This window comes from Exiguobacterium alkaliphilum 12/1, from assembly GCF_000714435.1.
GTDB lineage: Bacteria > Bacillota > Bacilli > Exiguobacteriales > Exiguobacteriaceae > Exiguobacterium > Exiguobacterium alkaliphilum.
This window is the reverse complement of the sequence record NZ_JJMW01000013.1, coordinates 1-57,271: the sequence shown is the minus strand read 5'-3', so window position 1 is coordinate 57,271 and position 57,271 is coordinate 1. Positions and strand designations below refer to the sequence as shown.

General features: G+C 54.4%; 61 protein-coding genes (1 of these 61 cut by a window edge). 13 read left to right on the top strand and 48 right to left on the bottom strand.

Annotated features, from left to right (window positions below; all coding sequences use genetic code 11):
• The 12 genes from RT52_RS01145 to RT52_RS01090 form a co-directional block, all read right to left on the bottom strand.
• Positions 1-139: the 5' portion of a DUF1146 family protein gene (locus RT52_RS01145; RefSeq protein WP_034807340.1), read on the bottom strand. The gene continues 80 nt to the left of window position 1, outside the view; 139 of the gene's 219 nt are visible here — the first part of the coding sequence; the start codon lies at positions 137-139; its stop codon lies beyond the left edge, outside the window.
• Between the two features lie 203 nt (positions 140-342).
• On the bottom strand, positions 343-1,533 hold the full coding sequence (locus tag RT52_RS01140) for an EAL and HDOD domain-containing protein (RefSeq protein WP_034814526.1): 1,191 nt from the start codon (positions 1,531-1,533) through the stop codon (positions 343-345).
• A 155-nt stretch (positions 1,534-1,688) separates the two neighbouring features.
• Positions 1,689-2,099: a F0F1 ATP synthase subunit epsilon gene (locus RT52_RS01135; RefSeq protein WP_034807345.1), complete on the bottom strand. Its 411-nt coding sequence runs from the start codon at positions 2,097-2,099 to the stop codon at positions 1,689-1,691.
• Between the two features lie 28 nt (positions 2,100-2,127).
• On the bottom strand, positions 2,128-3,546 hold the full coding sequence (gene atpD, locus RT52_RS01130) for a F0F1 ATP synthase subunit beta (protein WP_034814524.1): 1,419 nt from the start codon (positions 3,544-3,546) through the stop codon (positions 2,128-2,130).
• 34 nt (positions 3,547-3,580) lie between these two features.
• Entirely contained in the window at positions 3,581-4,438 is an 858-nt protein-coding gene (atpG, locus tag RT52_RS01125; RefSeq protein WP_034807350.1) for an ATP synthase F1 subunit gamma, read from the bottom strand.
• Positions 4,439-4,474: 36 nt separating this feature from the next.
• Positions 4,475-5,983, bottom strand: a complete 1,509-nt coding sequence (atpA, locus tag RT52_RS01120) for a F0F1 ATP synthase subunit alpha (protein WP_034814522.1) — start codon at positions 5,981-5,983, stop codon at positions 4,475-4,477.
• A gap of 18 nt (positions 5,984-6,001) precedes the next feature.
• The gene (locus RT52_RS01115) at positions 6,002-6,535 is read right to left on the bottom strand and encodes a F0F1 ATP synthase subunit delta (protein ID WP_034807354.1); all 534 of its coding nucleotides are present in this window, start codon (positions 6,533-6,535) and stop codon (positions 6,002-6,004) included.
• Positions 6,535-7,062, bottom strand: a complete 528-nt coding sequence (gene atpF, locus RT52_RS01110; RefSeq protein ID WP_034807356.1) for a F0F1 ATP synthase subunit B — start codon at positions 7,060-7,062, stop codon at positions 6,535-6,537. The genes RT52_RS01115 and atpF overlap by 1 nt, the downstream gene beginning before the upstream one ends.
• A gap of 71 nt (positions 7,063-7,133) precedes the next feature.
• Positions 7,134-7,346: a F0F1 ATP synthase subunit C gene (gene atpE, locus RT52_RS01105; RefSeq protein WP_024370837.1), complete on the bottom strand. Its 213-nt coding sequence runs from the start codon at positions 7,344-7,346 to the stop codon at positions 7,134-7,136.
• Between the two features lie 74 nt (positions 7,347-7,420).
• Positions 7,421-8,158 carry a F0F1 ATP synthase subunit A gene (gene atpB, locus RT52_RS01100; protein WP_034814520.1) on the bottom strand — a complete coding sequence of 246 codons (738 nt, stop codon included), beginning with the start codon at positions 8,156-8,158 and terminating at the stop codon, positions 7,421-7,423.
• Positions 8,158-8,571: an ATP synthase subunit I gene (locus RT52_RS01095; protein ID WP_051690230.1), complete on the bottom strand. Its 414-nt coding sequence runs from the start codon at positions 8,569-8,571 to the stop codon at positions 8,158-8,160. Before RT52_RS01095 ends, atpB begins: the two co-directional genes overlap by 1 nt.
• Positions 8,568-8,795, bottom strand: coding sequence for a membrane protein (locus RT52_RS01090; protein WP_034807360.1), 228 nt, complete (start codon positions 8,793-8,795; stop codon positions 8,568-8,570). The genes RT52_RS01095 and RT52_RS01090 overlap by 4 nt, the downstream gene beginning before the upstream one ends.
• 636 nt (positions 8,796-9,431) lie before the next feature.
• On the opposite strand from RT52_RS01090, the gene RT52_RS01085 reads away from it, so the two are divergent.
• The 5 genes from RT52_RS01085 to RT52_RS01065 all read left to right on the top strand — a co-directional run bounded on the left by RT52_RS01085 (position 9,432) and on the right by RT52_RS01065 (position 17,902).
• Positions 9,432-10,841: an FAD-binding oxidoreductase gene (locus RT52_RS01085; protein ID WP_034814518.1), complete on the top strand. Its 1,410-nt coding sequence runs from the start codon at positions 9,432-9,434 to the stop codon at positions 10,839-10,841.
• Positions 10,838-12,163, top strand: a complete 1,326-nt coding sequence (locus RT52_RS01080; protein WP_051690229.1) for a (Fe-S)-binding protein — start codon at positions 10,838-10,840, stop codon at positions 12,161-12,163. The genes RT52_RS01085 and RT52_RS01080 overlap by 4 nt, the downstream gene beginning before the upstream one ends.
• Positions 12,164-12,355: 192 nt before the next feature.
• On the top strand, positions 12,356-15,019 hold the full coding sequence (locus RT52_RS01075) for a cation-transporting P-type ATPase (RefSeq protein WP_034814516.1): 2,664 nt from the start codon (positions 12,356-12,358) through the stop codon (positions 15,017-15,019).
• A 178-nt stretch (positions 15,020-15,197) separates the two neighbouring features.
• Positions 15,198-16,322 (top strand): ABC transporter ATP-binding protein, encoded by a 1,125-nt coding sequence (locus tag RT52_RS01070; protein WP_034814514.1) that lies wholly within the window; start codon positions 15,198-15,200, stop codon positions 16,320-16,322.
• A complete protein-coding gene (locus RT52_RS01065) occupies positions 16,319-17,902 on the top strand; it encodes an ABC transporter permease/substrate-binding protein (RefSeq protein WP_034814512.1) in 1,584 nt (527 codons plus the stop codon). Before RT52_RS01070 ends, RT52_RS01065 begins: the two co-directional genes overlap by 4 nt.
• 46 nt (positions 17,903-17,948) lie before the next feature.
• Here RT52_RS01065 and upp read toward each other — a convergent pair whose 3' ends face one another.
• The 10 genes from upp to glyA form a co-directional block, all read right to left on the bottom strand.
• Entirely contained in the window at positions 17,949-18,578 is a 630-nt protein-coding gene (gene upp, locus RT52_RS01060; protein WP_034807371.1) for a uracil phosphoribosyltransferase, read from the bottom strand.
• A 137-nt stretch (positions 18,579-18,715) separates the two neighbouring features.
• A complete protein-coding gene (locus RT52_RS15955) occupies positions 18,716-20,020 on the bottom strand; it encodes a glycoside hydrolase family 191 protein (RefSeq protein WP_051690228.1) in 1,305 nt (434 codons plus the stop codon).
• A 340-nt stretch (positions 20,021-20,360) separates the two neighbouring features.
• A complete protein-coding gene (locus RT52_RS01050) occupies positions 20,361-21,197 on the bottom strand; it encodes a hypothetical protein (protein WP_034814510.1) in 837 nt (278 codons plus the stop codon).
• 85 nt (positions 21,198-21,282) lie between these two features.
• Positions 21,283-21,600 carry a hypothetical protein gene (locus RT52_RS01045; RefSeq protein WP_034814508.1) on the bottom strand — a complete coding sequence of 106 codons (318 nt, stop codon included), beginning with the start codon at positions 21,598-21,600 and terminating at the stop codon, positions 21,283-21,285.
• Between the two features lie 160 nt (positions 21,601-21,760).
• Positions 21,761-22,453 (bottom strand): hypothetical protein, encoded by a 693-nt coding sequence (locus tag RT52_RS01040; RefSeq protein ID WP_034814506.1) that lies wholly within the window; start codon positions 22,451-22,453, stop codon positions 21,761-21,763.
• Positions 22,454-22,570: 117 nt separating this feature from the next.
• Complete coding sequence (locus tag RT52_RS01035) at positions 22,571-23,809, bottom strand: sensor histidine kinase (RefSeq protein WP_034814503.1); 1,239 nt, start codon at positions 23,807-23,809, stop codon at positions 22,571-22,573.
• Position 23,810: 1 nt separating this feature from the next.
• Positions 23,811-24,488 carry a response regulator transcription factor gene (locus tag RT52_RS01030; protein WP_034814501.1) on the bottom strand — a complete coding sequence of 226 codons (678 nt, stop codon included), beginning with the start codon at positions 24,486-24,488 and terminating at the stop codon, positions 23,811-23,813.
• 70 nt (positions 24,489-24,558) lie between these two features.
• The gene (locus RT52_RS01025; RefSeq protein ID WP_156028755.1) at positions 24,559-24,828 is read right to left on the bottom strand and encodes a hypothetical protein; all 270 of its coding nucleotides are present in this window, start codon (positions 24,826-24,828) and stop codon (positions 24,559-24,561) included.
• 108 nt (positions 24,829-24,936) lie between these two features.
• Positions 24,937-25,860, bottom strand: coding sequence for a bZIP transcription factor (locus RT52_RS01020; protein ID WP_034814498.1), 924 nt, complete (start codon positions 25,858-25,860; stop codon positions 24,937-24,939).
• A gap of 3 nt (positions 25,861-25,863) precedes the next feature.
• Positions 25,864-27,117, bottom strand: a complete 1,254-nt coding sequence (gene glyA / locus RT52_RS01015) for a serine hydroxymethyltransferase (protein WP_034814496.1) — start codon at positions 27,115-27,117, stop codon at positions 25,864-25,866.
• A gap of 129 nt (positions 27,118-27,246) precedes the next feature.
• On the opposite strand from glyA, the gene RT52_RS01010 reads away from it, so the two are divergent.
• Positions 27,247-28,032 (top strand): alpha/beta hydrolase, encoded by a 786-nt coding sequence (locus RT52_RS01010; RefSeq protein WP_034814494.1) that lies wholly within the window; start codon positions 27,247-27,249, stop codon positions 28,030-28,032.
• Between the two features lie 36 nt (positions 28,033-28,068).
• Here the strand turns inward: RT52_RS01010 and RT52_RS01005 are convergent, their stop codons facing one another.
• The 9 genes from RT52_RS01005 to rho form a co-directional block, all read right to left on the bottom strand.
• The gene (locus RT52_RS01005) at positions 28,069-28,602 is read right to left on the bottom strand and encodes a TIGR01440 family protein (RefSeq protein ID WP_034814616.1); all 534 of its coding nucleotides are present in this window, start codon (positions 28,600-28,602) and stop codon (positions 28,069-28,071) included.
• A gap of 5 nt (positions 28,603-28,607) precedes the next feature.
• Complete coding sequence (gene rpiB / locus RT52_RS01000) at positions 28,608-29,048, bottom strand: ribose 5-phosphate isomerase B (RefSeq protein ID WP_034807422.1); 441 nt, start codon at positions 29,046-29,048, stop codon at positions 28,608-28,610.
• 4 nt (positions 29,049-29,052) lie between these two features.
• Complete coding sequence (locus RT52_RS00995) at positions 29,053-29,547, bottom strand: low molecular weight protein arginine phosphatase (protein WP_245175440.1); 495 nt, start codon at positions 29,545-29,547, stop codon at positions 29,053-29,055.
• Positions 29,548-29,575: 28 nt separating this feature from the next.
• Positions 29,576-30,586, bottom strand: coding sequence for an L-threonylcarbamoyladenylate synthase (locus RT52_RS00990; RefSeq protein WP_034814490.1), 1,011 nt, complete (start codon positions 30,584-30,586; stop codon positions 29,576-29,578).
• Positions 30,558-31,424 carry a peptide chain release factor N(5)-glutamine methyltransferase gene (gene prmC, locus RT52_RS00985; RefSeq protein ID WP_034814614.1) on the bottom strand — a complete coding sequence of 289 codons (867 nt, stop codon included), beginning with the start codon at positions 31,422-31,424 and terminating at the stop codon, positions 30,558-30,560. The genes RT52_RS00990 and prmC overlap by 29 nt, the downstream gene beginning before the upstream one ends.
• Positions 31,424-32,494 carry a peptide chain release factor 1 gene (gene prfA / locus RT52_RS00980; RefSeq protein WP_034807429.1) on the bottom strand — a complete coding sequence of 357 codons (1,071 nt, stop codon included), beginning with the start codon at positions 32,492-32,494 and terminating at the stop codon, positions 31,424-31,426. Before prfA ends, prmC begins: the two co-directional genes overlap by 1 nt.
• 81 nt (positions 32,495-32,575) lie before the next feature.
• Positions 32,576-33,187: a thymidine kinase gene (locus RT52_RS00975; RefSeq protein WP_034807391.1), complete on the bottom strand. Its 612-nt coding sequence runs from the start codon at positions 33,185-33,187 to the stop codon at positions 32,576-32,578.
• 137 nt (positions 33,188-33,324) lie between these two features.
• Positions 33,325-33,567 (bottom strand): type B 50S ribosomal protein L31, encoded by a 243-nt coding sequence (locus RT52_RS00970; RefSeq protein WP_021066109.1) that lies wholly within the window; start codon positions 33,565-33,567, stop codon positions 33,325-33,327.
• Between the two features lie 82 nt (positions 33,568-33,649).
• Complete coding sequence (rho, locus tag RT52_RS00965) at positions 33,650-34,990, bottom strand: transcription termination factor Rho (RefSeq protein ID WP_034814488.1); 1,341 nt, start codon at positions 34,988-34,990, stop codon at positions 33,650-33,652.
• A 376-nt stretch (positions 34,991-35,366) separates the two neighbouring features.
• Here rho and RT52_RS00960 point away from each other — a divergent pair, with 376 nt between their 5' ends.
• Both RT52_RS00960 and RT52_RS00955 read left to right on the top strand, forming a co-directional pair.
• A complete protein-coding gene (locus RT52_RS00960) occupies positions 35,367-36,065 on the top strand; it encodes a C40 family peptidase (protein ID WP_034814486.1) in 699 nt (232 codons plus the stop codon).
• A 121-nt stretch (positions 36,066-36,186) separates the two neighbouring features.
• Positions 36,187-36,585, top strand: coding sequence for a hypothetical protein (locus RT52_RS00955; protein WP_034814484.1), 399 nt, complete (start codon positions 36,187-36,189; stop codon positions 36,583-36,585).
• Between the two features lie 9 nt (positions 36,586-36,594).
• Here RT52_RS00955 and RT52_RS00950 read toward each other — a convergent pair whose 3' ends face one another.
• The 9 genes from RT52_RS00950 to RT52_RS00910 form a co-directional block, all read right to left on the bottom strand.
• Positions 36,595-37,365 (bottom strand): ABC transporter permease, encoded by a 771-nt coding sequence (locus RT52_RS00950; protein WP_034807395.1) that lies wholly within the window; start codon positions 37,363-37,365, stop codon positions 36,595-36,597.
• Positions 37,355-38,281: a daunorubicin resistance protein DrrA family ABC transporter ATP-binding protein gene (locus RT52_RS00945; RefSeq protein WP_034814483.1), complete on the bottom strand. Its 927-nt coding sequence runs from the start codon at positions 38,279-38,281 to the stop codon at positions 37,355-37,357. Before RT52_RS00945 ends, RT52_RS00950 begins: the two co-directional genes overlap by 11 nt.
• Before the next feature lie 99 nt (positions 38,282-38,380).
• Entirely contained in the window at positions 38,381-39,349 is a 969-nt protein-coding gene (gene glpX, locus RT52_RS00940; RefSeq protein ID WP_034807569.1) for a class II fructose-bisphosphatase, read from the bottom strand.
• Positions 39,350-39,366: 17 nt separating this feature from the next.
• Positions 39,367-40,617, bottom strand: coding sequence for a UDP-N-acetylglucosamine 1-carboxyvinyltransferase (gene murA, locus RT52_RS00935; RefSeq protein WP_034814610.1), 1,251 nt, complete (start codon positions 40,615-40,617; stop codon positions 39,367-39,369).
• A 27-nt stretch (positions 40,618-40,644) separates the two neighbouring features.
• Complete coding sequence (gene fsa, locus RT52_RS00930; RefSeq protein WP_034807572.1) at positions 40,645-41,295, bottom strand: fructose-6-phosphate aldolase; 651 nt, start codon at positions 41,293-41,295, stop codon at positions 40,645-40,647.
• A 73-nt stretch (positions 41,296-41,368) separates the two neighbouring features.
• On the bottom strand, positions 41,369-42,199 hold the full coding sequence (locus RT52_RS00925; RefSeq protein WP_034814481.1) for a hypothetical protein: 831 nt from the start codon (positions 42,197-42,199) through the stop codon (positions 41,369-41,371).
• A 93-nt stretch (positions 42,200-42,292) separates the two neighbouring features.
• The gene (gene fba / locus RT52_RS00920) at positions 42,293-43,147 is read right to left on the bottom strand and encodes a class II fructose-1,6-bisphosphate aldolase (protein WP_024370875.1); all 855 of its coding nucleotides are present in this window, start codon (positions 43,145-43,147) and stop codon (positions 42,293-42,295) included.
• 160 nt (positions 43,148-43,307) lie between these two features.
• Positions 43,308-43,667: a response regulator gene (locus RT52_RS00915; RefSeq protein ID WP_034807578.1), complete on the bottom strand. Its 360-nt coding sequence runs from the start codon at positions 43,665-43,667 to the stop codon at positions 43,308-43,310.
• A gap of 103 nt (positions 43,668-43,770) precedes the next feature.
• Positions 43,771-44,118, bottom strand: a complete 348-nt coding sequence (locus tag RT52_RS00910; protein ID WP_034814479.1) for a DUF1093 domain-containing protein — start codon at positions 44,116-44,118, stop codon at positions 43,771-43,773.
• Between the two features lie 109 nt (positions 44,119-44,227).
• On the opposite strand from RT52_RS00910, the gene RT52_RS00905 reads away from it, so the two are divergent.
• A complete protein-coding gene (locus RT52_RS00905; RefSeq protein WP_034814477.1) occupies positions 44,228-44,689 on the top strand; it encodes a hypothetical protein in 462 nt (153 codons plus the stop codon).
• 69 nt (positions 44,690-44,758) lie between these two features.
• Here RT52_RS00905 and RT52_RS00900 read toward each other — a convergent pair whose 3' ends face one another.
• Entirely contained in the window at positions 44,759-46,417 is a 1,659-nt protein-coding gene (locus RT52_RS00900; RefSeq protein ID WP_034814476.1) for a glycerol-3-phosphate dehydrogenase/oxidase, read from the bottom strand.
• Positions 46,418-46,679: 262 nt separating this feature from the next.
• On the opposite strand from RT52_RS00900, the gene RT52_RS00895 reads away from it, so the two are divergent.
• From RT52_RS00895 to RT52_RS00885, 3 genes are all read left to right on the top strand, one after another.
• Complete coding sequence (locus RT52_RS00895; RefSeq protein ID WP_034814475.1) at positions 46,680-47,795, top strand: NADH-dependent flavin oxidoreductase; 1,116 nt, start codon at positions 46,680-46,682, stop codon at positions 47,793-47,795.
• A 262-nt stretch (positions 47,796-48,057) separates the two neighbouring features.
• Positions 48,058-48,270 carry a hypothetical protein gene (locus RT52_RS00890; RefSeq protein ID WP_034807587.1) on the top strand — a complete coding sequence of 71 codons (213 nt, stop codon included), beginning with the start codon at positions 48,058-48,060 and terminating at the stop codon, positions 48,268-48,270.
• 115 nt (positions 48,271-48,385) lie between these two features.
• Positions 48,386-49,054: a helix-turn-helix domain-containing protein gene (locus RT52_RS00885; protein ID WP_156028754.1), complete on the top strand. Its 669-nt coding sequence runs from the start codon at positions 48,386-48,388 to the stop codon at positions 49,052-49,054.
• Between the two features lie 13 nt (positions 49,055-49,067).
• On the opposite strand, the gene RT52_RS00880 is transcribed toward RT52_RS00885, so the two are convergent.
• The 6 genes from RT52_RS00880 to RT52_RS16680 form a co-directional block, all read right to left on the bottom strand.
• Positions 49,068-49,622, bottom strand: a complete 555-nt coding sequence (locus RT52_RS00880) for a GNAT family N-acetyltransferase (protein WP_034814607.1) — start codon at positions 49,620-49,622, stop codon at positions 49,068-49,070.
• A gap of 42 nt (positions 49,623-49,664) precedes the next feature.
• Positions 49,665-50,495 carry a TVP38/TMEM64 family protein gene (locus RT52_RS00875; protein WP_034814472.1) on the bottom strand — a complete coding sequence of 277 codons (831 nt, stop codon included), beginning with the start codon at positions 50,493-50,495 and terminating at the stop codon, positions 49,665-49,667.
• 133 nt (positions 50,496-50,628) lie between these two features.
• Positions 50,629-52,224 carry a CTP synthase gene (locus tag RT52_RS00870; protein ID WP_034814471.1) on the bottom strand — a complete coding sequence of 532 codons (1,596 nt, stop codon included), beginning with the start codon at positions 52,222-52,224 and terminating at the stop codon, positions 50,629-50,631.
• A 236-nt stretch (positions 52,225-52,460) separates the two neighbouring features.
• Positions 52,461-52,940, bottom strand: a complete 480-nt coding sequence (rpoE, locus tag RT52_RS00865; RefSeq protein WP_034814470.1) for a DNA-directed RNA polymerase subunit delta — start codon at positions 52,938-52,940, stop codon at positions 52,461-52,463.
• A 90-nt stretch (positions 52,941-53,030) separates the two neighbouring features.
• Positions 53,031-53,546, bottom strand: coding sequence for a hypothetical protein (locus tag RT52_RS16685; RefSeq protein WP_245175439.1), 516 nt, complete (start codon positions 53,544-53,546; stop codon positions 53,031-53,033).
• Between the two features lie 45 nt (positions 53,547-53,591).
• On the bottom strand, positions 53,592-54,323 hold the full coding sequence (locus RT52_RS16680) for a hypothetical protein (protein WP_245175438.1): 732 nt from the start codon (positions 54,321-54,323) through the stop codon (positions 53,592-53,594).
• Between the two features lie 150 nt (positions 54,324-54,473).
• Between RT52_RS16680 and RT52_RS00855 the strand changes: the two genes are divergently transcribed.
• A complete protein-coding gene (locus tag RT52_RS00855; RefSeq protein WP_034814468.1) occupies positions 54,474-55,769 on the top strand; it encodes a protoglobin domain-containing protein in 1,296 nt (431 codons plus the stop codon).
• 31 nt (positions 55,770-55,800) lie between these two features.
• On the opposite strand, the gene mgtE is transcribed toward RT52_RS00855, so the two are convergent.
• Positions 55,801-57,159 (bottom strand): magnesium transporter, encoded by a 1,359-nt coding sequence (mgtE, locus tag RT52_RS00850; protein WP_034814467.1) that lies wholly within the window; start codon positions 57,157-57,159, stop codon positions 55,801-55,803.
• Positions 57,160-57,271 lie beyond the last annotated feature (112 nt).

Sequence of the window (57,271 nt, the reverse complement as noted above, 5' to 3'; positions counted from 1 at the left end):
CCACGAGAACGCGCAAGACGGCTGCCTGCGGGCTCCTCACTTGATTGAGCACTTTGTCCCATTTGACTGGCATGAGTGCCCACCACGCGACGTAAATCGCTACGATATAAATGACGAGCGATAATACGGTGTTTAGCATCGACGATTCCCCTCTTTTCAAAAATTCGTACCATTTTTAATCATAGCATGTCGCGACAGAGAAAAAAAGACTTAGCCTCAACGGGACGATTCGGTTCGTTTCATTGAATCAGCTCGCTTTCTCATTTAAACCGCATACAAAAAGGGACGTCATCGGCGTGTAGCCTTACTACAGTAATTGACGTCCCTTCGATATTTCAAACATTATTCACTTTTTTCGTCGAACGTTTGGGCCCAGCGAATCGCCTGGATATAGTAAGGCGACCAGTCCGGCGCCGACTCATCGACCGGCACCGTCAAATGTTCATACGCCGTCACCGCCTCGAGCAACCCACGGAGCGCGTTCCGTTTCCCGAGGAGCGCCTCTTTGACGACCGGTTCGACCGGGAGTTCCGATACGAGAGACGTCATCGTCTCGTCCAAGATGACGTCGAGCGATGAGAAGATGCCCGTGATGAACGCATCGAACGGTTTCACCTCAGGCGTCGAATCGGCCGCGATCAACTCCATCATCTTCCCGCGGATGACGCTTTGTTTAATCAATTCTTTCGACTCAGACGTCTGCATCTCCCGTAAGAGCATCAAGTACGACCAGCGCCGCAACTCATCGAGACCGATGCGGGCGACGGCCTGTTCAATCGACTGAATCGTGTGCCGTCCTTTCTGGTATACCGTGTTGACCGAACGCAGCATCTTGTATGACAAATCGACGCTTCGCTCAATCAAACCGGCAATCCGACGGAAATTCGGCTCGGGACAGTCAAGTTCCTTCAACACTTCGACGAGCGTGTGCCGGAGCGGGTGCACCTCGGCGCCATGGACGACGGTCGGCTTGCTGAAGAAGTAGCCTTGAAACATCTTATAGCCGAGCTGCTTCGCCGTCTCGTACTCGAGCGGCGTCTCGATTTTCTCGGCTAAAAATTCGACGCGATGGCCGAGGGCGTCGATGAGCCGCTTCTGTTGCTCGACGGGCGTCGCCTGATAATCGATTTTGATGATGTCAGCGAGACCGATCAAGGGCCGGTACTTCTCCTCGAACACGAAGTCGTCGAGCGCGATCGTGTAGCCCTTTCGGCGGAGGGAGCGCAGTGCGGCGAGCACTTTCTCGGTCGGTTCGACGTGTTCGAGCACTTCGACGACGAGCGACTGGCGCGGCAATAAGGCCGGCACTTCGCCTTCAATCAAGTTTTGCGGGAAGTTGATGAACGCCCGCGTCCCCTCGGTCAACTCCCGAAAGTTGAAGACGAGGTAGGCGTTATGAATCACGTCGGCGGTCGCTAACGCGTCGTCGACGTGTTCGAATATATTCTTCTCGCTGCGGCGGTACAACAGTTCATAACCGCAGACGCGTAATTTCTGATCAAAGATCGGTTGTCGCGCAACGTAAACTTTCATCCCTTTGCTCTCCTTTTGTTTAGTCCCGTCTTTATTATCGGCATGAGCCGTCCGCTTGTTTACTGCTTTTCCCAAATCCCGTCGAGACTTTAGACCTATTATAATGAAGGAACACGACAAAAAAACCTCCCCACCGAAGTGAGAAGGTTAAGCAATCAGTCTTTCATATCGCGAATGCTCAAGCGGTTGATCGCCTTTTTGAGCGCGAGCTCCGCACGGCGGAATTCGATTTCCGAGATTTTCGTGTCTTGAAGACGACGCTCGGCCCGAACTTTTGCCGCAGAAGCACGGTCATAGTCGATTTTGTCCGCCATTTCGGCTGTTTCAGCTAAGATCGTCACCGTATCGGGACGAACTTCCATGAAACCGCCGCTGAGTGCGATCAGCGTGCGTCCACCATCTTCGTGGCGCAGTTTGAGGATCGAGATGTCGAGCGGAGTCACCATCGGGATGTGTTTCGGTAAGATACCGATTTCACCGGTCACCGATTTGGCGATCACCATCCGCGCCTCGCCCTCGTAAGCTGCGCCATCCGGGGTGACGACGTTGACGTGAAGAGTATTCATCGTCTAGTTTCCCCCTTCCGCGTAGGTCTTAGACCAACGTCTTCGCTTTTTCGATGACGTCTTCGATTGGACCGACGAGACGGAATGCATCTTCCGGGAGATCATCGTGTTTTCCATCGAGGATCTCTTTGAAGCCGCGCACAGTCTCTTTGACCGGTACGTACGAACCTTTTTGGCCTGTGAACTGCTCAGCCACGTGGAAGTTTTGTGACAAGAAGAACTGAATCCGACGGGCACGGTGAACCGTGAGCTTATCGTCTTCTGACAACTCGTCCATCCCGAGGATGGCGATGATGTCTTGGAGTTCTTTGTAACGTTGGAGCGTCTGCTGCACGTCACGCGCGATTTCGTAGTGCTCTTGCCCGACGATGTCAGGTGAAAGGGCACGTGAAGTCGAAGCGAGCGGGTCAACGGCCGGGTAAATCCCCATCTCCGAGAGACGGCGCTCAAGGTTTGTCGTCGCATCAAGGTGAGCGAACGTTGTCGCTGGAGCCGGGTCTGTATAGTCATCGGCTGGTACGTAGACCGCTTGAATCGACGTGACCGATCCTTTCGCTGTCGACGTGATTCGCTCTTGAAGCATACCCATTTCCGTCGCGAGTGTCGGCTGGTAACCTACGGCAGATGGCATCCGGCCGAGAAGGGCCGATACTTCCGAACCTGCCTGTGTGAAGCGGAAGATGTTATCGACGAAGAGAAGAACGTCTTGTCCTTGCTCGTCACGGAAGTATTCTGCCATCGTAAGACCCGTCAAGGCAACACGGAGACGTGCGCCAGGTGGTTCGTTCATCTGACCGAATACCATCGCTGTTTGTTTGATAACGCCTGAGTCCGTCATCTCGTGGAACAAGTCATTTCCTTCACGCGTACGCTCACCGACTCCTGCGAATACAGAAATCCCGCTGTGCTCTTGCGCGATGTTGTTGATGAGTTCCTGGATGAGGACGGTTTTCCCTACACCGGCACCACCGAAGAGACCGATCTTACCACCTTTGATGTAAGGGGCGAGCAAATCGACGACTTTGATACCTGTCTCGAGAATTTCAACCTTCGTCGACAACTCGTCGAACGTCGGTGCTTGACGGTGAATCGGTGAACGACGCACTGTCGGGGATACTTCTTTATCGTCAATCGGGTTACCGAGAACGTTGAAGACACGACCGAGCGTCTCTTCCCCTACCGGTACCGAAATCGGTGAACCTAAGTCAAGTACTTCCATGCCGCGGCGAACGCCGTCCGTCGAGTCCATCGCAATCGTACGGACCGTGTCATCACCGAGGTGAATCGCCACCTCGAGCGTCAAGTCGACACTTACATCTTCCGCCGATGTCGCCACGTGCGTGACTTTAAGGGCGTTGTAGATGTTTGGTAAGTGGTTGTCGAACTTAACGTCGATAACTGGGCCCATGACTGCGACTACGCGGCCTTTCATGCCGTATTCGTTCATCGTGTTAGCCTCCTACAATCTAGAGGGCGAGCGCTTATTCAAGCGCTGCCGCACCTCCGACAATCTCTGTGATTTCTTGTGTGATCGCCGCTTGACGCGCGCGGTTGAACTTGAGCTTGAGTCCACGGATGAGTTCATCCGCGTTGTCCGTCGCGTTCGACATCGCCGTCATCCGCGCCGCGTGCTCCGATACTTTCGCATCGAGGAGCGCGCCGTAGATGAGTCCTTCCGCATAACGCGGGAGGAGCGCTGCTAAGATCGTTTCTTCTTCTGGTTCATATTCATACATCACATTCGATGCGGTCTGTTCGATATTCCCAAGCGGGAGCAGTCGATCGATTTTCACTTCTTGGCTGATAACAGAGATGAATGAGTTGTAGCAAAGCTTCAATTCATCAATCTCGCCGTCACTGAACGCGCCGACCGTCTGCTTGACGATCTCTGCGACTTCAATGAATGATGGCTGGTCGTTTAGTCCTGTCATCGCACTGTACACCGGAATGTTCCGTGCCTTGAAGAACTGAACGCCGACCTTCCCAATCACATACAGACGATACTCGTCCGTTGAATCGTGTTTTGCCTTCAATTCGCGATACACGTCACGAAGGACGCTGGCGTTGTATCCACCAGCTAGTCCGCGGTCAGACGTGATGACGATATAGCCGGTCCGTTTGACGGGACGGACTTGAAGCATCGGGTGTGTTGCACCTGAAGTACCGCCGGCAATCGACGAGATGACTTCCTGCAACTTGGTCATGTACGGCTTGAAGTTGGCGTTGCTCCCTTGAGCACGGTTCAATTTCGAGGCCGACACCATGTTCATCGCTTTCGTGATTTGCTTTGTGCTTTGGGTCGAGGTGATCCGCATCTGGATCTCACGTAATGATGCCATTTCGATTCACCACCTTAATAGACGCTCGTCACCGGATTAAACCGATGGCGAGAACGTCTTTTTGAATTCCGCAATTGCATCGACCATCGCCTCGTCAGCAGGAAGGTTTCCTGTTTGACGGATTTCGCGGCAGAGGTCTGCACGGTTTTGGTCGAGCCATGCGTTCATTTCTTTTTCGAAACGACGGATGTCTTCGACTGGGATGTCATCGAGATGACCTTTCGTGAGCGCGTAGATGATGATGACTTGTTTGTCGACCGAGAGCGGTGCGTTCAAGTCTTGCTTCAACACTTCAACGGTACGTTGACCACGGTTGAGCTTCGCTTGTGTCGCTTTATCAAGGTCAGAACCGAACTGGGCGAACGCCTCGAGCTCACGGTATGACGCGAGGTCAAGACGGAGCGTACCCGCAACCTTCTTCATCGCTTTCACTTGAGCCGAACCACCAACACGCGATACCGAGAGACCGGCGTTAATCGCAGGACGTACCCCAGAGAAGAAGAGGTCCGACTGAAGGAAGATTTGACCGTCTGTGATCGAGATAACGTTCGTCGGGATGTACGCCGAGATATCCGACGCTTGCGTCTCGATGAACGGAAGGGCTGTAAGCGAACCGCCACCGAGTTCGTCGTTCAACTTCGCCGCACGCTCAAGAAGGCGTGAGTGGAGGTAGAAGACGTCACCTGGGTAGGCTTCGCGGCCTGGAGGACGACGGAGAAGAAGCGAGAGCTCACGGTAAGCTGCCGCTTGTTTCGAGAGGTCATCATACACGACGAGGACGTGTTGTCCGCGGTCCATGAAGTACTCACCCATCGATACCCCAGCAAACGGCGCGAGGTAAAGAAGCGGGGCCGGCTGTGAAGCCGATGCCGAAACGACGATCGTGTAATCGAGGGCGCCGTTTTGACGGAGCGTCTCAACTACGCCACGGACAGTCGATTCTTTCTGACCGATCGCGACGTAAATACAAATCATGTTCTCTTCTTTTTGGTTGATGATCGCATCGATCGCGACCGAAGTCTTACCAGTCTGACGGTCACCGATGATGAGCTCACGCTGTCCGCGACCGATTGGTACGAGGGCGTCAATCGCCTTAATCCCAGTTTGGAGCGGTTCGTGAACCGACTTACGGGCCATAACGCCGTAAGCTTTGCGCTCGATCGGGTTGTAATTGTCCGTCACGATCGGTCCGAGACCGTCGATCGGTTGTCCGAGCGGGTTGACGACGCGTCCGAGGAGCGCCTCACCGACCGGTACTTCCATGATGCGGCCCGTACGTTTAACCGAGTCGCCTTCTTTGATGCCTTTATAGTCGCCAAGGATGATAATCCCGACGTTACCTTCTTCTAAGTTTTGCGCCAAGCCCATTACGCCGTTTGAGAACTCAACGAGTTCCCCGGCCATAACGTTATCGAGTCCGTGTGCACGTGCGATCCCGTCACCTACTTGAATGACTGTACCTGTCTCACTGACTTCGATTTCAGAGCCGTACGAAGCGATTCGCTCTTTTAGCAGGGCGCTAATTTCTTCAGCTTTGATCGTCATTGAATTCACCCCTATTTCTTACGCATTCAACAGTTCACGCTCGAGGCGTGTCAGTTTGGTTTCGATTGTGTCATCGTACGTCGTGTAACCGATTTGGACGCGGAGTCCACCGATGACCTCTTCGTCGACGACATTCTGTAATTGAAGCGTCTTGCCCACCTTCTGACCGAAGACGAGTTCGACTTCTTTTAAGTCCGTTGCCGACAATGGATAGGCGCTCGTGACGAACCCCTCTGCAATACCGCGGAACTCGTTCGCATATTCGCGGACGTAACGCGGCAACGCGCGAACTTCGCTCGCACGGTCGTTCTCGACCATGACGAGAAGTGTGTTCACGACGATTGTCGTCATATCACCAAAGCTATCTTTCAAAAGCTGTGCAAGCTCGCTGTCGCTGATTGCCGGATTCGTTAAGAGATCCATCAATTCAGGTGTCGCGTGGAGCACTTCATCGAGCAGACGCACTTCCGCTTCGACTTGGTCGAGCGTGCCTTGTTCCCGCGCTAAGTCGAAGAGCGCTTTAGCATAGCGTTTTGCTAGAGATGCGTTCATTAGTTAGCACCTTTCGCTTTTGACAGGAAGTCTGTGACGAGGGCACGTTGTTTCGCTTCGTCCCCTTTAAGGTCCGTACGAAGGACGTGGCGTGCTGCCGAAAGCGCCTGTGTGACGACTTCCGTCTGAAGCGATTGTTTCGCAAGCTCACGCTCGCGCTCGATCGCTTTCTCAGCCTCGACTTTAATTTGTTCGGCTTCCAAACGCGCCTGCTCCACCAAGCGTGCTTGTTCTGCTTCAGCCTGACGACGACTTGAATCGAGCATTTCTTTCGATTCCGTACGTGCCGCGCTGAGCGCTTCACGTTGTTCGACGACATAAGTTTCCGCATCTTTGCGGCTCTTTTCAGCGAGCTCAATTTCGTTCGCTACATACTCTTCACGCTGTCTCATCATTCCAAGGAGTGGTCCCCAAGCAAATTTCTTCAACAGGGCCAAGAGTACGAGGAATGTGAAAAGTGTAAAGATCATATCCAGGATGCGGAGGCCTTCACCGCCAGCACCAGCTGCAATCATCATCGTATCCATGCATACCCTCCTCTTGACTAAATAAGTGAGGGAGACGTGCTCCCTCTTCCAATTTTCTCGTTAACTCGGAATCAAGAGTTGAGGAGAAGGAAACCGACAGCCACACCGATGATCGGGAGGGCCTCAACCAAACCGATACCGATGAACATTGTTTGACGAAGTTCGTTTTTGAGTTCTGGCTGACGTGCTTGTCCTTGTACTGTACCGTATACGATGAGACCGTTACCGATACCTGCTGCGAGTGCTCCAAGACCGATAACGAGTGCTGTTGCAAGAAGATTCATTTGTTCCATTGTGTATATTCCTCCTAAAAGTTAAGTAAATAGTTTTTTGTGTTCAACGCTTTGACGAAGGCGAATCAATGCTCGGCTGAAGCCTTGTGCCCGATGTACACCATTGCAAGCGTCAGGAAAATGTAGGATTGGATAACCCCGATAAAGATTGAGAAACCTTGCCATAAAATCATTGGGAAGATTGCGAACACAGCACCGAGCGGATTTAGTGCCCCTTGCGCCGTAATTGCGAGTCCCAAGATGATGGTAATCATGATTTCACCGGCAAAGATGTTACCGTAAAGACGCAGACCGAGCGTCAAGGTGTTCGCGAACTCCTCGATAAGCTTGATCGGCAATAAGAACCAGACCGGTTTGACGAACTCTGCCGAATAGTGCTTCAACCCGTGCAGCTTCACGCCGTAGTAGTGCGACATTGCAACGACGAGTGTCGACAACGCCAATGTGACATACGGGTCGGCTGTCGGCGAGTTAAACCATAAGTAGTGGCCGGAGATGACGTTAAACGGTAGACCCATCAAGTTTGAGAATAGAATGAACAAAATCAATGTCATCCCGAACGAGATAAAGCGTCCCCCTGTCTTCCAGTCCATCGCACTCGAGATGACCCCGCGTACGAATTCTGCAAAGAACTCCATGAAGTTCTGTTTGCCAGTCGGCTTCATTGCCAAGCGTCGTGTTCCCCAGACGGCGAACGTGAAGACGAGCAGTGAAGCGATCAGCACCGTAATGACGTTCGTCCAGCTCCCATAAAGCGTGTAATCTCCAAGTTGTAGAGAATAGGTGGGAAACTCATGACCCATTAGTATTCACCTCTTTTCCTGCTGAGCTGGGCAAGTGTGAACTCGCCAAATTGTATGATGTGGCCGGCGATTAGACCAGTTACCACCGCAATCAGCGATACTCGATCCTCGTAGAAGAGGCCGACTATCACGGCTAACGCACCGACTGCCATTCTTGAAACAGTCCCGTGCGATTTCGGGCGTCGTCCATGTTCGATGACGTCAAACATCCGTATGACGCTTCGATTCTGCATATGTAGAATGATGAGACTGGCGACCCCGCCTAGAAACAACCCGAGAAAGACCGGTTTGTACACAGGGATGATGAATGCACCGAGGAGGAGAATGGCGAACCATCCGATAAACCACTTCGTGTAACGCTTCATCAGCTCTTTCTGTGCTTTTCTGTCTGCTTGCACTTGTTGTAGATTCATTCGTCCTCTCCTGTCAATAAACTTCGAAGGGTGAGAACAAGCGCCGTGATCCCGAACGCCATGCCGAGAAGCACCGACACATTCCAACCAAACGTACCCCAGAATTCACGTCTCGCTCCGTATTGGCCGACGAGATAACCGATGACGATCGGTCCTGCAAGCGCGGTCGAGATTTGCGAGGCGAGCGAGGCGTAGGATAGGTAACGATTGTCTTTTTTCGCCATCCTATTCTCCCCTTTCTCTCTAGGAAGCTCGTCCTTCATCTTGTCGATTCACACTCGCGTGACCATCAAAAGTCACACAAGTTCAGAGTAATGGAAATGGCATAAGAAGTCAATGAATTTCACAATTATAAAAGCGCTTTAAATCAAGTCGTATCAAGGCTTTTACGCACTTCACAAACTAAATTAAAATCGATAAATTTTAAAAAAGTATGAAGAAATGGTGAAATAAAAATGTTGAATTGATAACATTTCACAAAACGAACAAGATGAAGAATAGTTCAGTTATACCTCCACGTTTTGGAAAACACAACGGCAAACGACCCACGTTCACAAAAGGTTTTGAAACGGAAGTTGACCCGATTTTGAAATCGTTTACAACGTCCTGTTTTAGTATACCGATACCCTTTTTCCGCTGTCGAGGGGTTCGCCCGAATTTGTCGTGAGGAATGTCACAGTCGAATTTCCGACGACAAAAAGGCTGGAAATCCCCTCCCATCAACGTAGAATAGGTGGACAATCCCAATTCAAATCGCTACGATTACCGTGTAAGCGCTCTCTAAAATTGTGTCGATTTTGTGACTTTCGGAACCGGCGCCCGCATCCTCGCTCTTAGAGGCATGTCAGGAGGTATACATAATGGAATGGATTAACCACTTACAGACCGAGCTCGGCGACGAGATTGTCTTCACGGACGCGACGACCCGGCTCGCCTATTCGTTCGATGCGACCCCGAACTATCAAGCCATGCCCGACGCCGTCGTCGCCCCGCGTTCGACGGAAGACGTCCAAACCGTCCTGCGACTGTGCCATACGCATCGCGTCCCGGTCATCCCCCGGGGTTCGGCGACGAACTTGGCCGGCGGGACGACACCGCTCGCCGGCGGACTCGTCATGGATTTCCGTCATATGGACCAAATCCTCGAGATTGACGAGAAAAACTTGACCGTCACGGTCGAACCGGGTTGTATCACCGGTCATCTCATCGAAGCGGTCGAGGCGAGGGGACTGTTCTATCCGCCCGATCCGAGCTCGATGAAGATCTCGACGATTGGCGGCAACATTAGCGAGAACTCCGGGGGCTTGCGCGGTCTAAAGTACGGAGTGACCGCCGACTACGTACTCGCCCTCGAAGCGGTGCTCCCGAACGGCGAGCTTCTCAAAACGGGTGGGAAACTCGCGAAAGACGTCGCCGGCTACGACTTGACGCGCCTCCTCGTCGGATCTGAAGGGACGCTCGCCGTCATCACAAAGGCGACACTCAAACTCATCCCGCTCCCTGAGACGAAGCGGACGATGCTCGCCCATTTCAGCGACTTGGACGGGGCGGCGCGGACGGTGAGCCGCATCATCGAGAGCCGCATCATCCCGGCGACGCTCGAGTTCATGGACAAGAAGACGATCGAGGTCGTCGAGGCGTACGCGAACATCGGATTACCGACCGATGTCGGTGCCTTGCTTCTATTGGAACAGGACGGCCCGAAGGAGATCGTGCGCCGCGATATCGAGGCGATGCACGCCATCTGTCTCGCCGAAGGGGCCTCACTCGTCGAAGTCGCCCGAGACGAGCTCCACGCGGAGACGCTCCGTTATGCGAGACGGACGGCGTTGTCCGCACTCGCCCGCCTTCGCCCGACGACGATTTTAGAGGATGCGACCGTGCCCCGGAGCGAGATCGCGGAGATGGTCCGGCGCATCGAAGCGATCGGCCGAAAGTATGAAATCGAGATTGCCACGTTTGGTCACGCCGGTGACGGCAACCTGCACCCGACCGTCGCGACCGACGCCCGGGATCTTGAAGAGATGGAGCGTGTCGAAGCCGCGTTCGCGGACATCTTCGCTGCCGCGCTCGACCTCGGCGGGACAATCACAGGCGAGCATGGCGTCGGGGCGATGAAGGCGCCATATCTCGAATGGAAACTAGGCGCGGCCGGCATCGGTGTCATGAAAGGGATAAAGCTCGCCTTTGACCCGCACGGCATCATGAACCCGCAAAAGATGTTCGCGAAGGCAGCGAAAAAACGGCTCGTGCAAGGAGGCGGCGTATGAGACAGTCTGAACAACTCACGACGCGCATGACCGACAAGCTCGATTACGAGGAACTGCTCGGCTGCATGCGCTGCGGCTTCTGTCTCCCGACGTGCCCGACGTATATCCGCTCGAAAGACGAGACGGCCTCCCCGCGCGGCCGCATCGCCATCATGAAAGGCGTCGTCGATGGCTTGATCGAACCCGACGCTGGCGTCGAGAAGACGCTCAACGAATGTCTCGGCTGTCTCGCCTGCGAACCGGCTTGTCCGGCCGGGGTCCGTTATAGCGTCTTGTTAGAAGATGCGCGGGCCGCCATCACCGAGCACAAACGGGCGACGGGCCAAATGGACATCCGGGAGCGCGTCATCCGCAAGGTCGTGTTCGACGGCTTGTTCATGAACAAGGCGAACATGGAGACGGCGACAGGCTTCCTTCGTTTTTATCAACAGTCCGGTGTGCAGACGCTCACGCGGAAACTGCACATCCTCGACTGGTTCCCGGACCAGCTCCAAAAGATGGAGGCGATTTTGCCACCGGTCCCACCGAAGACGGAACGACGTCGTCGTCCGGAACGACTGAAGGCGACGGGTCAACCGACGGCCCGGGTCGCCTTCTTCAGCGGATGTCTGATGGACACGATGTTCTACGAGACGAATGCGAACACGATGAAGTTGCTCCAGGCAGCGGGCTGTGACATCGTCATCCCGGACACCCAACAATGTTGCGGTGCCCTGCACGGACACGCCGGCGAACAAGCCGGGGCCGTCCGACTCGCGAAACAAAACATCGAGGCGTTCGAAGCACTCGACGTCGATTACGTCATCACGAACGCGGGCGGGTGTGGGGCGTTCCTGCTCGGTTACGACCATCTGTTGAAACAAGATCCCGCCTGGCTCGCGCGCGCCGAGCGTTTCAAGGCGAAAGTGAAAGACTTCGCCTCGATTTTGATTGAGGTCGGCTTCCTCGACCGGGTCACACTCACGTTGCCGAAGCAAGTCATCACGTATCAAGACTCGTGCCATCTCCGAAACGTGCAACAAGGCGCGCTCGCCCCGCGACTTTTACTCCAAGCGATTCAAGGGACGACGTACGTCGAACAGCGCCACGCCGATCACTGTTGCGGCTCGGCTGGCGTGTACAACTTACTCCAACCTATCATCGCGAACGACATCCTCGAGATGAAGATGGGCCACGTCCGGGACACGGCCGCCCAGACGATTGTGACCTCGAACCCGGGCTGTCATCTGCAGATGCAACTCGGCATCCAAGAACACGGGACCGACTCGATGCGGGCCGTCCATTTAGCCGATTTATTGGCGGAGGCGTTACCGAATACGTAAAGGAGAAGAGCCCACGCTCTCCTCTTTTTTTGTCGTCCCATACATTCCCCTTCTCGGATTCACACATACTTCACAATTCCGATGATTTCACATGGAATTAAAGTTTACACACTTTTTCACATGGGGTAAGAATTAAATATAGACGGTTCTACCAGTCTGTCGAAATGTGTAAACAGAGAAAGGGGTTTTCAAATGGAAGAGAGGCAGTGGCATACGCTATCGATTCACGAGACCGAGGACCATCTCGATACCGATATCGATCAAGGGTTACGTGAGGAGACAGCGAAAGAACGAATCGAACAACACGGGAAGAACGTCCTTCCCGAGCCAAAGAAAGACCCGAAGTGGCTGAAATTCGTACGACAGTTCAATGACGTCCTCATTTACGTCCTGTTGGCCGCCGCCGTGATTACGGCCGTACTCGGCTATTGGTACGACACGATCGTCATCGCGCTCGTCGTCCTCATCATCGGGATTATCGGTTACCTGCAAGAGAACAAGGCTGAGCAGGCACTCGAAGGGATTAAGAACATGTTGTCCCCGTCCGCCCTTGTCCGTCGTGACGGCAAGCGCAAGGAAATCGAGGCCGAGTACCTCGTCCCAGGTGACATCGTTTATTTGAAACCGGGTGACAAAATCCCGGTCGACCTTCGCCTCATCACGGCGGAGAACATGAAAGTCGAGGAGTCGGCCTTGACAGGTGAAGCGATCACCGTCGACAAGACGCTCGACCCGCTCGAAGAGAAAATCGGTCTCGGTGACCGGACGAACTTGGCGTTCTCCGGGACGTCGGTCGCTGCCGGTACAGGTAGCGGAATCGTCATCGCGACCGGTTCGAAGACCGAACTCGGTAAAATCAACGCGTCCATCGCCGAAGTCGAGAAAGTGCAAACACCGCTCATCCAGCAGACGCAACGCTTCGGGAAGACCGTCGCGAGTGTCATCGCCGGCGTCGCCGTGTTCGCCTTCATCTTCGGCTACTTCTTGCGTGACTATGAGACGGCCGAGCTGTTGCTCGCGGTCATCGGTCTCGCCGTCGCCGTCATTCCGGAAGGACTACCGGCGATCATTTCCATCATTCTCGCCCTCGGCGTCCGCCAGATGGCAGACAATAAGGCGATCGTCAAAAACTTGCCGTCCGTCGAGACGCTCGGTGCCGTATCGGTCATCTGTTCCGATAAGACCGGGACGTTGACGAAAAACGAGATGACGGCTCAGAACATCCAACTCGCTGACCGCACGCTCCGTGTGACCGGTTCGGGTTACGCGCCGGAAGGTCGCATTGAATTTGAAAACGACGTCTACTCGAACAAGCAAGACGAGATTCTCAATGAGATTCTCCTTGCCGGTGTGACGTGTAACGATTCAGACTTGTTCTTCGACGAAGAGTCGAAGCAATGGATGATTACGGGCGACCCGACGGAAGGCTGTTTGCTCACGCTCGGAGAGAAAGCAGAAGAGTCGATTCGACCGCTCCGCGTCATCTCGAAGATCCCGTTCGACTCGGCGCATAAATATATGGCGACACTCTCGCCACGTGACGAAGCGCACGTCATGTACTTGAAAGGTGCACCGGACCGCTTGTTCTCGATGGCCGAGGCGAGTGACTCGAACTTCCCGACAGAGATGTGGGAAGAGAAGATGACCGACCTCGCTAAAAAAGGGCAACGTGTCATCGGTGTCGCCAAACGCACTTTCAACACATCAAAAGAGAAGATTGACCATGACGACTTATATGAAGGAATCGAATTCCTCGGGCTCATCGGCATCATGGACCCACCGCGTCCCGAGGCGATCGAGGCGGTCAATGAGTGTCAATCGGCCGGTATCCAAGTGAAGATGATTACCGGTGACCACAAAGAGACGGCCATCGCCATCGGAAACGAGCTCGGCATCTCGACAGAAGCCGGCGCGCTTCAAGGGACCGAGATTGACGATTTGACGGACGAGGAACTCGCGGACGTCGTCGGGCAGTACAACATTTTCGCCCGGACGAGCCCCGAGAACAAGACGCGTCTCGTCAAGGCGCTCCAGACGCAAGACCATATCGTCGCCATGACCGGTGACGGGGTCAACGACGCCCCTGCCCTCCGCCGCGCCGACATCGGTGTTGCCATGGGAATCAAAGGGACAGAAGTATCGAAAGAAGCGGCCGAGATGGTGCTTGTCGACGATAACTTCAACACGATCTTCAAAGCCGTCAAAGAAGGTCGCCGTGTATACGACAACTTGAAGAAGACGATTCTCTTCATCTTGCCGACGAACGGGGCGCAAGGATTCGTGCTCCTCATGAGTATCTTCCTTGGCACACAGCTCCCGCTCACGGCGCTACAAATTTTGTGGGTGAACATGGTCGTCGCCATCACCCTCTCGTTCGCCATCGCGTTCGAGCCGCTCGAGCCGTCGACGATGAAACGGGCGCCGCGTCCGAAGAAGACGCCGCTTCTGAGCCGGTACTATATCTTCCGGATCTTGCTCGTCTCCCTCATCATCGGTGGCGGGACGCTCGTCTACAACCTGTATATGAACGCCGGTGACTATAGTGTCGAATATATCCACACGATGACGCTGAACACGATCGTCATCGCTCAGATGTTCCACTTGTTCAACGTCCGGGTCGAGACCGAACCGGCCCTCAACCGCTCGTTCTTCGAGAACCCGATCGCGTTTTACGTGTCAGGGGCGCTCATCGTGCTCCAGCTGTTCATCACGTACGTGCCGTTCATGAACACCGCGTTCGGCACGACGCCAATCGCCGCGAGCGACTGGATCATCCCGTTCGTCTTCGGTATCGCCGTGTTCTTCATCATCGAACTCGAGAAACTGATTTCACGCAACGTGATGAAACGGAAGTAATCTTAACGAGAAAAGGAGCGACGTCTACGGGCGCCGCTCCTTTTTTCGTGCAGGTCAACTTTACCTTATCCCGTTTTCCAGTCGTTTCAAACCTTATTTTCAGAAAAAGATGTTTACATTTTCATAACAAGGGAACATAAAGGTTATGTGAAAATAATTTTAGGAAAGAGTTGAGTTGATGATTGAATTTAAAAACGTGAAAAAAACGTTCAAAGCGACGACCGTTTTGAAAGAGATGAACCTGACGATCAACAAAGGTGAGCTCGTCGTCTTTATCGGACCTTCCGGTTGCGGGAAGACGACCTCGCTGAAAATGATCAACCGGTTGATCGAGCCGACCGAAGGCACGATCATCGTGGACGGTCAAGACACCCGCAAGATGGACCCGATTGAACTGCGGCGCCAGATGGGCTACGTCATTCAACAGACCGGCCTCTTCCCGCACATGACGATTCGCGAGAATATCCAATTGATTGCGGGTCTCGAAGGCCATGCCGAGCAGGACATGGACGCCCGCACCGAGCACCTCCTCCGTATGGTCGGACTCGCCCCCGACCAATTCATCGACCGCTATCCGAGCGAGCTCAGCGGTGGTCAACAACAGCGCATCGGCTTCGCCCGCGCCCTCATGAACGACCCCGAGGTCATCTTGATGGATGAACCGTTCAGCGCCCTCGACCCTGTCACACGAAACGACCTGCAAGAAGAACTGTTCAACCTACAAGAAGAAGTGAAGAAAACTATCGTCTTCGTCACCCATGATATGGATGAGGCGATCAAGCTCGCTGATCGCATTTGTATCATGCGCGACGGAGAAATCGTCCAGTTCGATACGCCGGAACAGATTCTCCGAAACCCGAAAGACGCGTACGTCGAATCGTTCATCGGAAAAAATCGGATTTGGAACAGCCCGGAATACATCAAGGCGAAAGACATCATGATCACCGACCCGGTGTCGATTAGCGGCAAACGGACGGTGCTCCAAGCGATTGAGATTATGCGCTCGCGCAAGGTCGACAGCCTACTCATCACCGACCGTGACCGGACACTTGAAGGGCTCATCAAACTAAAAGACGTCCACGGCATCCAAGACAAGACGAAGCGGCTCGAGGAAGTCATGAACAAAGACTACGCCTACGTCTCAAGCGAGGACTCGCTCCTCGACATTTTGGCCGTCATGAACGAGACCGACCAAGGCTATCTTCCCGTCGTCACCGGTCCGATGTTAAACGGACTCATCACACGCAGCAGCTTGCTTTCCGTCCTCAGTGAGCAGTTCATGCAAGAGGAGGAAACGAAATGAATACGATTCAATCATTTTTCAATTACTTTGCGAGCAACACCGACCAAATCGGGACGCTCTTACTCGAACACTTACAGTTGACCGTCTTTGCGGTCTCGCTCGCGGTCTTGCTCGGTGTCCCGCTCGGCATTTTGATTTTACGGACGCCGCGGCTCGCGAAGCCCGTACTCGGTTTGACGAGCGTCGTCCAGGCCGTCCCGAGTCTCGCACTCCTCGGTTTTCTAATCCCGTTCATCGGCATCGGGTCGACGCCGGCGATTATCATGGTCGTCCTCTACTCGCTCCTCCCGATCGTGAAGAACACGTATACGGGACTGTCGAGCATTCCTGGTGACACGCTCGAATCGGCCAAAGGGATCGGCCTGACCGATCGCCAGATTTTAAGTAAGATTCAGTTACCCCTCGCCTTACCGATCATCATGGCCGGTATTCGCATTTCTGCGGTCACGGCCGTCGGACTGATGACAATCTCGGCGTTCGTCGGGGCTGGCGGACTCGGCTATCTCGTCTTCGCCGGGATTCAGACTGTCGACAACAACCAGATTCTCGCCGGGGCCATCCCAGCTGGTCTTCTCGCCTTGTTGATCGACTTCGTCGTCAGCCGTATCGAGTATAAAGTCGCACCGAACGGCATCGTCCTCGCCGACGGCCGCATGAAGAAGAAGACGCGCCGATCGAAGAAAGTCGTAAAACCGGCCTTCGTCATCGCGACAGCGTTCGCGCTTCTCCTCGGCGGTTCGATTTACGCGTTCACGCGTGAAGACGATACGATCGTCGTCGGCTCGAAGAACTTTACCGAACAACTCATTCTTGGAAATATCGTCGCCGACTTGATTGAAGAAGAGACCGACTTGAACGTTCGCCGACAGCTGAACCTCGGCGGGACGCAAGTCGCGTTCAGCGCCATCCGCACCGGGGAGATTGACACATACGTCGAATACACCGGCACCCTGTCGGTCGACGTGTTGAACCAAGCGGTCGACAACGATCCCGACGCCGTCTACGCGAGCGTCAAACCACAGATTGAGGAACGTTTCGACGTCCAGACGCTCGACCCGATCGGATTCAACAACACATACGCGATCGCCGTCAAACAAGAAGACGCGGACCGTTATGCGCTAGAGAGCATCTCGGACCTCGCCGCCGTCAGCGACGAGCTCGTCTTCGGCCCGACAATCGAGTTCTCGAACCGCGAGGACGGGTATCTCGGCTTGAAAGAGACATATCCGCTCCGCTTTAAAGATGTGAAGCCGGTCGATGGCGGCCTGCGCTATACGGCGCTCATGAACGGTGAGAGCCAAGCGATTGACGGCTTCTCGACGGACGGGTTGTTGAAACGGTTCGAACTCGTCGTCCTCGAGGACGACCAACAGTTCTTCCCGCCGTATTACGCCGTGCCGCTCATCAACGGCGACACGTTGCGCGAGCATCCCGAGCTCGAAGGCGTGCTCAACTTGCTGTCCGGCAGAATCACGGACGAAGTGATGCAAGAGCTGAACTACCTTGCGGACGTGGAGAAACAACGTCCCGAGAAAGTCGCCCGTGACTTCTTGGTCCGTGAAGGACTCATCAACGAATAATAAAAGACGAACCGAATCGCTTTCACGATTTGGTTCGTCTTTTTGATTACTTCGTTCCGAACAATCGGTCACCCGCATCGCCCATCCCTGGGACGATGTAGCCGTGGTCGTTCAATTTCTCGTCGAGGGCAGCGAGATAAATCTCAACGTCCGGGTGTTCGTTTTGAACACGCTCGACGCCTTCTGGTGCTGCACAGAGGCAAGCGAGCTTGATCGACTTCGCGCCATGCTTTTTAAGTGCCGCGATCGCGTCAGCAGCCGAGCCGCCTGTCGCAAGCATCGGATCGACGACGATGAAGTCACGCTCCGTGATGTCCGTCGGCAATTTGAGATAGTATTCGTGTGGCTCGAGCGTCTCCGGGTCACGGTATAGACCGATGTGACCGACTTTGACGTTCGGCATCATTTTGAGGAAGCCATCCACCATTCCGAGGCCTGCCCGTAAAATTGGGACGATACCCAATTTCTTGCCGGCAATCATCTTCTGCGTCGATACCGAGACCGGTGTCTCAATCTCTACGTCTGTCAATGGAAGGTCGCGTGTAATTTCATATGCCATGAGCGACGAAACTTCGTCGACGAGCTCGCGGAACTGCTTCGTCCCCGTCTCTGCTTTGCGCATAATCGTCATCTTGTGCTGAATCAATGGGTGGTCATAAACGTGTACTTTTCCCATCATGCTTCACTCCTCTCTCAATCTCTCTTGAGCATTGTACCCTAACCCCCTGCAAAAAGGTAGGGTCAACTTCTGTTTTCCAAGAGGTCAGACGAAACCCCGAGGACAGCATCTCTACCTCGGGGTCTCCCTCTATTTTACAATTTGAAGAATTTAAAGAAAGCGGCCGTCTGTTGTTTCGCTTTGCCGCACATCTTGCCTTTCGGGGCATCTTGTTTCGTAACGTGGGCATGTTTTTTCGCTTTCACAGCTTTTTTCTTGACGTGCTTTTTCTTCTTTTCATCTTTTTTCGATGTGACTTTCTTCTCGTCCGCGACTTTTGGCGCAGATGAAGATGTCGTCTGGGCCGGAGTTGTCGCTTTCACCGGGGTCTTCGTCGGTTTTGCGACCGTCTCGGTCTTCGTAACTGTTTCAGCCGGTTTCACCGTCTCCGTCTTCGTGACCGTTTCAGCTGGTTTCACCGTCTCCGTCGTCGTGACCGTTTCAGCCGGTTTTGCTGTCTCCGTCGTCGTGACCGTTTCAGCTGGTTTCGCTGTCTCCGTCTTCGCGACTGTTTCAGCCGGTTTCGTTGTCTCGGTCTTCGGTGCCGTCTCGGCTGGTTTTACTGTCGATTCAGTCGAAGTCGCTGTCGACGTCGGTGTCGACGGCGCCGGAGCAATCGTCGCCGTGCGTGTGACGAGGCCCGCGTTCCAGTTCACATACTCATCCGCCTCATGGAAATGGATGAACCCTGCGTCTTTCGCGAGCTTATGGCTCTCGGCACTTTGCCGCGTCGAAATCGTGAGCGTCTTCACCGAGTGTTTCGTATCGACCGCTTGTAATTTCTTAATCATGTTTTGTGACCATGCGTCGCTCTTAATCGTGTCGGCGTTGAAACTCTCCCACATGATGCCATCGACATAAGGTGCCGTCGAGGTCTCGAGCGTGTCGAAGCCCCAGTTTTGGACCATGGCGATGTCGCCGTATTTCGCCCGCGCTTGCTTCAAGAAGTTGACGAGCCCATCACGTTGCTGTTTGAGCACGGTCGGATTGTTCAAATGCTCATTGTCGATATCGCCGACCGTGTCCATGAACACGCCGTCGATTCCTTTGGCGATGACTTGGTTTTGAATTTCCGTGAGCAACAAGCCTTGGAAATGCGTCGAAGCGATATTTGTCAAATACGAATCCCATTCCGGATAATGGACGCGCTGACCGTTACGTGTGAAGAAGTCCCCTGCTTGGAGCTTCGACATGAGACCCGTGTTCCATGTCGCGACTTCCATGACACTAATATATCCGAGCACTTTCGTGCCGCGTGATTGAATTAAATCGATTTGCGCTTTCGTGTAGTGCAAAGGCTCGATGATGACGAGATCGTAGTTTTGCATATCCTTCAGAATCGCATCTGTCGGATGGCCATAAAACACTTGATAGTTTTTCACACCGTCGAGTGGGTTCATCGTTTGCGCCCCCGATTTTGACATGTTTACACTAAGCATTAACAACACAACTGTTAGAGACAACATTAACTTTTTCAATTTCACTACCTATTCCTCTCCTGATGACGAACAAAACGTGGTGACGGACGATGGGGTAAATTGAGGGTTTCTCTAACTCCTCCTTTATCCATATAGTGACGAAAGGTATAGTGCTGTGTGTTTTATGAGTATATCGGTTATATGTAGGACTTATTAAACCTTCGCAAAAAAAATTATAGGATAGTTTTCCAACGAAACATAGTATCAATTTGACAACAAAAAACCGCTTTTCTGACATACTTTCGTCATAAAGCGGGTATACTTACATTTTTATTTTTTGAGTTTGATTCGATGACGCCAGCAACTCTTTCAGCTGTACAGCATCTAGACCGTATTCGGCCCCGGTATGAAGGTCGACCACGAACACGTCCCCGCCGGCGACATAGACGTCGAGGTTTTGTTCGGACAATCGCTCGTGAAGCGAAATCGTCCCGCGATAAGTAGCGGTCGTCGGTACGCGCGACGGGACGACTTCTGTCAGCAACTCGAATAGCGCACGGGTATTCGGCCCATCGAGATGGACGATCGTCCCGTCTTGTTCATACGTGGCCAACCGCACCTTCTCGCTTGCCGGCGACAAACTCATCAACGTCGTCGTGAGCGGCAATCGGACGCTGCCCCACACCTCGATGACCGTCCCGTAACGTTCGGACAAGGTAAGGGACGACTCGTCCCCGACTTGGCCGATCGGTTCGTCCGAGACGATGACGCGCTTCAACAGTTGGCGACGCGACCCGTCGAGCACGACCGTCGCTTCAGTCGTATCGAGATACACATGTTCCCCGACAAAGATGTCCGGTAACACTTTCCGCTCGAACGCGTCCTCCGTCCCGATTTGAAGTGTGACGCGCCCGTCGGTCAGCTGGGTCAAGAACGTATACCCGCTCGTCCGCTCGGCTTTAAAGACGAACAACCCCGACTCGATCGTCCGGTCGAGCGTCCGACCGTTCCGTTTCACGTCGTACGTGACGTAAAGCGACCCGCTGTCTGGGGTTTCATAACGAAACATCGACCCCGCCAGCACGCGCTCGTGTTCCGCATCGATACGAAATCGCTCGTTGATGAATGACGTGTCAAACGCCGGCTCAAACGTCATCATCCGCTTGGCTTCTGTCTCTTTTACGTCAGCTGCTAGCGGTTCGAGCGCCTCGATCGGTTCGACTGCAAACGTCCGTTCGAACTGCTCATAACTGTTTGCACACGAGACGTAACGCGTCTCGCCGCTCGCCCAGTAGCTGACCGGTCTTGCTCCCTAGCTCTTCATAGACTGGGTGAACGTAGGTCGCCTCCGACACTTTCGCCCGCTGCGCCGGCAAGATATCCGTCGGTTGCTTCTCGCAATATGTAAGAATATGTTTCTTTATTTCCAATGGTAATTCCATCCCACTCGTCTGCTTGAGCGCCGTCGCGGCGAGCGGACGCATCTCGATCGCACTCATCGAGTTCGCACCACAACCGCTCAACATTACACACAGAAGGGGAATGACCCAAAACGCCCGCATCACCTGGCACCTCCGTCCCCATTTGGCCGTCCCTAGGATACGACCCCCTAAAAATTCCTTATTCATCATATCATATATGTTGTTTCGATTATGTTTTCAGAAGTGTTACGATTTGAAAAAAGGTGCCACCGCGCGTGGCACCTTCCCTTATATGCGTGTATTAGTCGTCGTCACGATCGTCGTCATCATCACGATCATCATCGTCGTCATCGTCGTCATCTTCCAGCTCAATCTCTTTCACTTGCTCTTGCAGATTCAATTCAAGCTTGACGCGGTCGCCGGCTTTCGGCATCCCGTCATCGAGTTCATAGCGCGCTGCCAATGGGAACGTCAACTGTTGCCCTTCTCGTTCAATCGTCACATCACGGTCGGACATCTTGATGAACGTGCCGTAAATGTCGAAGTCGTCGTTCTCACGGTCGACTTCCTTCACTTCGTTGTTGCGGTTGAACTCGAGTTTGACGCGATCGCCCGATTTCGGTGTGTCATCATCGATTTCATGACGGGCCGCGAGCGGATACGTCGACTCTTTGCCGCTAAAGCTGATTGTGACGTCACGGTCCGTCAAGGCGACGAGCGTGCCGTACAATTCATAGTCATCGTCGTCATCGACAGAACGGATTGGGATATCGCCTGACTGTGCCGGCTCAGCCGCATCATCATTCGTCTGGACTTGTCCGTCGTCTCGTGCGTCATCTCTTGCATCGTCAGACCCGTTCGATCCGCTGCTCGCACTGTCAATCGCCCGTGGGACGATGACCGTGTCCGTCTTATCGTTGGCGACATACAACCCAATCCCGGCAACGGCGAGTACCGCCAAGCCGACGCCTAAAATCCATCCAATTAATTTCATGTTCAATTCCTCCTCGTTTTGTGTGGTGTTCCTGATCTACACCTTTATCATAGAAGGTCGACCTTAGAGCACCACGAGGATTCCATTAGAGAACGATGAGAAGTTGCGAAACTTCTTTCATTTCGTGACGTAAAAGACGCTCCCGCTCGGTGCGTTGGCGTAACTCCCGACGGTCCAGCCGTTCAAATCCGCCACCTCTTTCGCGATGGCGAGCCCGAGCCCGCTACCACTCCGGTCTCGCGCCTCATCGAGCCGATAAAACCGGTCGAACAGCCGCCCCCGTTCCTCTTCATCGAGCGTCGGCCCGTGGTCACGGACCTCGATCCGTGTCGGCGTCATCGTGACGCGCGTGTCCTCGGCATACTTCAAACTGTTGTCGATGAAAATGACGAGCAAGCGCTGAAGCGAATCGCGATGACCTTGCCACTGCCCCGTCGCCTCGATTGGCACCCGTTTACCGTGCGAGCGTTCGAACCGTTCCTCGAGCTGACTTGCTAGCTGCGTCAACTCGATCGCCTCGGACTCGACTTCTTCGATTGTAGGGAAACGGCTCAACTCGAGCATCGGTTCAATCAAGTCTTCACGCATTTGGCGCGACTCCGTCAAAATATGGTCGATCGCCTCGTCACGGACGGCCGGGTCGCTCTGCCCCCAACGCCGGAGCAGTTTGGCATAGCCTTCGATGACCGTGAGCGGCGTCTTCAGTTCATGTGAAACATCGGCGACGAAGCGTCGTTGTTGGTCCATCGACCCTTCGACCCGACCGATCATCTGATTGAAGCCGTCCGCGAGCGTCGCCACTTCGTCCTCGTCAGAGCCGACCTCAATCGTTTCGAGCGTCCCGGACGTGGTGATGCGTTGCATCGTCGCCTCTAGCTTTCGAAGCGGCGCGAGCCCTTGGCGGACGATCCATAAACTGCCGATGAACGTCACAGCGACGGCGATCAAGAAGATGATGACAAAAATCGTCGCGAGCGTGCGAAGCGTCTCACTGACCGCCGCATCCTCGAACCCGTAAGCGAGCCCGTTCGATGTCGCGATGACGAACCAGTCACCAATCAGTGCCGGCTCCCCGTAATTGACCGGGAAGCTCAGCCCGTCCGCGGTCGAACCACCGACGATGGCCCATTCCCCGTTCGCTTGCCGCTCGAGGACGACACTGTCTTCATGGAGCGAGACGACGGCGTCACGGTTGCGCGTATCTTCTTCTAACAGGCTGAGCGCTTGTCGCAACACGTCATAGCGGGAATCGATGATTTGGTGACGGGAGACGAGCCACGCGACCCCGAACGACGTGATGAGCAGAAATAACATGAATCCCGTCATCGCGAGGGCGATTTTCGTGCGCAGCTTCATCTTATTCACCACGCTTCAACATGTATCCGACACCGCGAACGGTCTGAATCCAACTGCCCCCGAGCTTCTTCCGGACATAGCGCACGTACACGTCAACGACGTTCGTGTCCCCGTAATAATCGAAACCCCAGACGTGTTCGAGCAATTGGTCACGCGTCAACACCCGCTCCGGATGTTCAATCAAATAGGCGAGCAAGTCGAACTCACGCCGCGTCAATTCCACATGCGCCCCGTTACACGTCACTTCATGACGGTTGACGTCGACGGTGAGGCCTTCATAAGAAAAAGTTCGTTCGCTCGTATCGGTTTGAATGTGTTGGCGCATCCGTAAGAAGGCACGAATCCGGGCGAGTAACTCCTCCATCTCGAACGGCTTCGTGATATAGTCGTCTGCCCCGAGGTCGAGCCCGCTCACCTTGTCATACCGGTCGCCTCGCGCCGTCACCATGAGCACCGGTAGCGTCGGTTGCTCGGCTTTGATGCGACGCACGACTTCGAGGCCACTCATGTGGGGCAACATGACGTCAAGGAGCATCAAGTCAATCCCACCTTGAAGCGCCCGCTCGAGCCCGGTCCGTCCATCGTGCTCGACTTCGACCGCATACCCTGCGTGCATCAGTTCGAGTTGTAACAGCCGTGCAATTTTAACGTCGTCTTCGACGACAAGAATCGTTGCCATCGTCTTCATCCTCTCTGCAAAAAACGCCGAGCAGTCCGCCCGACGCATCGTTATTCTGTTCCCGGATTGTTCAGTCGAAAAACGGCCGGATCGTCTCCGGAATCAGTTGACCTACCCGCGCCTCAAGTGAGTCGGTCCATCGTTCCACACGAGACTCGAATCCATCGGCTTGAAGCGACAGCTCACTTCCGTAAGACATCCATTGACCGAGCCAGTCGTTGCCCGTCACCGTAAAAAATAAAAATCCAAATACACCAACCGCTATGAGCGAGAGTGCCAACACACTCACGACCACGCCTCGCACCATCCGGCCAAACCAACTTGTTCTGCTACGTCTCATCCTATCGCTCCTTCATCTTTTTCTTCATGATACGAGAGTCACTTGAGAACGCTTGGTGAATCCGATTAGAATTTGATGAGAAAAGAGGCTGTAGCCTAAGCTACAACCTCAGTCTCCGGCAAGGACCGACTCGGCGATCGGTGCCCAATACGTCCCTTCCATCGCCGCGACTTCGGCGAGCGTCTCCCGGTAAGCCGCATCCCCGGCCTTACGCTCGGCGATCCCTTTCATCCATAAGACGTCCGCCTTGTACCCGGAATCGGGATACGTTTCGACATAGGCGGCATAGTCGGCAATCTCCGCTTGATTCAGCTTATTGTCGACGAGTAGGCGATAAAATCCGACCGCCTGCTCTTGTCCGGCTTTCGGCTCCCCGACGAGCAGCGCGTCCGCTTCCTCGTAGCGCTTATCCGAGACGAGCGACTCGACCTCTGTGAGCGGGATGACGGCCGGTGGTTCCGTAACAGGTTCCGGTGTTGCCTCTTCCGCCTGCAGCGCCTCGTTCTCTTGTTCGAGACGGGCCACTTCCTGTTCAAGTTCTTCGAGCCGCTCCGCGAGCGCTTCGTCTTCCGTGATCGTATCAACCGTCGGCTCGTTCACGGTCGGGACGGGTGCCGGTTCGTCGGGCCAGAGCGCCAAGGCGACAAGGGCGAGCACGATCGCAGCCGGTAACCCGAGCCATCTTTTCTCCCATTTAAAGGCATGCCGCCAGTCCGACAAGTCAGCATGGTTCATGACGGCCGGCGTGAACGAACGAAAGCGGCGCTTGGCCGCCTTCTTTCCGTTCGCTTTCACTTCGAGCGCGAGTCCGAGTCGATGGAACGCAGCCGGCACTTTCATCCCGAGAAGCGGTACAATCCGTTCGCTCGCCTCACTGAAATAACCGTGGTCGAGCAGCGTCGTGATGACACCGAATTCATTCGCCACAAGCCGAAACGTCGGGTCGTGCTCGCCTTTCCTGGCGAGCCATTCCGTCATGTCGAGGAGCGGCAGTGTCGCGAGTTCTCGGTCTGCGAGTGTCCGTGCGTCCATGCGTCAGCCTCGTTCCGGGTAGAGCGGGAACTTCGCCGTCAAACGACGTACTTCTTCATGTGCTGTCGCGAGCACCGCTTCATCTTCATGATTCGTCAATACTTGCCCAATCAACCGGGCGACTTCACGCATATCGTCTTCTTTGAAGCCACGCGTCGTCATCGCCGCTGTGCCGAGACGAATCCCGCTCGTGACGAACGGTGATGCCGGATCGAATGGGATCGTGTTTTTGTTCACCGTGATGCCGGCCGCGTCGAGCGCATGCTCGGCCGCTTTCCCGGTGATGTCGATGCCGCGGAGGTCGACGAGGAGAAGGTGGTTGTCCGTGCCGCCCGATACGATGCGGAGCCCCTCTTCTTCTAGCCCTTTCGCGAGCGCTTGTGCATTTTTAATGACTTGCGTCTGATAGTCTTTGAATTCAGGTTGGAGCGCTTCACCGAACGCTACCGCTTTCGCTGCGATGACGTGCATGAGCGGACCGCCTTGAATGCCTGGGAAAATCGACTTATCGATCGCCTTGGCGAACTCTTCTTTACAGAGGATCATCCCCCCGCGCGGACCACGGAGTGTCTTGTGCGTCGTCGTCGTGACGAAGTGCGCGTGCTCGACCGGGTTCGGATGAAGGCCGGCCGCGACGAGTCCAGCGATGTGGGCCATGTCGACCATGAGATACGCACCGACGCTGTCGGCGATCTCACGGAACTTGGCGAAATCAATCGTCCGCGGGTATGCCGAGGCACCAGCGACGATAAGTTTCGGTTGATGTTCTTTCGCGAGGGCTGCGACGACGTCATAGTCGATGTGTTCTGTCTCTTTGTCCACACCGTACTCGACGAAGTTGTATTGAACGCCTGAGAAGTTGACCGGACTTCCGTGCGTCAAATGACCGCCGTGCGACAAGTTCATCCCGAGCACCGTGTCGCCTGCTTCAAGGATCGTGAAGTAGACGGCCATGTTCGCCTGCGCGCCCGAGTGCGGCTGGACGTTCGCATGTTCGGCACCGAACAGCTGTTTCGCGCGGTCGCGGGCCATGTTCTCGGCCACGTCGACGAACTCACAACCACCGTAGTAACGGCGGCCCGGATATCCTTCCGCGTACTTGTTCGTCAATACGCCACCTTGCGCTTCCATGACTGCCTCTGAGACAAAGTTCTCCGAGGCAATGAGTTCGATGTTCTCCCGTTGGCGACCGAGCTCGTGTTGCATCGCTTCAAACAATTCCGCATCCTGCACTTTCAACTTCGTCGTGTTTACCATGTTGAAACCCCCTCTAAATGTCTAAAAATCAACACCCCCATCGTAACATAAGCTTCTTTTTTTGGGTATCGTCTAATCTAGTGGCAAGTCGGGTATCATATGAGAGAAGACGACTAGAGGAGGGTATTTATGATTGAGACAAAACAAATCACGATTACTCCGTTCGATCGCGAACGGACCGTTCGGATTTACACGCCGGCCGACTACGAGACGACAGACACGCGGTATCCGGTGCTTTATATGCACGACGGACAGAACGTGTTCAGTGACGAGGATGCGAGTTATAAGATGAGCTGGCGTGCCGGTGCATACTTAGATGCCTCAAAGCGTGACTTGATTATCGTCGGAATCGACTCTGCCCCTGGCGAGATGCGGCTCGACGAATACGGACCGTGGGAGAACCCGTACATCGGCGAGAGCTTGCTCGGTCAAGACGTGACGCTCGGCGGTCAAGGCTCAGCGTATATCGAATATATCGCCCAAGAGTTGAAGCCGATGATCGATGCGAACTATCGGACGAAGCCGGACGAAACGGCGATGATGGGCAGCTCGATGGGGGGATTAATCTCGATTTATGCCGCTTGCGTCTATCCTGACGTCTTCAAGCGTGTCGCTTCGTTGTCCTCGGCGTTCTGGTTCAATCAGACGGAACTCGAGCAGTTGATTGAAGCGAGCGATTTGAAAGGCGTTGAACGGCTTTACATGGACGTCGGCCGTAAAGAAGTCGAACAGCCGACGGCGGACGGGCCGACGAACGAGATGTATCTCGAGTCGAGCGAGCGTGTCTACGCCCTGCTCCGCGATAAGGTGGAGCATATCCGCTTCGAGGTCATCGAAGAAGGCGTGCACAACGAAATCGCCTGGCGCGAGCGGTTCCCGATGGTCGTGTCGTACTTGTTCAGCGAGGACGTATAACGCAAACGAAGCCGGTCCATGACGGACCGGCTTCGTTTATTTGGCTGGATAGTGCGCCCGCGGGCCACCAATCAGTTTCGGACGGGTGATGGCGAACGTGACGTACGCCTCACCGATCTGTTTTGCCGACAAACGGACGGGAATCGCGACCGGCTTCAAATGCATACCGATCAACGTCGAGCCGATGTCGATGCCGGCGTCCGCTTGAATCGCTTCGACGACGCACGGCGCGTCCAAACGTTCATACGCCTTCTCGGCCATCGCGCCCCCGGCCGCCCGAATCGGGACGACGGTCACTTCCGTCAACCCGAACTGTTTTAACGTCCGACGTTCGACGGTGAGGGCACGGTTAATGTGCTCACACCCTTGGAAGGCGAGGTGGACGCCGGTTTTGTCCCGAAACGTTTGGAACGCCTCGATGAATTCCGAGGCGACATCCATCGACCCGGCCTTCCCGATCGTCTTACCGAGCACTTCACTCGTCGAACAACCGATGACGAGAATCTTTTCCTCATCTAACGGAAACCGTTCATGCAACTCCGTCAATAAGTGCAAAAGCTCCGTCTTCATCGTCGTCACTTCGATTCGTACGCACTCATCTTGTCGACACGGTTCGAGTGGCGACCGCCCTCGAAACTCGTGTCGAGCCACGTCTCAACCAAATCCAAAGCAAGGCCTGGTCCGACGACCCGCTCACCGAGCGTCATGATGTTCGAGTCGTTATGTTGACGTGTCGCCTTCGCGCTGAACGAGTCATGGACGAGCGCGGCACGAATCCCTTTCACTTTATTGGCCGCAATGCCAATTCCAATCCCTGTGCCACAAATCAAAATCCCACGGTCGAACTCGCCTGCCGCGACCGCTTCTGCGACCGGGATGGCGACGTCTGGATAGTCGATCGACTCGGCCGAGTGCGTCCCGAAGTCTTTATACTCATGTCCCAATTCCTCGAGTAATCCGACGATGTCCTTTTTTAAGTTGAATCCGCCGTGATCGGCGCCGATTGCGATTTTCATTCGTTCATTCCCCCGTTTTTTTTGGTAAGCGTCTCGGTGGTTTCGTCACCTTCGACCCATCATTCGTCAATTTTAGCACAAGTCGATTGACGAGTGGTTCGAGTTCGTTTCGGACTTGGCGATAGACGTTCATCGACCCTCCGAATGGGTCGTTGATGTCTCGTTCGAGTCCGGTCACGAATTCGTAGAGCGTGTACGTGCGGTCGGCGAGCTCCGGGTGCATGTCTCGAATTTGTTCACGGTGCGCGCGTGTCATCGTCAAGATGACATCGGCCCAACGGCCGAGCACATCGTCAAACGTCTGTGTCACATGGTCGAGTTCAATCCCACGTTCCCGCAACACTTGCAGGGCGTTCTCCGAGGCATCGAACCCTTGCATCGTCCGAAGTCCGGCCGAGCGGATATCAAATTCGTCACCTGTCACTTTCGAGCGAAGCAATGCCATCGCCATCGGGCTGCGGCATGTATTTCCGCTACATATGAATAATACGCGTTTCATCGACATCGCGTGATCCTCCTCTATGTCCTTAGGCCTCTTCGTGTGACCGAACGACTTTCCCGCCCGCCGCTTTATAGAGGCGGTTGTAGACGGCAAGCGCGACTCCCGTCGGCTCAATCCGGTTCACGTAAATCTCTTCCACATCGGTCTCATCAAATTTTCGTAACGCCTCATACAGCCGTTGTGCCGCCGTCTCCATCGAACGACCAAGCGAGAGTGTGACGTCGGCTGGGGTCGGCTCTTCATCGAACACGAGCGCGCCGACGCGTTTGCCGGCTTCCTTACGTGCCGTGACGATTTGGACGAGGTCGTCGCGTCCCCCGTCGACGAGATAAAGTGGTGCGCTCGGGGCGTAATGGGTGTACTTCATCCCCGGTGAGCGCGGTGCCGCGGTCTCGTCGTTCAAGTTGGCATCGAGGTTGACCGGACCGATTACGGCCTCAATCGCTTCTTTCGTCACGCCGCCGGGACGTAAAATCGTCGCCGGTTCTGTCGTGCAGTCGATTACAGTCGACTCGACACCGATGCCTGTCGGTCCCCCATCCATAATACCCGCGATACGACCGGATAAATCATCGGCCACGTGTTTCGCAGACGTCGGGGACGGCCGGCCAGACCGGTTCGCGCTCGGTGCCGCCAAGCCGAGGCCGGACGAGCGAATCAAATCGAGCGCGGCGTCATGGTCCGGCATCCGAAGCCCGATTGAATCGAGTCCCGCTGTCACGAGCGAAGACGCCCGACCGTTTGACGGTAAGATAATCGTTAAGGCACCGGGCCAAAACGCTTCCATCAAGCGCTTCGCGACCGGCGGGATGGTTTGCGCGAAATGTCCGGCCTGTTCGACTGACGCGACGTGAACGATGAGCGGGTTGTCTGCCGGTCTGCCTTTCGCCTCAAAAATCTTGCGAATCGCGACATCGTTCGTCGCATCTCCGGCGAGACCGTACACCGTCTCCGTCGGCATGGCGATCACCTCACCCGCCTTCAAGAGCTCTACCCCAATCTCCACTTCAGTCGGCTTGATCCATTTCGTTTCCATGCGCAATCCCTTCCCTCACGGCGTAGACGATTCGGTCTTTACCGTTTATATCTTTTAAAATACCCGTTTCTGCTTCAGGATAACGTTCGGACAGGTACGTTTTCACAACTTGTCCTTGGTTATACCCGATTTCAAACGCGATTAACTGCCAATCGGCACGCATGACCCGTTTCGAGTCCGCGATAATCGTTCGATAAAAGTCGAGCCCGTCCACCCCGCCGAACAAAGCGAGGTGTGGCTCGAAGCCCGCGACGGTCTCGTCGAGCAGTTCGTCCGCCTCGATATAGGGCGGATTCGAGACGAGCACCCGAATCGACGCATCGGCGATCGGAGTGAGACAGTCCCCTTCATGGAAGACGACGTCAGCTCCGAGCGCTTCGGCGTTTCGCTTCGCCACATCGATGGCTTCCCGGGAAATATCGACCGTTTGGACGCGTTTTCCGAGCTCGAGGCTAAGCGTGATGGCAATCGCACCCGAGCCCGTCCCGACATCGACCGTCTCGTCATCTGCGACGGCGCCGACATGGGACACGACCCACTCAATCAGCTCTTCTGTCTCTGGGCGCGGAATCAAGACGTCACGATTCACTTCAAACATCCGTCCGAAAAACGGTGCCTGCCCAATCAGATGCTGGACGGGTTCACCGGCGAGAAGGCGTGCCATACCGTCCGTAAAAGCTTTCGCCTCGACAGCTGAAAGTTCATCCGACAGCCGAATCAACAACCCCGTCCGGTCGACGTCAAGGACGTGCATCAGCCACCATTCCGCCATCGAGGCGTCGCGGCCGGCTTCAGCCAGTGTGCGCTCTGCTGTTTTCAATGCGGCGGCGATGCGCATCATTCCGCATCCTCCATCAAGCGAGCCTGTTCGTCCATGACGAGCGCGTCGATGATATCGTCGAGTTCACCGGCGAGCACGCGATCGAGCTTTTGAAGCGTGAGTCCGATACGATGGTCGGTCACGCGGCTCTGCGGGAAATTGTATGTCCGAATCCGCTCTGAACGATCACCCGTCCCGACGGCCGACTTCCGCTGGGCCGACAACTCTTCCATGTGTTCACTCTGCATCTTGTCGTAGAGGCGGGCCCGGAGTACTTTGAGCGCTTTGTCTTTATTTTTATGTTGCGACTTCTCATCTTGGCACGAGACGACGAGCCCCGACGGGATGTGCGTCAAGCGTACGGCCGACTGGGTCGTGTTGACCGACTGCCCGCCCGGTCCGGATGATGTGAACGTGTCGACACGGACATCTTTCATGTCGATGTGGACTTCGACGTCCTCGGCTTCCGGCAATACGGCGACGGTCGCCGTCGACGTATGAATCCGCCCGCCCGATTCGGTCGACGGCACACGCTGGACACGATGGGCCCCGTTCTCGAATTTCAGCTTCGAGTAGGCCCCGTTCCCGTTGATGAGGAACGTCACTTCTTTGAAACCGCCGAGCTCCGTATAGTTGGCGTCGATTAACTCGACTTTCCAATTTTGACGTTCGGCGAAACGCGTATACATCTTATAAAGATCACCCGCGAACAGCGCCGCCTCGTCCCCTCCGGCAGCCCCGCGAATCTCGACGATGACGTTCTTGTCGTCGTTCGGGTCTTTCGGTAGGAGCAAGACGCGGAGCTTCGCCTCGAGCGCTTTCACTTCCGGCTCGAGGAGCGACATCTCTTCTTTCGCGAGCTCGCGCATGTCGCTATCGAGCGTACGGTCTTCGAGCATCTGTTTCGCTTCTTTATACGCCGCGCTCGTCTCTTTATAGTGACGGTACGCCTGCACCGTCTCTTCGAGCTGGGACTGCTCTTTCGAATATTGGCGTAACTTATTTGAGTCGCTGAGCACTTCTGGGTCAGCGAGCATCTCATTCAATTGCATGTAGCGTTCTTCTAATACACTTAAACGGTCAAACATGATGATCCGTCCTTTCTCCGTCAAATCGAACTGTCTTCATTATAGCAAAAAACGAACCGCCGAGGCGGTCCGCTTTGGTCATCAATCGGCCACCGTATGGCGGACCGGGCGTGGTTTGTTCGGGACGTCGTGACAATGACGACACCGGGGTTCATAAGACTCGGCCGCACCGACCAAGATGACCGGGTCCTCATAGCGGGCCGGTTCTCCGTCAATCAAGCGTTGCGTCCGCGACGCCGGGGCGCCGCAAGACAGACAGATGGCCTGGAGCTTCGTCACGAACTCGGCACGCGCGAGCAGTTCCGGCATCATCGTGAACGGTTCACCACGGAAGTCCATGTCGAGACCGGCGCAGATGACACGTTTGTCTTCTGACGCCAACTGCTCGATCACGTCGACGATGCCCTCGTCAAAGAACTGGACCTCATCGATGGCGATGACTTGCGTCTCTTCACGCACCGCATCGTATAAGTCCTGGCTCGAGTGGACCGGGACGGCCACGACCGAGTTGCCGCTATGCGAGACGACGTTCTCTTCATGATACCGGTCGTCGATACCCGGTTTGAACACTTGTACCGGGATTTTGCCGTAATGGGCCCGGCGGACACGACGAATCAACTCCTCCGATTTCCCAGAAAACATACTCCCACAAATCACTTCGATCCAACCGTATCGGTTCGTCACATGCATCATTTTTCTTCGCCCTCTCCATCGATAATCGCTTCCCGATTATACCCATCTTTTCCGTCAAGAAAAAGGGTTGACTTCTCTCTATAAAAAATAAAAACCGCCAAGGGCAATCCCTAGGCGGTGTGCATACAAGTTGACGATTAACGTTGGTACTTCTTGTTGAAGCGCTCGATACGACCGTCCGCAGATGCGAATTTCTGGCGACCTGTGTAGAACGGGTGCGAGTCAGAAGATACATCGACACGGATGAGTGGGTATTCGTTACCATCTTCCATCGTGATTGTCTCGTTAGAGTAACGAGTCGAACCAGAGATGAATTTGAACTCAGTCGTCGAGTCCATGAATACGACTTTACGGTATTCTGGGTGGATTCCTTGTTTCATTGCTTTTCAACTCCTTCGGCCCTAAGTATTCTTTCAACCTAGAGAAAGTTCACTAGAATATAATAGCACCCGGTCCACAGATTTACAAGTCAGTTTTTGTTTTTTTCACCGGTCGGCGACTCTTTTTCTTGTCGGCCTCGAGTGCCGCGAAAAAGTCGACGTTCGTCTTCGTCTCGCGGACGCGGCGCAAGAACTGTTCGAGGAAGTCCGGCGACTCGTTCATCGTGCGGCGAATCGTCCAGAGCATGTCGAGCTCGTCCTTGCCGAGTAAGAGCTCTTCTTTCCGCGTTCCCGAGCGACGGATATCAATCGCCGGGAAGATGCGGCGTTCTGAGAGTTTCCGGTCGAGGTGGAGCTCCATGTTGCCGGTTCCTTTGAATTCTTCATAGATGACGTCATCCATACGCGATCCCGTATCGACGAGCGCCGTTCCGAGAATCGTCAAGCTACCCCCGTCCTCGATGTTACGCGCCGCGCCAAAGAACTTCTTCGGTTTATGGAACGCCGCCGGGTCAATCCCCCCAGAGAGCGTGCGACCGCTCGGCGGTACCGACAAATTGTACGCCCGCGTCAGACGCGTAATCGAGTCGAGCAAGATGACGACGTCTTTCTTGTGCTCGACGAGGCGCATCGCACGTTCGAGAACGAGTTCCGAGATGCGGGCGTGGTTCTCCGGTGTCTCGTCAAACGTCGAGTAAGCGACGTCCGCCCCGGGCACCGATCGTTGGATATCCGTCACTTCTTCCGGCCGCTCGTCAATCAACAGGATAATCAGTTCGACGTTCGGATGGTTCGTCGTGATCGAGTTGGCAATCTCTTTCAATAGCGACGTCTTCCCGGCTTTTGGCGGGGCGACGATTAAACCACGCTGTCCGAAACCGACCGGTGCGATCATGTCCATGACGCGGACCGACAGATGGTTCGGCTCCGTCTCAAGCACCATCTGCTTCTCAGGATAAATCGGGGTCAGAGCCGGGAAGTAGTCGCGGTTCCGTGTCGACTCCGTCGTCTCCCCGTTGACGGCCTCGACGCTGAGGAGCCCTTGGAAACGCTCGTTCTCTTTCGGCTTGCGGACTTTCCCCGTGACGAGGTCCCCGTTTCGGAGGTTGAAGCGACGGATTTGTGAAGCGGCGATGTAGATGTCTTCAGAAGATTGAGAATAGTTGATTGGGCGGAGAAACCCGAAGCCTCCGTCATTTTGTGACTGTGGGTTCGGCGGGATAATCTCAAGGATGCCTTCGAGGAAGTAGAGGTCCTTCGATTCGGCCTGCGACTTCAAGATGCGGAACATGAGCTCACGCTTGCGTGCCTCGCGATATTGGGGCACGTTCACTTCTTTCGCGATTTCATATAATTCTTTTAACGTCTTCGTCTCAAGTTCACGAAGCGTATAATTTTTAGCTGGTTCGGTCTGTTGACTCATGCAAGTCACCTGTCTTTCATATTTCTATATTTGAAAAATATTTGTAAAGTTCTCATTCATCTAATCACAATTTTTCATTGACGTCACTTGTTAAAAACGGCTTTATGACAGTCTATTCCCCTGATGTTCAAAAGAAAACGGACATTTTTGTTTCTATGTAACAAATAAGTCTTTATCGTCGCATATTGTTTCAAATATGTTACAAGAAAACTGTTTTTTGACTTGTGATTGAAAAATGCCATCGGTCTTGCGCATGATATAGTTTATTTGCACAGGAAACCGGGTAATACTCGCAACTTGTGCTCTACTATCGTCATCACACATCGACCATATACAATCACAGGGTTTTATTTTAGAAAACGGAGGGAATCACATTATGTTAAAGCGTTTCGCATCTATCATCGTCGCTGCCACTCTCGCGTTCTCGGGTCTCGCCTTCACAACGAGCGAACAAGCTGAAGCTTCCACTGGAACATTCGCTTATTCGAAAGTGAACGGTTTGAACATCCGTACATCGGCGTCACTCAACTCATCAGTCGTAGCTAAGATGGATAAAGGCCAACGTTATACATACCTTGGTAAAGTCGGTTCTTTCTACAAGATCAACTACAAAGGGACGCACCGTTACATCTCAGCTTCATCAACGTACACGTACTTGCAAGCCGCTACCGCTTCGACGGTAACGACGGCGTCAACGTCAACAGCTTCAAGCGCACGTTCGAAACTCGTTGCTGAATCGAAAAAGTACCTTGGCGTACCGTACCGCTTCGGTGGCACGACGACAGCTGGATTTGACTGCTCAGGTTACACGGGCCATGTCTACAAGAAAGCAATCAACAAGACGATCCCACGTGACTCACGCTCACAATACGCAAACTCGAAAAAAGTTTCGAAGTCAGCGATTCAAGCTGGGGACCTCGTGTTCTTCTCACACAACGGAAGCACGATTCAACACGTCGGAATGGCACTCAGCAAAACACAAATGATCAACTCTGAAACAGGCGGCGTTAAATACGCGAGCTTCACATCAGGCTACTGGGCACCACGTTATGTCGGTGCAGGATCGTACCTCTAATTTAAAACCTGTAACGACTCGGTTCATCGGAACCGAGTCGTTTTTTCATGTCGTTCTGTTCATTTTCCGTTCATCTTTCTGTTGTATACTGGACAACATCTTGAAACAAGGAGTGATTCATATGTTAGAAAGAACGTGGAGTCTGCGTCTCATCCGCCTCGCCGCTGTGTTCGGCGTTATCGGGACGGCAATCGGGTCGCACATGTCAGGGGCCGGCAGTTACGCCTTCCGTCCCATCCATGCCCATATTTTGCTCGCCGGTTGGCTATCCGTCTTCGCCTGGGGCGTGTTCTATCGCCTGTATCGCGTCAAGCGCCCTGTGCTCGTCAGCATCCACGGCTGGACGGCCGTCATCGGCTCAATCGGATTGACGAGCGGGATGTGGCTGTACGCGATGAATCCGTTCGAGTGGAACGAGACGTTCACGATGGTCTATTTCATCATCGGTGGAACGTTCTCGCTCATCAGCTTCATCTTATTTTTAATCGTGACCTTTATGATTGATGACGAGCCGGCATGAGCCGGCTCGTCATTTTTGTTTGAGTGCGCCCCGCGCGTTCGTCGCCGCGAACACAATCATGATAACGCTCATCGTCCCCGCGACGGCGAGTCCGGCCGACAGCGCCCCCCAGTCAATCGTCGGCTGGGTCAAGACGGCGCGCATCCCTTCGAAAATGTATGTCGTCGGATTAAATGTCGCGGCCACTTTGAGCCACTCCGCTTCAATCAGTTCTTTCGGTACAAACGTCGTCGACAAGAAGATGAGCGGGAAAAAGAGTAGTGTCCCCGCCTGCGCGGCTTGCGCATTTCTTGTTTTCAAGGCGACACCGACCGAATAGCCGGCGAACCCGAGACCGAACCCGATGGCGAGCAACACCGTGAACAAGAAGCCAGGCAGACCGACCGGAATGTTCAAGCCGAGCAAGAACGCCACCGCAAAGATAAGAAGCGTCTGAACGAGCAGTTGTAACATTCCGGCGATCATCGGGCCAAGCACGATGGCCGTCCGTGTCGCCGGCGTCAAGAGGAGCCTTGCGAAATACCCGCTCTCGATATCGCGGACGAGCGCCTGACCGGTCCCACCAGCACCGCCGACAGCCCCAGAGACGATGGAGACAGGTAGAATGAAGTTCAAATAGGCGCTCCCTTCGAACTGCGGCAACGAGGCGACACTCGACAATCCGCTCGTATACACTAGTAGGAAGAAGACCGAGATAATCAAGTTCGGGATAAATGAAAATGGATTGCGAATCGTCGTCAATAAACTCCGCTTCGTGAACAACCACGTCTCAGTCCACATTCGGCACTCCTCCTTCATACGATTCCCCTGTCACCTTCAAGAACACGTCGTCGAGCGACGGTTGTTTGACGGTCAACCGTTCGGGCTGGAGCATACGTTCATCGAGCCGCCGCACGACATCCGTCAACGTGAGCGCCTCGAGCTCGAACGAGACATGTAGACCAGACGCCGTCTTCTCGAAAGCAGACGCCGCTTCTGATGCTTCGCGCTCGGTATGGAACGTCATCGCGATCGTCTCTCCGCCGACGAGCCGTTTCAACTCTTCCGCCGTCCCGGCACTGACGATTTTCCCGTGGTTGATGATGGCGATGCGGTCAGCGAGCTCATCGGCCTCTTCTAGGTACTGGGTCGTCAAAAAGATGGTCGTCCCGAACTGTTCGTTCAACCGTCTCACCTCGTTCCAAATCTCGATTCGGCTCGCCGGGTCGAGCCCGGTCGTCGGTTCGTCCAAAAATAAGACTGTCGGGCGATGAACGAGCGTGAGCGCCAAATCGAGGCGGCGCCGCATCCCGCCTGAATACGTCCCGCTGCGCCGGTCGGCCGCATCCGTCAACGAGACGACACGGAGCAACTCCTCGGCTCGCGCCTCCGCTTCTTGTTTCGTCATCTTGAAGAGACGACCTTGCAGAACGAGCAGTTCGCGACCGGTCAAGTCTTTGTCGATGCCCGTCTCTTGGAGCGCCACCCCGATGGACAGCCGCACGTCCTTCTCATGTTTGACGACGTCAAAGCCGTTCACGCGTGCCGTACCCGATGTCGGCCGGACGAGCGTCGTCAACATTTGCACCGTCGTCGATTTGCCGGCCCCGTTCGGACCGAGAAAGGCGAACACTTCCCCTTCCGCCACCGAGAACGAGACGCCGTCGACGGCCGGGACGTCATCGTACGACTTGACGAGCGATTCCACTTCAATCATGCCTTCCACCTCCTGCTTGTTTATTCCCGTTCTTTTCATATTTAACTATGTGACGACACATCAAAAAAAGCTGCAGACATTGTCTGCAGCTCGAGAGAATCAAGGTTTCATGACCATCTTCGGTTTTTTCTTCAACGAATGGATGCCTTCGACAAAACGGACCGTCCCGGACTTGGCCCGCATGACGACCGAGTGCGTCTGTCCGCCTTGTCCCGTGAATTGGACACCCCGGAGCAACTCGCCGTCCGTGACCCCGGTCGCGGCAAAGATGCAATCCTCGCCTTTGACGAGGTCATCGAGGAGCAGGATGCGTCCCGTGTCGGCGATGCCCATGTCTTGGCAACGCTTCTCTTGCGCCTCATCCTCTGGGAGCAGACGGCCTTGGAAGTCCCCCCCGAGACACTTCATGGCGACGGCGGCGATGACGCCTTCAGGTGCCCCGCCAGATCCGAGCAACAAGTCGACGCCCGTTTTCGGAAACGCCGTGTTGATGGCCGCCGCGACGTCACCGTCCGGGATGAGCTTGATTCGGGCACCCGTCGCGCGAACGCGTTGAATGATTTCCTCATGACGTTCCCGGTGTAGAATCGTGACGACGACGTCCTCGACGTTCTTGCCTTTCGCCTTGGCGACGATTTCGATATTCTCTTCAATCGTGTTGTCGAGGCTGATGAGTCCGGCCGCTTCCGGTCCGACGGCAATCTTGTCCATATACATGTCTGGCGCGTGGAGCAGATCGCCCGCGTCCGCGACGGCGAGGACGGCGAGGGCGCCCCATGTCCCCGTCGCGACGATGCTCGTCCCTTCGAGCGGGTCGACGGCGACGTCGAGGCGAGAGCCATAGCCGTTCCCGACTTTCTCCCCGATGTAGAGCATCGGTGCCTCGTCCATCTCACCTTCGCCGATGACGACAATCCCTTTCATCGGAATCGTGTCGAAGACGTCACGCATCGCGGTCGTCGCGGCGTCGTCCGCCTCCACTTTCAAGCCTTTCCCCATCCAACGGGCCGAAGCGAGCGCTGCCGCTTCCGTGACCCGGACCAATTCCATTGATAAACTACGTTCCACCCGAATTCTCCCCTTTGTTACTCGGCCTCATCTACCCAGACGAGTGCGCCGAGTCGTTTTAGTTTGCCGACAAAGTCGACGTATGAGTCGTGCAGTCGTTCCGCATGAATCAATGTCGATTCACCGCTCGCTTGAAGTCCCGACAAGACGAGGGCTGCACCGCTCCGTGCGTCGGCACATTCCATCTCGGCGTTCGCGAGCGGGTTACCGCCACGGATGACGGCAGAGGCGTCCTCGAGCGTGATTTGGGCGTTCATGCGCCGCATTTCCGCGATATGACGGAAGCGTTGGGCATAGAGCTTGTCCGTGACGATGCTCGTCCCGTCCGCTTTCAAGAGTGCGGCCGACATGACCGGTTGGAGGTCGGTCGGATAACCCGAGTAATGGAAGACGCGGATGTCGGTCGGCAGAAACGCCTTGGCCCGCACCGTGATCGCTTCTTCCCCGACTTCGACCTCAGCCCCGTAATCACGCAACTTCTGGATGACGCCTTCAAGGTGATGCGGGATGACGTTTTGTACGGTCACGTCCCCGGACACCGCCCCATAAATCATGAACGTCCCGGCTTCAAGACGGTCCGGGATGAGCGTATGCGTGCAACCGTGCAAGCGCTCGACCCCTTTGATACGAATCTCGTCCGTCCCGGCGCCGACGACATGCGCCCCCATTGATGTGAGCATCGTCGCGACGTCGACGACTTCCGGGTCGATCGCGGCGTTCTCGATGACCGTCGTCCCTTCGGCGAGGACCGCGGCGAGCATCGCACTCACCGTCGCCCCGAACGAACGAAGGTCGAGGTAAATTCGGTCGCCGACTAACTTGTCGACTGTGACATGATAGAGACCAGACTCGTTCTCGACGTGAATGCCAAGCCGTTCTAACGCTTTTAAATGTAAATCGATCGGTCGTGGACCAATCGCATATCCTCCCGGCAACCCGACGGCCCCTTTTTTGAAACGGGCCGCGAACACCCCAAGCAAATAGACAGCAGCCCGAACTTTCCGCGTTTCGGAGCCGAGGAGCGGCATCGGGAACGCGTCTTTCGCGTGGAGCGTCATCCGCTCCCCGTCCCGCTCGACGGTGACGCCGAGCTCTTGTAACAAGTTCAGCATCACTTCGACGTCCTCGATGACCGGCACGTTCTCAATCGTGACCGGCTCCTCCGTGAGGAGCGCGGCGACGAGACACGGCAGGGCGCTTTGTTTGGCACCGCTGATGTCGACGCTGCCTTCTAGTTTTTGCTGTCCAACGATATGGAGAATTTCCACGATGATCAAAACCTTTCTGCGACGAGCTTATTTGGATTGAGCGTTGTTCCAATCCGCGAGGAACTGCTCGATTCCTTTGTCAGTGAGCGGATGTTTCATCATCTGTTCGATGACTTTGTACGGTACGGTGGCGATGTCGGCACCGAGTAGCGCCGCCTTCGTCACATGGACTGGATGGCGAACCGATGCGGCGATGATTTCCGTCTCGATGCCATGGATGGCAAAGATGTCGGCAATTGTCTCGACGAGGTCAAGCCCATCTTGTCCGATATCGTCAAGGCGTCCGATGAACGGCGATACGTAGGACGCACCGGCCCGAGCCGCGAGTAGCGCTTGGTTGGCGTTGAAGATGAGCGTCACGTTCGTCTTGATACCCAGTTTCGCAAACTCATGGACCGCTTCCATCCCGTCTGGTGTCATAGGCACCTTGACTGTAATATTCGGCGCGATGGCCGCAAGTTCCTTTCCTTCTTCCACCATACCCGCTGCATCGAGTGCAATAACTTCCGCACTGACCGAGAGATCCCCGACGATCTCACAAATTTCACGAAGTCGTGTATGGAAGTCGACGCCTTCTTTCGCGACGAGCGATGGATTGGTCGTCACGCCCCCGATGACGCCCATCCGATGGGCTTTCTTGATGTCTTCCACATTTGCCGTGTCAATGAAAAACTGCATGTGTATTCCTCCTCGAAATGTGATCGCTTACACTCCTTATTATGAGGAAACCGACTCCGAATTGCCACACCATTTACGTGAATGCCGCGATTCCAATCATCGACGCCGCGAGCAACACGATGCCGAGGACGGTCCCAATCGCTGTCCACTTCATAATTTTTGCCTGCTTCACGTAATGCGCCTCGTGCGGGCCTTCACGTTGCCGTTCTATCCCATACGCCTCAATCCAAGCCGTCGCGGCCGTCGACTCGTCCGCCGGAATGTCCCCCGTGTAGAAGAACGGAATCAATTCATCCGGTTGTTGAAACAACAGAAAACGCTCTTCTCGTGTCGCGATGTTCGCCCCAATCCAATAAAGCCACTTCGGCGTGTAATAGAGCGGTGTGCCCTGCTCATGGAAATAAGCAATCCATCGTTCGAATTGATCGAGGTCACGTGGGTCGAACAAGATTTCGACGGATTCGTCCGCCGTCATGATGGCGAGCATCGGACAAAAGTCAATCGTCGGCCGCCCGATTGGTACGGTCGGGGACGGTTGCGTCTTTCGGACGATGGCTGGAAAGAAGACGACCTGCTCAATCGCTTCGAGCCGCACCGACTGTTCGACTGACTCCCCTGGCTCGACGCGCCACGTCACCCCGTTCAAATGGGTCGCCGTCATTTCATAGCGCGAGCGATGTCGTTCCTTCCAAAACAGTTGCCGGAACATATTGACGAACCAATATACTCCGAATCCCCCTAGTGCGACGATGGACAAGAGCGGAATCATGTAGGGTGCCGGGTTCAACCAAATAAAGATGAGCGGTGCAATCGTGATCATGCAGGCGAGGCCGGTGAGCATGAAGGCCGCCAACACATAAAAGATTCGCCAAAACAGTTCGGTCTGCGGTTCTGTATATTTCATCAAATCCCTCCTTGGTTGTTTTACGAACAAAAAGGAGAGAAGTTTCAACAAAAAAGTCGACCCTCCGAGGAGGGTCGACTTGTATAGACAGGATTACGCTTGGTTGCTTGAACCGAACTCACGCATCTTGCCAGTAACGACGTTGTAGATCGCTTCGATACCAGGTCCGATGATTTTACGTGGGTCATATACTTTCGAGTCAGCAGCGACTTTCTCACGTACCGCACGAGTCCACTCTTGTTGGCACTCTGTGTTGACGTTGATTTTGCTGTGGCCGAGCTCGATTGCTTTTTTGATTTGGTGCTCAGGAATCCCTGATCCGCCGTGGAGAACGAGTGGAGTTTTCGTCGCTTCTGCGATTTCTTCCATCTCTTTGAAGCCGAGTTTTGGCTCGCCTTGGTATTCGCCGTGTACTGAACCGAGTGCTGCTGCAAGTGCATCAACTTTCGCTTCTGTTACGACACGAACACACTCGTCGAGGTCAGCGTATTGTACGCCACCGACAACGCCGTCTTCTTCGCCGCCGACTGTGCCGACTTCCGCTTCAACTGAAGCGCCTTTAGCGTGTGCATATTCAACGACTTGTTTCGTCATTTCGATGTTCTCTTCGATCGGATGGTGTGAACCGTCGATCATGACTGATGTGAAACCAGCGTCGATCGCTGCTTTACACTTATCGAAAGAAGAACCGTGGTCGAGGTGGATTGCAACTGGAACAGTGATGTTGTAGTCGTGCATGAGACCTTCAACCATCTTGACAACTGTTGTGAAGCCACCCATGTACTTCGCCGCACCTTCAGATACACCGAGGATAACTGGTGATTTCTCGTCTTCCGCAGCGCGAAGAATCGCTTGCGTCCACTCGAGGTTGTTGATGTTGAATTGGCCTACTGCATACTTGCCTTCGAATGCTTTGTTAAGCATTTCTGTCATTGATACTAATGGCATAATGACATCCTCCTGTCTGTTCGCTATTGTGCACTTTGGGAAAAATGCCCCCGTGCAATTCGTTCCCATTATAACACACCGATAAACGTGTGCCTATGCTATTCGGGCATAGAAATGGCTCTGCGCAAGCGTTTACATATGTCATCTTCGTGACGAAACGTTAGATTTTCAAGACATCCTTCACTTTCTCGATCATGCCATAAATGTCGAACGGCTTCTCAAATTGCGCTGTGATGCCAAGGCGTTGCACTTCTTCAAGCGTCGTCTTCTCCCCGAACGCGGTCATGATCATTACCGGTGTGTCGATGTCTTGGTCGCGCATGTTCCGGAGCACTTCGTGACCGAACATACGCGGCATGTTCATATCGAGCAATACTAAGTCATATCCGTTCTGTTCAAGCTTTTCCCAGGCCGATCGCCCGTCGTTCGCCGTATCGACCTCAATCCCGAGGTTTTGAAACACTTGGGCGAGCATCAAGCGAATCCCGTCCTGATCGTCTGCGATTAACATGCGTGACATCCGTTACCCTTCTTTCCGTTACGTGTGATTGACACTCCATCCATAACCATACCAAATCCGATTTCGTTTGGCGACGCGGCAATTTGCAAAAGAAGGAAACAGCTTAAGGTGCTGCTGCTTCAGCCGGCTCCAACTCAATCTCGATCGGTACGTCTCGTTCCTCGATCCGTTCGAGCGCTGTGACGTCCGTCTCGTCTTTCACATACAGCTTCAGCACATCACCTGGTGCAAGCCGCTCGTCCGAATTGAACGTGAACGACCGCTTTTTATTCCCATCCCCGTACCCGATCGCCGTATACACGTAATCCGTCCCTTCCCGCGTGACGGTGTCGGCATTCGGCACGCGGACATAATACTTGTCCGCAAACAACCGATTCGAATCGACGACTACCCAACCGAGGATTGCTGTAAGTGCGAGGAGGACGAATAAGAACCGCGTCCGTTTCATCATCATCCCTCTCTTCTCTAATCATTATCTTTCCATACCATAATCCCGACATTCCTAAACACGATGTGCCTTGCTATACTGAAGCTACTTGATAGGACGGGAGATTCGATGGATGAAACATTTGCTTGGATTTTTACTGTTTTTACTCGTGATGGCCGGTGGGGTCGCCGCGATCGTCTCCGTCTTCGGTGATGAGGCACGCGTCATCGCCCTTGAGCAGGAAGCCTATGCAGAAGACGAGGACGTGCCGCTCGCTACATCAATCGATGCAGATCTCAGCGACATCCCTGAGACGTTTGCCCTGTTGTCGGATGTGTTCGATGAGCCGATTTCAAGAAAGAGCGTGAAACAGATTCATACGCGCGTAGCCGACCCGTCATTGGATGAAGGCATCGTTTATCAAATCGCCGAGCTTGACGTCTCGTTCGAAGGACGGATGACGACAATCAACGTCGAGGCCGAGGTGTATCGTGAAGACGGCACGTACGTGCTCTTTTACTTCACAGGGGATGAAGACGTTGTCCTCGCGCTCGATGAACGGATTATGGCGTACTATGACGAGCTCGGCATATAAAAAGACGAACTAAATCGCTGTTCGCCATTTGGTTCGCCCGTTCATTCACTTCGCTGCGGCGAAGTTTTTTTATGATTCGACGGTCACTGGGACGACCGCGAGCTCGATCTCTTTCTCGACTTCGGCCCGTTCTTCCTCGAGACGTGCATCCGACCATTTAAAGACGTCGGCCATCGCGCGCAAGACGCCGTCTTTATGCTGTTGAACGAAATCGATATCGAAGAACATCGCACCTGTACGACGGACGAGGAAGTCGATTGCCCGAACGACAGCCTCTTCTTCGATGCCGTACAGGAGCTGCGCGTAAACGATTTCCGGGAGATTGTACGCGTTCGAGTCCATCCGTTCCGTCACGCGGTCAATGTTTGACCCATAGAGCCGGACGAGTTGCTCGGCCTTGTCGTCTTCGAGACCGAGATTTTTGAGTTCCGCCTTCTTCTTCGTCAAGAAGTCTTCAAACCCTTTCGAGCCCCCGACGTGGCCGCCCGACATCGGCATGTGCTTCGTGCGCGAGGCGAGGAAGACGATGCCTTCTTCTTGTTTGATCAGTTTCGCCACCAAATCGACGACGGTCTCCGACATCTTGCGGTAACCGGTCAACTTCCCGCCGGCAATCGTGATGAGTCCGCTCTCGGATTGCCACACTTCATCTTTCCGCGAAATCTCAGACGGGTCTTTGCCTTCCTCATAGATGAGCGGGCGAATGCCGGCCCAGCTCGATTCGACGTCGTCCGCCGTCACGTTCACTTCTGGGAACATGTAGTGAATCGCCTCTAAAATATAGTCACGGTCTTCGGTCGTCATGCGCGGGTGCGCTTTGTCTTTATCGAAGAACGTGTCCGTCGTGCCGACGTACGCCTTGCCGTCACGCGGAATCGCGAACACCATCCGGCCGTCCGGCGTATCGAAGTAAATCGCTTGTTTGAGCGGGAACTTCGATTGGTCGATGACGAGGTGAATCCCTTTCGTCAGGCGAAGCATCTTGCCTTTGTTCGACCCGTCCTGTTCACGAAGTACGTCGACCCACGGACCGGTCGCGTTGATGACTTTCTTCGCGTACACTTCATACGTCTTGCCATCGATTTGGTCCTCGACGTTCACGCCGACGACTTTGCCGTTCTCATAGATGAGACCCGTCACTTTTGAGTAATTCATGAGAAGCGCCCCGTGATTCGCCGCTTCTTTCGCGACTTCGATTGTCATGCGCGCGTCGTCCGTCCGATACTCGACGTAATAGCCACCGCCGACAAGTCCGTCTTTTTTCACGAGCGGCGCTTTTTGAATGACTTCGTCCGGTTTCAGCATCAAACGGCGCTCGGCACGCTTGACACCCGCTAACAAGTCATACACCATCAAACCGACCGCGGTCGAGAGCGGACCGAACGTCCCGCCTTTATGCATCGGCAACAGCATGCGTTCCGGCGTCGTCACATGTGGCCCGTTCTCATATACGATGGCGCGCTCTTTGCCGACCTCGGCCACGAGCGCGACCTCGAACTGTTTCAAATAACGCAAACCCCCGTGGACGAGCTTCGTCGAGCGGCTCGACGTACCAGCCGCAAAGTCTTGCATCTCGAGGACGGCCGTCTTCATCCCCCGTGAAGCGGCGTCAAGGGCGATCCCTGCGCCTGTGATGCCTCCACCGACGACGAGGACGTCGTGCCGTTCACCCGTCAATTGTTCGTACCGTGCCGCGCGTTCTTTCGCTGAGAAGTTTCTGATTTCCATCTTATTCCCTCCTATAATGAATCCGGTTCAAGGTATACAAAAAGAGACCACAACAAAACAAGGCTTCGCCCCCCATGTCGTGGTCTCTCTGTAGTCTCCAACCGGTTATCAACTTTTCTCCTGTATTATACCCTATTCTCACACGTTGAACCATCGAACCGCTCACGGAACGTGCGACGTGCAACTCCAGATGCGTCTCGCTCGCAATTTTGAAATCAGTTAACTAGACTTCAAAGTATCACGACGAAGGAGGAAATAAGAGATGCAACGCATGATTCAACCTTTCCAATTTAAAAACGGTGTCGAGGTCCATAACCGACTCGTCCTAGCACCGATGACCCATTATTCGTCACAACCGACCGGAGAAGTATCCGAACACGAACTCGCTTATTACCGGAAACGTGCGAAGAACGTCGGGCTCGCGATCACGGCCTGTGCTTACGTGACCGAGGACGGCAAAGGCTTCCCGAACGCGTTCGGCGTCAATGACGACAAGTTCATCCCAGGTCTGCGTCAACTCGCTGAGAGCTTGCAGGCGGAAGGCGCCAAAGCGATTCTGCAAATCTTCCACGCCGGCCGCATGTCACCGCCAAACCTCGTCCCGAACGAGCAACCTGTGAGCGCGAGTGCGGTCGCACCGGTGCGCGAAGGTGCCGTCACGCCACGCGCCCTCGAGACCGAAGAAGTCGAAGCAATCATCCAAGCGTTCGGTGACGCGACACGCCGTGCCATCGAGGCCGGATTCGACGGCGTCGAGATTCACGGTGCGAACACGTATTTGATTCAACAGTTCTTCTCGCCCCATTCGAACCGACGCGACGACCGCTTCGGTGGCGATGTCGAGGGCCGGCTCACGTTCCCGCGTGAAGTCATCCGTGCCGTCAAAGACGCAGCGAAAGAGACGGACGATTTCCTCGTCGGCTACCGCTTCTCGCCAGAAGAAGTCGAAGAGCCAGGTATCACGCTCGACGATACGGACGTGTTGATTGACATGTTGCTCGAGGAAGGACTCGATTACATCCATGCCTCGCTCTGGAACTTCAACACCGCCTCGATGCGCGACGAGAACGTGACGGAGCGAGCGATTGACCGTATCGCGAAGCGCATCAACGGTGCCGTCCCACTCATCGGAGTCGGACAGTTGCAACGTCCGGGTCAAGTCGAGGACGCACTCGACGTCATCGACCTCGCCGCGCTCGGCCGTGAGCTCATCATCGACCCGGATTGGCTCGAGAAAGTGAAAGACGACCGGGAAGACGAGATCGAGACCGAACTCGACTTGAACAAGCAAGCCGAACTCGCCGTACCGGCTCCGCTCTGGAACGCCATCACGACACGTGCCGGCTGGTTCCCAATTAAAGACCAGGCGGTCAAGTAATCCTTGATCCGCAGACGTCATGTCTGCGGATTTTTTGATTCGTCTTCTTACGTGAACCTGTGTGTAAAAAAATGAATCCGGACACAATTTCGTCACATTTTTCTTCGTTTTCACCACTCGTTTCGTAGCGACCAAACTTCCCAAGATATGCTCCCCTTCGTAAGCTAAGGACAGGAGTCGTTTTCCTCCATGAGACTTCGGGTCAAGCCTCGCTTGCACCTCAACTGTCTGTTTGACCGTCTTTTGAAAGGGGCATATAAGTATGACGAAAAAGCCAATTGATCTCGATGCGTACAACAAACAGCTCAATCAGCACCAACAGCGCACGAAAGAAGTCGCTGAGACGTATCGACAAAAGAGCAAAGAACTTGAACACCACCTCGAATCATCCGCCCGTTCCCGTGAAGAAGCTTTAGCGCGCGAAATCGCCGAGTTGAAACAAGCAACGAAACGGAACGTCCCTCGCACGAAATAAAACGGTTCCCGATCGTACGACGAAAGAAGTGAATCATCCGTTGGAAAATAAAATCAAACGTCAATTTCTACATCACCTTCATCGAGACAAAAACTTGTTCGATGATTTTTCTCATGTGGATAATTTTTACTCGCTCGACCAACAAATCGTGAGCGCACTGCGAAACGCGCACCCGATTCGGGCCGAACAACTGCTCGAGACGTTGACGCTCGACTTGTTGACGTTGCCGTCAGATGATGAGTATATGAGTGTCCGCTTCTATTATCGTGGCCTCGTCTACCACATCATCCGTCTCATCCCGATCGACAACCCGAACGTGCAGACCGCGCTCACTTATACGAGCGCCTTGCTGACATTAATCGATGAATTGGAGACGACGCTCGACTTTTTGTACGCCATTCCGGTCATCGTCGAGTATTTAGCAAAAGTGACCGCGTTCTTGTCCCCACCCGTGTCGACGAACCCGAACGTCTCGACGACACTGCGCTTGATCGAAGAACATTTACGCGACGCGTCGCTGTCGCTCCCTTGGATCGCCGACCAGGTCGGTCTGTCGAACAACTATTTGTCCGCCCTCTTCAAGCAAGAAGTCGGCGAGAGCATACCGGAACGGATTCGCCGACGCCGTATCGACGCATCCATCGCCGACTTGCTCGGGACGAACGTACCGATTTGTACAATAGGTGAAAAGTTTTGCTTCGCGTCCTGCACCGCCTATATCAACACGTTCAAATCGTATAAGCGGATGACGCCGCTCCAATATCGCCAACTGTTCCACCTATAAAAAGCGCAACGCCTCAAATTGAGACGTTGCGCTTTTGCCGTTGTTCCCATTCTTCACGAAGCATGCCCATGCGAATCGAATCATACCGCACCCCGTCGACGACGCGCACTCGACGAATCCGTCCTTCGAGCTGCATCCCGACCTTTTCCGCGACGCGCATCATCCGCTCGTTACCGGACCATGTCGTCAACCCGACTCGGACCGTCGAACGGGTCGTGAACAAATGATTCACCCACAGCGTAAGCGCCCGGGTGCCGAGACCATGATTCCAGCGGTCGGCTTGATGCAGGATGATTCCGACTTCGAGCCATTCTTCTCCTGCGTCCTCATAATAGGAAGAAACGGTTCCATACACCGTCCCTTCGGCTTCGATGACCCACATGTCTTCGCGACCGACGTGGCCGTCCGCTTCTTGGCGGTACGTCTCGTACGGAATGGCCCAGTGTTCAAAATACGGGGCATCCCACCGCTTCCACTCCGGCGTCTCATCTTTGTAAATCAATTCCCAAATGCGATCTAAGTCGCGTGCCTCAATCGGCCGAATCTGTAACGTCTTGTCGTTCACGATGCTCTCTCCCTTTTGATCTGTGCTGTCCACTCTTTCAAGACGTCAGTTCGAATCTCCTTTTTTCCGTCGTCGCCAAATGAAAGCGAGTAAGACGAGAGTGAGACTTGCCGTGACCGAGACGATGGCGAACGGGCTCGCACCCGTGATGAATAACTCGCCGAGCGTGACCGAGTAGGCAAGGCCGAACGACGTCACGAGTTTCGCGGATGCCGCGATGAGGACAAAGCGACCGAACGGCACGCGACTGAAACCGGCCGCAAGACAGATCACCTCGTCCGGCAAGATTGGGATGATGAACAAGACGAGCAAGACCCCAAGCCCATACTTGTCGACGTACCGGTCGTACGTCGCCAGCTTATCCGCATCCAAAAGTCGCATGACCCGCTCCCGGCCGAAACGGGCAAGCCCGTACATGACGAGGATGCCGAGCGTCGTCGCGACGCTTCCGATGAGTGCGGCACGGAGCGGCCCGAGGGCGACGCTTCCAATCGGCACACTGACCGCCTCCGGGACCGGAAGGGCGATCGGTTGCAAGAAGCTGAAGGCGGCGAACACGAGCGCGGCCTGATCGTCATAGCGTTCGAGCAATCGGTCGAGCCCATACGTGTCATACAAGACGAGTCCGAACGAGACATAGTAGATGAAAACGAACAACAAGAACAGGCTGAACGTCACTTTCAACATCTGCTTCAAGTACGTACTCGACCCTTCACGAATCGTCCGTAACAGCCCGATCGTGAGCGTGAGTAGGACGAGCCCGCTCCAGCCGAGCTGATACGGCAATAAGAGGGTCGGTAAGACGACAAACGGTAATAGGCCGAGCAAAAGCAATGATACCCCGTACCCTCCATAAATCATCCACCGTTCCCGCATATCGCATCGCCCTCTCCAAGTTCTACTGTTAGTTTACCCGGATTTCGGAGAACATGTATCCATCTGAAGCAGTCACACGCCTCATCCTTTCGTCCGATAGAAAAAGCCGCAGTCGACGACTGCGGCTCGTGGATTATTCGCCAAGCGAGGCTTGGATGAAGTCGTGGAACAAGCGCTGTGGGCGCTCTGGACGCGAGATGAGTTCTGGGTGGAACTGCGACGCAACGAACCACTTGTGTTCTGGAATCTCGATAATCTCGACGAGACGACCGTCCGGGCTCGTTCCTGAGAACTTGAACCCTTCCGCCTCGAACGCTTCACGGTACTCGTTGTTGAACTCGTAACGGTGACGGTGGCGCTCGTAGACGAGCTCTTGGTTGTAAGCGGCGTGCGCTTTCGTCCCTTTTTCGAGTTTACATGGGTAGAGGCCGAGGCGAAGCGTACCGCCGAGATCCTCGATGTCTTTTTGTTCCGGAAGCAAATCGATAATCGGATAGTTCGTCGATGGATCGATTTCTGCCGAATGGGCGCCCTCAAGTTTTAAGACGTTACGGGCGAATTCGACCGTCGCGAGTTGCATCCCGAGGCAGATCCCGAAGAACGGCACGTTGTTCTCACGAGCGAAACGCGTCGCTTCGATTTTCCCTTCGATGCCGCGTTCCCCGAACCCGCCTGGGACGAGGATTCCGTCCGCGTCGCCGAGAAGCGTCGCGACGTTCTCTGATGTCACGTCTTCTGCATTGACCCAGTCGATGTCGATATCGGCGTTGAAGGCGTAACCGGCGTGTTTGAGCGATTCCGCGACCGAGATGTACGCGTCACGAAGTTCAACGTATTTCCCGACGAGGGCGATTTTCACTTTCTTCTCGAGGTGCGTGACCGTATGGACAAGCTCTTTCCAAGCCGTCATATCCGCAGCTGGCGTGTTGAAGCCGAAGTAGTCGTTGACGAGTTGGTCCATCCCTTGTTTTTGAAGGTTGAGCGGTACTTCATAAAGGGTTGATGCGTCTTGTGCTTCGATGACCGCTTCTTTGCGCGTGTCACAGAACAAGGCGATCTTTTCACGCATATCTTCCGGGATGTCGTGCTCGGTACGGAGGACGATGATATCCGGTTGAATCCCGTAACTGCGAAGCTCTTTGACGCTATGTTGTGTCGGCTTCGTCTTCATCTCACCGGCAGCGCGAAGGTAAGGGACGAGCGTACAGTGAACGTACATGACGTTCTCTTTGCCGATGTCGTTCTTCACTTGACGAATGGCCTCAATGAACGGAAGCGACTCGATGTCCCCGACTGTTCCACCAATCTCTGTGATGACGACATCTGCGTTCGTCTCGCGACCGGCACGGAAGACGCGGTCTTTGATCTCGTTCGTGATGTGCGGGATGACTTGAACTGTTCCACCGTTGTAATCCCCACGGCGCTCTTTTTTGAGGACCGTCGAGTAAATGCGGCCCGACGTCACGTTCGCGTTTTGCGACAAGTTGATGTCGATGAAGCGCTCATAGTGGCCGAGGTCAAGGTCCGTCTCGGCGCCGTCGTCTGTGACGAACACTTCCCCGTGTTGATACGGGCTCATCGTGCCCGGGTCGATGTTGATGTACGGGTCAAACTTTTGAATCGTCACGTTCAATCCTCGGTTTTTGAGTAGACGTGCGAGTGAAGCGGCTGTGATTCCTTTACCGAGTGAGGATACGACCCCACCTGTTACGAAAATATACTTTGTCATCATCATTTCTCCTCTCATGAATGCCCACTACGGGAAACAAAAAACAAAAAAAGCAAAAGTGCCCCCACTGAAATGGAGGACACTTTTGCTGCATCGGCATGTGCTAAACGAGCCCATGACTAATTTACGTCAGAGACGATGCAGTCGTCAAGTCATTATTTTTTCTTTTTCGAAAGCCGCAAAAAAGAAAAAGAGACACGCCTAGCCGGGACAAATGCCCGGCTTTTTGCGGTCTCTTATAAATCATCTTCGTTTTCGACATCGAGGTCGTCGTCCAAGTCCTCGTCCTCGAAATCATCGAGGTCTGGAACTTTTTCGGCGTCATCGTCTGTCTCAAACTCAGATGCGTCAAAATCTTCACCTTTTGCAAAGACGTCGAGGTCGTCTTCGATGTCGACGATGCCTTCGTCCGTCTCATCGAGATCTTCTTCGAACTCGTCAAGCTCACCGCGTTGACGTGCTTCGATGACGAGATCCTCGTCCGACTTATCGAACGGATACCAAACACGAAGCGCCCAACGGTTCGCTCCCAAGTTGACGAATAGTCCGTCGATGTTCATGTCCGTGTAGAGTTGCGCGATTTTCTCGAGCTCTTCCTCTTCACTTGCGAACGTATAGTTTTGTCTGATCTGCTCACGGATTTCATCAAAGGATACTGGTTGCTCGCCAGTCTCTTGAAGAATCTCGTAAACGAAATCGATCAACGATTTATTCATTAAAGGACACTCCTTTTCCGTCACTTGTTAAACATCACTCCTCATTATAAACAAAAGCGATATGAAAAAGCTAGAGAAAATTGTTTCGACTTACTTCCGGACGATTTGACGCCAATAGACGGTGATGACGGCGACGTTCACCGCCCACGTCACGGCGAGCACGCCGACCATCCAGCTCTTCGGGATGGCGAAGGACAGGTCGGTGTTGACGGTTTGGCCGACTGTCAGCCCGTATGCGAGGATGCCGAGCATGAGCGAGACTTGGGCGACGACCATCCCAAGCTTCTTCCACAGTTGCATGACGAGCGCCGCGAACTCTTTATTCTCTCCGTAGGCCGTATACAAGTGCACGTGTCCGAGGCTCGAATACATCGTCTGAATATAGCCGTTCACGAACAAGACCGGGATCAAGGCGATCGGATGCCAAAAGCCGAGGAAGAACGCGGCCGATGAGACGAGTAGAAACGAATACGGACGTTTGACACCTGGTACGACCTGACCGAATAAAATCCAGCCGATGACCCCAAATAAAAACGGAACAAAGACATAAAAGAGCAATACGTTGAAGGAATAGAGGGCGAGGCTCGTGAAGACGGCCCCAATCAACGTCCACCCTCCGAACAGTCCGACGGCATACGCCAAGAACTGGACTTAGCGCGTCGATTTCGTCGTCACATAATTCCGTGTCTTCCGCTGAAGCAGGAGCCAGACCATATAGCTGACGAGGAGTAGCGTCAAGAAGAAAATCTCGAGATACCCACGCGTCCCTTCTAGTAGACTGACGAGTCGGCTGAGGAGTGTGAAAACGGTGACGACGAGAAACGCCCGAAGGAACAGCGTCGTCGAGAACGTCCATGTCGCTTCACGCGTAAGTGGGAGCTTTCGAACGAACAACCACGGCAAACTCAGGCTGATTATAAAGAACAAGACTGCGAGATCATTTGAGCGCGTGAGCGCGTACGAGAATAACACAACCCACGCGACGAGCAAGATGACGAGTGGAAGCGAACTCCCCCCTTCCTTCTGTGGAGACAACTCCTTCAGCTGAGACAGGATCGTCGTCATCATCGTGCCGACACCGATCGATCCGACACCGATGAAAAACGCACTCACTTCGACACCCCAAGCGAACGGCAAATACCAACAGCCGAGCCCGATGACCAAGACGAAGAGGGCCAGCAAAAATGTTCGCTTTGAGCCGATTCGACCAACAACATAAATCCAGACGAGAAGCCCCGACATGCTGGCGACGTAAAAGATCATGAACGGAATCACCCGACTCGCCCCTTCGCCTTGCGCCATGACCGCGAGAAATAAAATTTGAGGCAAGATTTGGCTACTTAGGGCACTGACGATTGTCAACAACACGAATATATTTTTCACATCTCGGCCTCCTTCGCTATCCAGTGCATCGACTTCTACATGATTCATTCCCGGATTTTCCGCTAGCACATCGAATTCTCACTTATTTCACTATTTAGCCGATATAGAAGAGAACATACTTTAAGCTTCATGAGAAAAAGGAGAAACAATATGGCACTCTTCCGTAAATCATCACCCGTTGCGTTTACCGCTTCAATCGGTTTTCCCGATGCGACGACGATCGCCAAACCGAGCGATCCGACCCTTAACGGCCGGGCTCACTACATGGGCTACACGTCGCGACAAGTCGAACAGCTACAAGCGATGGCGCCACTCGTCGAATCTGTATTAGACGATGTGTTAGAGAGCGTGCTCGACCATTTGATGCAACAACCTGACATGGCCCAGCTCGCTAGCGCCGCTTCAACACGGGAGCGACTGAAAAACGTATTCGCTGACTACTTCCGAAGCCTATTGACCGGACGAATCGATGACAAGTTCCTCGCCATGCGGAAACGCATGGGGCAGACGCATCATCATTATGCGGTGCCGGTCACGTGGTTCCTCGCGACATATGCCGCATTCAATACGCTCCTCGTCCCAAAAATCGTCGAACATTATCAACACGACCCGGCCACGATGGCCGAGGCGCTCCTTGCCTTGTCCCATGCGATGAACTTGGACGCTCAAATCGTGACCGAGCAGTACGTCGACGCGCGGCTTGATGAAATCGAGGCGGCGAGCGACGCACGCGACGCCTTGTTGCGCGACATCGGCCATGTCAGTTCAGAAGTCGCGACAACGATGGAACGGACCGGGAGCGCCATGGCGGAAACAAGCGATCGGGCCCATCAAGTGTTACGGGAAACCGAACAGACGGAACAGATGAGCCGACACTTGATGACGCTCACGGAAACGAACGAGCAGCAAATCGAACAGATGGAATCCGAGTTCACGCGCTCGGCCACGTACGTCGATACATCGCTCGAACGCATCACGTCACTGAAGCACGGGTCCGAGGAAATCGTCAACATGACTCGAAGCATCGAGCAAATCGCCAACCAGACGAACTTGCTCGCCTTGAACGCATCCATCGAAGCGGCCCGCGCCGGAGAACACGGGAAAGGCTTCGCCGTCGTCGCGACCGAGGTCCGCACACTCGCCGAGAACGCCAAGCAGCTGAGCAGTCAAATTAACGTCCTCATCCATGAGAACGAGACGAACATCGCCGCGCTACTTGAACAGATGGGGCAGATGCATCGCACGAACGATGAAGCGATGCGTCAACTCGGGGCGGTCAAGGAAGGCTTCATGACGGTGAAAGATGAGATGGGCAACTACACCCTCTCGTTCGAACGAAACAAAGAAGATTTGAGTCAAATGGTTGAAACGATTTCAGCCATCAACGAGACGACACAAGGGTTGTCTCATCTTACGTCATCGCTTTTGACGAAAGCCGAGCAATAAACGAAACACCCGGCCCATTGTCCGGGTGTTTTCACATGAGTCGCGTCAAGAAGGCGGTCGCCACCCCGAAATAGATGAGGAGCGACAAGATGTCATTGATTGTCGTGATGAGTGGACCGGATGCGACGGCCGGGTCGACGTTCAACTTGTACAGGATGAGCGGAATGATCGTGCCGGCGAGCGTCCCGATGATAAGCGTCGCGAGGAGCGAGCTGCCGACGACGAAACCGAGCGTCCAGCTCCCTTGCCAGACGAACGCGATGACGGCGATTAAAATGGCACACGTGACACCGATGATGACACCGACCCACAACTCACGGAAGATGAGCGCGACGACTTGGCGGAACGTCAAATCACGCGTCGCGAGACCCCTTACGACGACGGCGAGCGATTGCGTCCCCGTGTTCCCCGTCATACCGGCAATCATCGGCATGAAGAACGCGAGCGCGACGACTTGTTCGAGCGTGCCGGAGAACCCGTCGATGATGCTGCCTGAAATCAAACCGATGAATAAGAGCAAGATGAGCCACGGCAAGCGGCGATAGGCAGCGACGAGCGGTTTCGTGTCGAAGTCAATCGCCTTACCGGAAGCCGACAGCTTCTCGATGTCCTCGTTCGCTTCTTGGATGACGATATCGAGCACGTCATCGACCGTGATGATGCCGACGAGCCGGTCACCGTCCTCGACGACTGGAATCGAGATGAAGTCGTACCGGTTGATCAGTTTGGCGACTTCTTCTTGGTCGGTCATGACATCGACTTTGACGACACGTTTGTACATGACGTCGGCGACGGCGTCATCGATGTCGGCTAAAATCAAATCCTTGTACGAGATAACGCCGACGAGCCGTTTATCGGCATCGACGACGTATAAATAGTTCAAATACTCGGCGAGGGCCGCGAAGTCTTTCAACTTGTCGACGGCTTGCCGAATCGAGTAGTGCTCCGGAATCCAGACGAACCGGTTGTTCATGAGACGTCCCGCCGTCTCTTCCGGGTACGTCATCATGTTTTGGACGACGCTCGACTCTTCCTGTCTCATTTCCGACAACAGTTCCTCGACACGTTCCGGGTCGAGTTCGGACATGAACGACGTGACTTCATCGTTCTCCATCAAATCGAGCACTTCGGACGTCCGCTCGAACCCGAGCCGGTGCAACACCTGAAGCCGCGTCGTCTGGTCGAGCTCTTGAATCATGTCGGTCATCTGTTCGAGCGTCAAGTAAAGCAAGAACTTATTTTGATGCTTACCCGGCAACAGCTTGTACTGTTGGGCGACGTCATACGGCTGGAGCTCGTCCACGATTTCCTGAAACTCGGTGCGTCTTCCGTCTTTCAACGCTTGGATGATGGCCAAGGCGATCTCGTTGTCCGTCATCATTTCAACCATACGCTCACTTCCTCTGCTAAATGTATCTCCTTTCTTATTCCGATATTTCGCCTCATCGAAACTAAAAAGACCCGCTCCAGCATGATATGCTCCCCAATAGGTAGACAGATGA

Coding starts and splice junctions, on each gene's coding strand:
- RT52_RS01140 (WP_034814526.1), bottom strand. CDS start 1,533: ATGAAAGTTTACGTTGCGCGACAACCGATCTTTGATCAGAAATTACGC.
- RT52_RS01135 (WP_034807345.1), bottom strand. CDS start 2,099: ATGAATACTCTTCACGTCAACGTCGTCACCCCGGATGGCGCAGCTTAC.
- atpD (WP_034814524.1), bottom strand. CDS start 3,546: ATGAACGAATACGGCATGAAAGGCCGCGTAGTCGCAGTCATGGGCCCA.
- atpG (WP_034807350.1), bottom strand. CDS start 4,438: ATGGCATCATTACGTGAGATCCAGATGCGGATCACCTCGACCCAAAGC.
- atpA (WP_034814522.1), bottom strand. CDS start 5,983: ATGACGATCAAAGCTGAAGAAATTAGCGCCCTGCTAAAAGAGCGAATC.
- RT52_RS01115 (WP_034807354.1), bottom strand. CDS start 6,535: ATGAACGCATCTCTAGCAAAACGCTATGCTAAAGCGCTCTTCGACTTA.
- atpF (WP_034807356.1), bottom strand. CDS start 7,062: ATGGATACGATGATGATTGCAGCTGGTGCTGGCGGTGAAGGCCTCCGC.
- atpE (WP_024370837.1), bottom strand. CDS start 7,346: ATGAATCTTCTTGCAACAGCACTCGTTATCGGTCTTGGAGCACTCGCA.
- atpB (WP_034814520.1), bottom strand. CDS start 8,158: ATGGGTCATGAGTTTCCCACCTATTCTCTACAACTTGGAGATTACACG.
- RT52_RS01095 (WP_051690230.1), bottom strand. CDS start 8,571: ATGAATCTACAACAAGTGCAAGCAGACAGAAAAGCACAGAAAGAGCTG.
- RT52_RS01090 (WP_034807360.1), bottom strand. CDS start 8,795: ATGGCGAAAAAAGACAATCGTTACCTATCCTACGCCTCGCTCGCCTCG.
- RT52_RS01085 (WP_034814518.1), top strand. CDS start 9,432: ATGGAATGGATTAACCACTTACAGACCGAGCTCGGCGACGAGATTGTC.
- RT52_RS01080 (WP_051690229.1), top strand. CDS start 10,838: ATGAGACAGTCTGAACAACTCACGACGCGCATGACCGACAAGCTCGAT.
- RT52_RS01075 (WP_034814516.1), top strand. CDS start 12,356: ATGGAAGAGAGGCAGTGGCATACGCTATCGATTCACGAGACCGAGGAC.
- RT52_RS01070 (WP_034814514.1), top strand. CDS start 15,198: ATGATTGAATTTAAAAACGTGAAAAAAACGTTCAAAGCGACGACCGTT.
- RT52_RS01065 (WP_034814512.1), top strand. CDS start 16,319: ATGAATACGATTCAATCATTTTTCAATTACTTTGCGAGCAACACCGAC.
- upp (WP_034807371.1), bottom strand. CDS start 18,578: ATGGGAAAAGTACACGTTTATGACCACCCATTGATTCAGCACAAGATG.
- RT52_RS15955 (WP_051690228.1), bottom strand. CDS start 20,020: ATGAACCCACTCGACGGTGTGAAAAACTATCAAGTGTTTTATGGCCAT.
- RT52_RS01050 (WP_034814510.1), bottom strand. CDS start 21,197: ATGATGACGTTTGAGCCGGCGTTTGACACGTCATTCATCAACGAGCGA.
- RT52_RS01045 (WP_034814508.1), bottom strand. CDS start 21,600: ATGCGGGCGTTTTGGGTCATTCCCCTTCTGTGTGTAATGTTGAGCGGT.
- RT52_RS01040 (WP_034814506.1), bottom strand. CDS start 22,453: ATGAAATTAATTGGATGGATTTTAGGCGTCGGCTTGGCGGTACTCGCC.
- RT52_RS01035 (WP_034814503.1), bottom strand. CDS start 23,809: ATGAAGCTGCGCACGAAAATCGCCCTCGCGATGACGGGATTCATGTTA.
- RT52_RS01030 (WP_034814501.1), bottom strand. CDS start 24,488: ATGGCAACGATTCTTGTCGTCGAAGACGACGTTAAAATTGCACGGCTG.
- RT52_RS01025 (WP_156028755.1), bottom strand. CDS start 24,828: ATGAGACGTAGCAGAACAAGTTGGTTTGGCCGGATGGTGCGAGGCGTG.
- RT52_RS01020 (WP_034814498.1), bottom strand. CDS start 25,860: ATGGACGCACGGACACTCGCAGACCGAGAACTCGCGACACTGCCGCTC.
- glyA (WP_034814496.1), bottom strand. CDS start 27,117: ATGGTAAACACGACGAAGTTGAAAGTGCAGGATGCGGAATTGTTTGAA.
- RT52_RS01010 (WP_034814494.1), top strand. CDS start 27,247: ATGATTGAGACAAAACAAATCACGATTACTCCGTTCGATCGCGAACGG.
- RT52_RS01005 (WP_034814616.1), bottom strand. CDS start 28,602: ATGAAGACGGAGCTTTTGCACTTATTGACGGAGTTGCATGAACGGTTT.
- rpiB (WP_034807422.1), bottom strand. CDS start 29,048: ATGAAAATCGCAATCGGCGCCGATCACGGCGGATTCAACTTAAAAAAG.
- RT52_RS00995 (WP_245175440.1), bottom strand. CDS start 29,547: ATGAAACGCGTATTATTCATATGTAGCGGAAATACATGCCGCAGCCCG.
- RT52_RS00990 (WP_034814490.1), bottom strand. CDS start 30,586: ATGGAAACGAAATGGATCAAGCCGACTGAAGTGGAGATTGGGGTAGAG.
- prmC (WP_034814614.1), bottom strand. CDS start 31,424: ATGCGCATCGCCGCCGCATTGAAAACAGCAGAGCGCACACTGGCTGAA.
- prfA (WP_034807429.1), bottom strand. CDS start 32,494: ATGTTTGACCGTTTAAGTGTATTAGAAGAACGCTACATGCAATTGAAT.
- RT52_RS00975 (WP_034807391.1), bottom strand. CDS start 33,187: ATGATGCATGTGACGAACCGATACGGTTGGATCGAAGTGATTTGTGGG.
- RT52_RS00970 (WP_021066109.1), bottom strand. CDS start 33,567: ATGAAACAAGGAATCCACCCAGAATACCGTAAAGTCGTATTCATGGAC.
- rho (WP_034814488.1), bottom strand. CDS start 34,990: ATGAGTCAACAGACCGAACCAGCTAAAAATTATACGCTTCGTGAACTT.
- RT52_RS00960 (WP_034814486.1), top strand. CDS start 35,367: ATGTTAAAGCGTTTCGCATCTATCATCGTCGCTGCCACTCTCGCGTTC.
- RT52_RS00955 (WP_034814484.1), top strand. CDS start 36,187: ATGTTAGAAAGAACGTGGAGTCTGCGTCTCATCCGCCTCGCCGCTGTG.
- RT52_RS00950 (WP_034807395.1), bottom strand. CDS start 37,365: ATGTGGACTGAGACGTGGTTGTTCACGAAGCGGAGTTTATTGACGACG.
- RT52_RS00945 (WP_034814483.1), bottom strand. CDS start 38,281: ATGATTGAAGTGGAATCGCTCGTCAAGTCGTACGATGACGTCCCGGCC.
- fsa (WP_034807572.1), bottom strand. CDS start 41,295: ATGCAGTTTTTCATTGACACGGCAAATGTGGAAGACATCAAGAAAGCC.
- RT52_RS00925 (WP_034814481.1), bottom strand. CDS start 42,199: ATGAAATATACAGAACCGCAGACCGAACTGTTTTGGCGAATCTTTTAT.
- fba (WP_024370875.1), bottom strand. CDS start 43,147: ATGCCATTAGTATCAATGACAGAAATGCTTAACAAAGCATTCGAAGGC.
- RT52_RS00915 (WP_034807578.1), bottom strand. CDS start 43,667: ATGTCACGCATGTTAATCGCAGACGATCAGGACGGGATTCGCTTGATG.
- RT52_RS00910 (WP_034814479.1), bottom strand. CDS start 44,118: ATGATGAAACGGACGCGGTTCTTATTCGTCCTCCTCGCACTTACAGCA.
- RT52_RS00905 (WP_034814477.1), top strand. CDS start 44,228: ATGAAACATTTGCTTGGATTTTTACTGTTTTTACTCGTGATGGCCGGT.
- RT52_RS00900 (WP_034814476.1), bottom strand. CDS start 46,417: ATGGAAATCAGAAACTTCTCAGCGAAAGAACGCGCGGCACGGTACGAA.
- RT52_RS00895 (WP_034814475.1), top strand. CDS start 46,680: ATGCAACGCATGATTCAACCTTTCCAATTTAAAAACGGTGTCGAGGTC.
- RT52_RS00890 (WP_034807587.1), top strand. CDS start 48,058: ATGACGAAAAAGCCAATTGATCTCGATGCGTACAACAAACAGCTCAAT.
- RT52_RS00875 (WP_034814472.1), bottom strand. CDS start 50,495: ATGCGGGAACGGTGGATGATTTATGGAGGGTACGGGGTATCATTGCTT.
- RT52_RS00870 (WP_034814471.1), bottom strand. CDS start 52,224: ATGACAAAGTATATTTTCGTAACAGGTGGGGTCGTATCCTCACTCGGT.
- rpoE (WP_034814470.1), bottom strand. CDS start 52,940: ATGAATAAATCGTTGATCGATTTCGTTTACGAGATTCTTCAAGAGACT.
- RT52_RS00855 (WP_034814468.1), top strand. CDS start 54,474: ATGGCACTCTTCCGTAAATCATCACCCGTTGCGTTTACCGCTTCAATC.
- mgtE (WP_034814467.1), bottom strand. CDS start 57,159: ATGGTTGAAATGATGACGGACAACGAGATCGCCTTGGCCATCATCCAA.